The sequence below is a fragment of the Solimonas sp. SE-A11 genome (genome assembly GCF_030345715.1).
Taxonomy (GTDB): Bacteria; Pseudomonadota; Gammaproteobacteria; order Nevskiales; family Nevskiaceae; genus Solimonas_A.
The window spans coordinates 56,372-111,735 of sequence record NZ_JAUASX010000014.1 but is presented as its reverse complement, the minus strand read 5'-3'; the positions used below and the strand labels follow the sequence as shown (position 1 = coordinate 111,735).

55 protein-coding genes and 5 tRNA genes (2 of these 60 running past the window's edge) are annotated in these 55,364 nt (G+C 66.6%); 44 read left to right on the top strand and 16 right to left on the bottom strand.

From position 1 onward, the window contains the following. The 26 genes from ccmI to queC form a co-directional block, all read left to right on the top strand. On the top strand, positions 1-211 hold the end of the coding sequence (gene ccmI, locus QT386_RS16190; RefSeq protein ID WP_289274776.1) for a c-type cytochrome biogenesis protein CcmI. 1,043 nt of this gene lie to the left of the window's left edge; 211 of the gene's 1,254 nt are visible here — the last part of the coding sequence; its start codon lies beyond the left edge, outside the window; its stop codon occupies positions 209-211. Between the two features lie 27 nt (positions 212-238). Then, the gene (locus QT386_RS16185; protein WP_289274775.1) at positions 239-1,081 is read left to right on the top strand and encodes a MaoC family dehydratase; all 843 of its coding nucleotides are present in this window, start codon (positions 239-241) and stop codon (positions 1,079-1,081) included. Positions 1,082-1,142: 61 nt separating this feature from the next. After that, complete coding sequence (galU, locus tag QT386_RS16180) at positions 1,143-2,051, top strand: UTP--glucose-1-phosphate uridylyltransferase GalU (RefSeq protein ID WP_289274774.1); 909 nt, start codon at positions 1,143-1,145, stop codon at positions 2,049-2,051. Positions 2,052-2,098: 47 nt separating this feature from the next. Next, positions 2,099-4,948 (top strand): 2-oxoglutarate dehydrogenase E1 component, encoded by a 2,850-nt coding sequence (locus QT386_RS16175; RefSeq protein WP_289274773.1) that lies wholly within the window; start codon positions 2,099-2,101, stop codon positions 4,946-4,948. A gap of 54 nt (positions 4,949-5,002) precedes the next feature. Next, positions 5,003-6,217: a 2-oxoglutarate dehydrogenase complex dihydrolipoyllysine-residue succinyltransferase gene (odhB, locus tag QT386_RS16170; RefSeq protein ID WP_289274772.1), complete on the top strand. Its 1,215-nt coding sequence runs from the start codon at positions 5,003-5,005 to the stop codon at positions 6,215-6,217. 81 nt (positions 6,218-6,298) lie between these two features. Continuing rightward, complete coding sequence (locus QT386_RS16165) at positions 6,299-7,348, top strand: AraC family transcriptional regulator (RefSeq protein WP_289274771.1); 1,050 nt, start codon at positions 6,299-6,301, stop codon at positions 7,346-7,348. A 121-nt stretch (positions 7,349-7,469) separates the two neighbouring features. After that, on the top strand, positions 7,470-8,333 hold the full coding sequence (locus QT386_RS16160; RefSeq protein WP_289274770.1) for a metal-dependent hydrolase: 864 nt from the start codon (positions 7,470-7,472) through the stop codon (positions 8,331-8,333). Between the two features lie 119 nt (positions 8,334-8,452). Next, positions 8,453-9,073, top strand: coding sequence for a paraquat-inducible protein A (locus tag QT386_RS16155; protein WP_289274769.1), 621 nt, complete (start codon positions 8,453-8,455; stop codon positions 9,071-9,073). Next, the gene (locus tag QT386_RS16150) at positions 9,070-9,696 is read left to right on the top strand and encodes a paraquat-inducible protein A (RefSeq protein WP_289274768.1); all 627 of its coding nucleotides are present in this window, start codon (positions 9,070-9,072) and stop codon (positions 9,694-9,696) included. Before QT386_RS16155 ends, QT386_RS16150 begins: the two co-directional genes overlap by 4 nt. Then, positions 9,693-11,348 carry an intermembrane transport protein PqiB gene (locus tag QT386_RS16145; protein ID WP_289274767.1) on the top strand — a complete coding sequence of 552 codons (1,656 nt, stop codon included), beginning with the start codon at positions 9,693-9,695 and terminating at the stop codon, positions 11,346-11,348. The genes QT386_RS16150 and QT386_RS16145 overlap by 4 nt, the downstream gene beginning before the upstream one ends. Further along, positions 11,345-11,929 carry a PqiC family protein gene (locus QT386_RS16140; RefSeq protein WP_289274766.1) on the top strand — a complete coding sequence of 195 codons (585 nt, stop codon included), beginning with the start codon at positions 11,345-11,347 and terminating at the stop codon, positions 11,927-11,929. Before QT386_RS16145 ends, QT386_RS16140 begins: the two co-directional genes overlap by 4 nt. An 80-nt stretch (positions 11,930-12,009) precedes the next feature. Continuing rightward, entirely contained in the window at positions 12,010-13,449 is a 1,440-nt protein-coding gene (gene lpdA / locus QT386_RS16135) for a dihydrolipoyl dehydrogenase (protein WP_289274765.1), read from the top strand. 167 nt (positions 13,450-13,616) lie between these two features. Further along, a complete protein-coding gene (locus QT386_RS16130) occupies positions 13,617-14,192 on the top strand; it encodes a YfaZ family outer membrane protein (RefSeq protein ID WP_289274764.1) in 576 nt (191 codons plus the stop codon). Positions 14,193-14,220: 28 nt separating this feature from the next. Further along, positions 14,221-14,940, top strand: a complete 720-nt coding sequence (locus QT386_RS16125; RefSeq protein ID WP_289274763.1) for a YebC/PmpR family DNA-binding transcriptional regulator — start codon at positions 14,221-14,223, stop codon at positions 14,938-14,940. After that, positions 14,937-15,452, top strand: coding sequence for a crossover junction endodeoxyribonuclease RuvC (ruvC, locus tag QT386_RS16120; protein WP_289274762.1), 516 nt, complete (start codon positions 14,937-14,939; stop codon positions 15,450-15,452). The genes QT386_RS16125 and ruvC overlap by 4 nt, the downstream gene beginning before the upstream one ends. Positions 15,453-15,472: 20 nt before the next feature. After that, positions 15,473-16,063: a Holliday junction branch migration protein RuvA gene (ruvA, locus tag QT386_RS16115; protein WP_289274761.1), complete on the top strand. Its 591-nt coding sequence runs from the start codon at positions 15,473-15,475 to the stop codon at positions 16,061-16,063. Then, positions 16,060-17,094: a Holliday junction branch migration DNA helicase RuvB gene (gene ruvB, locus QT386_RS16110; protein ID WP_289274760.1), complete on the top strand. Its 1,035-nt coding sequence runs from the start codon at positions 16,060-16,062 to the stop codon at positions 17,092-17,094. The genes ruvA and ruvB overlap by 4 nt, the downstream gene beginning before the upstream one ends. Continuing rightward, positions 17,091-17,477, top strand: coding sequence for a tol-pal system-associated acyl-CoA thioesterase (gene ybgC / locus QT386_RS16105; protein ID WP_289274759.1), 387 nt, complete (start codon positions 17,091-17,093; stop codon positions 17,475-17,477). The genes ruvB and ybgC overlap by 4 nt, the downstream gene beginning before the upstream one ends. Positions 17,478-17,623: 146 nt before the next feature. Beyond that, complete coding sequence (gene tolQ, locus QT386_RS16100) at positions 17,624-18,304, top strand: protein TolQ (RefSeq protein WP_289274758.1); 681 nt, start codon at positions 17,624-17,626, stop codon at positions 18,302-18,304. A gap of 10 nt (positions 18,305-18,314) precedes the next feature. Beyond that, entirely contained in the window at positions 18,315-18,740 is a 426-nt protein-coding gene (tolR, locus tag QT386_RS16095) for a protein TolR (RefSeq protein ID WP_289274757.1), read from the top strand. Then, positions 18,740-19,720: a cell envelope integrity protein TolA gene (gene tolA / locus QT386_RS16090; RefSeq protein WP_289274756.1), complete on the top strand. Its 981-nt coding sequence runs from the start codon at positions 18,740-18,742 to the stop codon at positions 19,718-19,720. The genes tolR and tolA overlap by 1 nt, the downstream gene beginning before the upstream one ends. Positions 19,721-19,865: 145 nt before the next feature. After that, positions 19,866-21,149 (top strand): Tol-Pal system beta propeller repeat protein TolB, encoded by a 1,284-nt coding sequence (gene tolB, locus QT386_RS16085; RefSeq protein WP_289274755.1) that lies wholly within the window; start codon positions 19,866-19,868, stop codon positions 21,147-21,149. Between the two features lie 49 nt (positions 21,150-21,198). Next, positions 21,199-21,732: a peptidoglycan-associated lipoprotein Pal gene (gene pal / locus QT386_RS16080; protein ID WP_289274754.1), complete on the top strand. Its 534-nt coding sequence runs from the start codon at positions 21,199-21,201 to the stop codon at positions 21,730-21,732. Positions 21,733-21,766: 34 nt separating this feature from the next. Beyond that, positions 21,767-22,699 carry a tol-pal system protein YbgF gene (ybgF, locus tag QT386_RS16075; protein ID WP_289274753.1) on the top strand — a complete coding sequence of 311 codons (933 nt, stop codon included), beginning with the start codon at positions 21,767-21,769 and terminating at the stop codon, positions 22,697-22,699. Between the two features lie 13 nt (positions 22,700-22,712). Beyond that, the gene (queE, locus tag QT386_RS16070) at positions 22,713-23,387 is read left to right on the top strand and encodes a 7-carboxy-7-deazaguanine synthase QueE (protein ID WP_289274752.1); all 675 of its coding nucleotides are present in this window, start codon (positions 22,713-22,715) and stop codon (positions 23,385-23,387) included. A 3-nt stretch (positions 23,388-23,390) separates the two neighbouring features. Further along, positions 23,391-24,065, top strand: a complete 675-nt coding sequence (queC, locus tag QT386_RS16065) for a 7-cyano-7-deazaguanine synthase QueC (RefSeq protein ID WP_289274751.1) — start codon at positions 23,391-23,393, stop codon at positions 24,063-24,065. A gap of 165 nt (positions 24,066-24,230) precedes the next feature. Here the strand turns inward: queC and QT386_RS16060 are convergent. From QT386_RS16060 to hemP, 7 genes are all read right to left on the bottom strand, one after another. Further along, positions 24,231-24,307: transfer RNA gene (locus QT386_RS16060), tRNA-Pro, on the bottom strand. A 22-nt stretch (positions 24,308-24,329) separates the two neighbouring features. Then, positions 24,330-24,405 (bottom strand) — tRNA-Lys (locus QT386_RS16055). Positions 24,406-24,488: 83 nt separating this feature from the next. Beyond that, positions 24,489-25,631: a CehA/McbA family metallohydrolase gene (locus QT386_RS16050; RefSeq protein WP_289274750.1), complete on the bottom strand. Its 1,143-nt coding sequence runs from the start codon at positions 25,629-25,631 to the stop codon at positions 24,489-24,491. Positions 25,632-25,721: 90 nt separating this feature from the next. Next, the gene (locus QT386_RS16045; protein ID WP_289274749.1) at positions 25,722-27,452 is read right to left on the bottom strand and encodes an arylsulfatase; all 1,731 of its coding nucleotides are present in this window, start codon (positions 27,450-27,452) and stop codon (positions 25,722-25,724) included. A 78-nt stretch (positions 27,453-27,530) separates the two neighbouring features. Next, positions 27,531-28,334: a heme ABC transporter ATP-binding protein gene (locus tag QT386_RS16040; RefSeq protein ID WP_289274748.1), complete on the bottom strand. Its 804-nt coding sequence runs from the start codon at positions 28,332-28,334 to the stop codon at positions 27,531-27,533. Beyond that, positions 28,331-29,371 carry an iron ABC transporter permease gene (locus tag QT386_RS16035; RefSeq protein ID WP_289274747.1) on the bottom strand — a complete coding sequence of 347 codons (1,041 nt, stop codon included), beginning with the start codon at positions 29,369-29,371 and terminating at the stop codon, positions 28,331-28,333. The genes QT386_RS16040 and QT386_RS16035 overlap by 4 nt, the downstream gene beginning before the upstream one ends. A gap of 293 nt (positions 29,372-29,664) precedes the next feature. Next, the gene (gene hemP / locus QT386_RS16030) at positions 29,665-29,856 is read right to left on the bottom strand and encodes a hemin uptake protein HemP (RefSeq protein WP_289274746.1); all 192 of its coding nucleotides are present in this window, start codon (positions 29,854-29,856) and stop codon (positions 29,665-29,667) included. A 198-nt stretch (positions 29,857-30,054) separates the two neighbouring features. Between hemP and QT386_RS16025 the strand changes: the two genes are divergently transcribed. The 7 genes from QT386_RS16025 (at position 30,055) to QT386_RS15995 (ending at position 34,466) form a co-directional block, all read left to right on the top strand. After that, a tRNA-Leu gene (locus tag QT386_RS16025) sits at positions 30,055-30,139 on the top strand. Between the two features lie 40 nt (positions 30,140-30,179). Beyond that, a complete protein-coding gene (tig, locus tag QT386_RS16020; protein ID WP_289274745.1) occupies positions 30,180-31,505 on the top strand; it encodes a trigger factor in 1,326 nt (441 codons plus the stop codon). A gap of 78 nt (positions 31,506-31,583) precedes the next feature. After that, on the top strand, positions 31,584-32,198 hold the full coding sequence (gene clpP / locus QT386_RS16015; RefSeq protein ID WP_289274744.1) for an ATP-dependent Clp endopeptidase proteolytic subunit ClpP: 615 nt from the start codon (positions 31,584-31,586) through the stop codon (positions 32,196-32,198). Between the two features lie 91 nt (positions 32,199-32,289). Next, the gene (gene clpX, locus QT386_RS16010) at positions 32,290-33,555 is read left to right on the top strand and encodes an ATP-dependent Clp protease ATP-binding subunit ClpX (RefSeq protein ID WP_289274743.1); all 1,266 of its coding nucleotides are present in this window, start codon (positions 32,290-32,292) and stop codon (positions 33,553-33,555) included. A gap of 160 nt (positions 33,556-33,715) precedes the next feature. Then, positions 33,716-33,791, top strand: a tRNA-Ala gene (locus QT386_RS16005). A 69-nt stretch (positions 33,792-33,860) separates the two neighbouring features. After that, a tRNA-Glu gene (locus QT386_RS16000) sits at positions 33,861-33,936 on the top strand. A 356-nt stretch (positions 33,937-34,292) separates the two neighbouring features. Next, the gene (locus QT386_RS15995; RefSeq protein ID WP_289274742.1) at positions 34,293-34,466 is read left to right on the top strand and encodes a hypothetical protein; all 174 of its coding nucleotides are present in this window, start codon (positions 34,293-34,295) and stop codon (positions 34,464-34,466) included. A gap of 222 nt (positions 34,467-34,688) precedes the next feature. Here the strand turns inward: QT386_RS15995 and QT386_RS15990 are convergent, their stop codons facing one another. Beyond that, on the bottom strand, positions 34,689-35,123 hold the full coding sequence (locus QT386_RS15990; protein ID WP_289274741.1) for a MarR family winged helix-turn-helix transcriptional regulator: 435 nt from the start codon (positions 35,121-35,123) through the stop codon (positions 34,689-34,691). A 163-nt stretch (positions 35,124-35,286) separates the two neighbouring features. Between QT386_RS15990 and QT386_RS15985 the strand changes: the two genes are divergently transcribed. The 5 genes from QT386_RS15985 (at position 35,287) to QT386_RS15965 (ending at position 42,828) form a co-directional block, all read left to right on the top strand. After that, complete coding sequence (locus QT386_RS15985; RefSeq protein ID WP_289274740.1) at positions 35,287-36,477, top strand: efflux RND transporter periplasmic adaptor subunit; 1,191 nt, start codon at positions 35,287-35,289, stop codon at positions 36,475-36,477. Continuing rightward, positions 36,474-39,632, top strand: a complete 3,159-nt coding sequence (locus QT386_RS15980) for a multidrug efflux RND transporter permease subunit (protein WP_289274739.1) — start codon at positions 36,474-36,476, stop codon at positions 39,630-39,632. Before QT386_RS15985 ends, QT386_RS15980 begins: the two co-directional genes overlap by 4 nt. Then, positions 39,629-41,053: an efflux transporter outer membrane subunit gene (locus QT386_RS15975; protein ID WP_289274738.1), complete on the top strand. Its 1,425-nt coding sequence runs from the start codon at positions 39,629-39,631 to the stop codon at positions 41,051-41,053. The genes QT386_RS15980 and QT386_RS15975 overlap by 4 nt, the downstream gene beginning before the upstream one ends. A 25-nt stretch (positions 41,054-41,078) precedes the next feature. Beyond that, positions 41,079-42,038: an MBL fold metallo-hydrolase gene (locus QT386_RS15970; protein WP_289274737.1), complete on the top strand. Its 960-nt coding sequence runs from the start codon at positions 41,079-41,081 to the stop codon at positions 42,036-42,038. 109 nt (positions 42,039-42,147) lie between these two features. After that, positions 42,148-42,828, top strand: coding sequence for a DUF4336 domain-containing protein (locus QT386_RS15965; protein WP_289274736.1), 681 nt, complete (start codon positions 42,148-42,150; stop codon positions 42,826-42,828). A gap of 41 nt (positions 42,829-42,869) precedes the next feature. Here the strand turns inward: QT386_RS15965 and QT386_RS15960 are convergent, their stop codons facing one another. Continuing rightward, a complete protein-coding gene (locus tag QT386_RS15960; RefSeq protein ID WP_289274735.1) occupies positions 42,870-43,523 on the bottom strand; it encodes a ribonuclease T2 in 654 nt (217 codons plus the stop codon). Next, a complete protein-coding gene (gene ppsA / locus QT386_RS15955; RefSeq protein ID WP_289274734.1) occupies positions 43,523-45,898 on the bottom strand; it encodes a phosphoenolpyruvate synthase in 2,376 nt (791 codons plus the stop codon). Before ppsA ends, QT386_RS15960 begins: the two co-directional genes overlap by 1 nt. A gap of 77 nt (positions 45,899-45,975) precedes the next feature. Between ppsA and QT386_RS15950 the strand changes: the two genes are divergently transcribed. From QT386_RS15950 to recR, 4 genes are all read left to right on the top strand, one after another. Then, positions 45,976-46,815 carry a pyruvate, water dikinase regulatory protein gene (locus QT386_RS15950; RefSeq protein WP_289274733.1) on the top strand — a complete coding sequence of 280 codons (840 nt, stop codon included), beginning with the start codon at positions 45,976-45,978 and terminating at the stop codon, positions 46,813-46,815. A 119-nt stretch (positions 46,816-46,934) separates the two neighbouring features. Beyond that, positions 46,935-48,260, top strand: coding sequence for an alkaline phosphatase PhoX (locus QT386_RS15945; protein WP_289274732.1), 1,326 nt, complete (start codon positions 46,935-46,937; stop codon positions 48,258-48,260). Positions 48,261-48,306: 46 nt separating this feature from the next. After that, positions 48,307-49,998: an alkaline phosphatase gene (locus tag QT386_RS15940; protein WP_289274731.1), complete on the top strand. Its 1,692-nt coding sequence runs from the start codon at positions 48,307-48,309 to the stop codon at positions 49,996-49,998. A 44-nt stretch (positions 49,999-50,042) separates the two neighbouring features. Continuing rightward, positions 50,043-50,645, top strand: coding sequence for a recombination mediator RecR (recR, locus tag QT386_RS15935; protein ID WP_289274730.1), 603 nt, complete (start codon positions 50,043-50,045; stop codon positions 50,643-50,645). Positions 50,646-50,721: 76 nt separating this feature from the next. On the opposite strand, the gene QT386_RS15930 is transcribed toward recR, so the two are convergent. After that, a complete protein-coding gene (locus QT386_RS15930; RefSeq protein WP_289274729.1) occupies positions 50,722-51,060 on the bottom strand; it encodes a 4a-hydroxytetrahydrobiopterin dehydratase in 339 nt (112 codons plus the stop codon). A gap of 52 nt (positions 51,061-51,112) precedes the next feature. Between QT386_RS15930 and orn the strand changes: the two genes are divergently transcribed. Then, complete coding sequence (orn, locus tag QT386_RS15925; RefSeq protein ID WP_289274728.1) at positions 51,113-51,685, top strand: oligoribonuclease; 573 nt, start codon at positions 51,113-51,115, stop codon at positions 51,683-51,685. Then, on the top strand, positions 51,682-52,428 hold the full coding sequence (locus QT386_RS15920; protein WP_289274727.1) for a MipA/OmpV family protein: 747 nt from the start codon (positions 51,682-51,684) through the stop codon (positions 52,426-52,428). Before orn ends, QT386_RS15920 begins: the two co-directional genes overlap by 4 nt. A 3-nt stretch (positions 52,429-52,431) precedes the next feature. Here the strand turns inward: QT386_RS15920 and QT386_RS15915 are convergent, their stop codons facing one another. The 5 genes from QT386_RS15915 to QT386_RS15895 all read right to left on the bottom strand — a co-directional run. Then, the gene (locus QT386_RS15915) at positions 52,432-53,817 is read right to left on the bottom strand and encodes an ATP-binding protein (protein ID WP_289274726.1); all 1,386 of its coding nucleotides are present in this window, start codon (positions 53,815-53,817) and stop codon (positions 52,432-52,434) included. Then, the gene (locus tag QT386_RS15910; protein ID WP_289274725.1) at positions 53,796-54,473 is read right to left on the bottom strand and encodes a response regulator transcription factor; all 678 of its coding nucleotides are present in this window, start codon (positions 54,471-54,473) and stop codon (positions 53,796-53,798) included. Before QT386_RS15910 ends, QT386_RS15915 begins: the two co-directional genes overlap by 22 nt. A 16-nt stretch (positions 54,474-54,489) precedes the next feature. After that, positions 54,490-54,627, bottom strand: coding sequence for a hypothetical protein (locus QT386_RS15905; protein ID WP_165797467.1), 138 nt, complete (start codon positions 54,625-54,627; stop codon positions 54,490-54,492). A gap of 142 nt (positions 54,628-54,769) precedes the next feature. Then, positions 54,770-55,114, bottom strand: a complete 345-nt coding sequence (locus QT386_RS15900) for a hypothetical protein (protein WP_289274724.1) — start codon at positions 55,112-55,114, stop codon at positions 54,770-54,772. A gap of 97 nt (positions 55,115-55,211) precedes the next feature. Next, positions 55,212-55,364, bottom strand: partial view of a DUF1329 domain-containing protein gene (locus QT386_RS15895; RefSeq protein WP_289274723.1) — the end only. 1,197 nt of this gene lie beyond the right edge of the window; the window shows 153 of its 1,350 coding nt (coding positions 1,198-1,350); its start codon lies off the right edge, out of view; its stop codon occupies positions 55,212-55,214.

Here is a 55,364-nt window from a genome sequence, read left to right as displayed (position 1 = left end):
AAAGCTGCCGCTGGAGGTGGTGCTGGACGACAGCATGGCGATGATGCCGCAGCTCAAGCTGTCGCAGTTCGATCGCTGGACCGTGACGGCCCGGATCACGGCCGGCGGAGGTGTGAAGGCCGAATCGGGCGATTGGGAAGGAAGCCGTACGGTTTCAAGAGTAGAATCCGCACAGCCCATTGCACTGACCATCGACCGGGTCGTGCCCTGAAGAGTTTTTCCCTTGCCGATCAATACCATGCTTGAACAAGTTCCCTCCGCGCTGCCGTTGCTGCTGAAGGCTGCCGGCACCGGCCGGCGCAAGCCGGGCCGCGATCCCCAGATTCCCGCCCTGTCCACCGGCATTGCCAGCCTGCGCGCCGATCCGGCCAAGCTCGCCGCCTACTGCCAGGTCTGCGGCTTCGAGCCGGGCGATACCCTGCCGATCACCTACCCGGCGGTGCTGGCCAACCCGCTGGCGATGCACCTGATGTCGCAGCCGGAGTTCCCGCTGCCCATGCTGGGCATTGTCCACGTGCGCAACCTGATCGAGCAGAAGCGGCCGCTGCGCGCCGACGAGTCCTATGCCGTGAGCGTGCGCACCGGCGACACCCGCCGCGTCAAGGCTGGCCTGGAGTTCGAGCTGGTGATCGAATTCAGCCTGGAGGGCGAGGTGCTCTACACCTGCACCATGGGCGTGCTGCACCGCATGCCGGGGCCCAAGCAGGGTGGCGGCAGCCGTCCTTCCGTGCCGCCGGCTCAGTTGGCCGAGTACCTGACCCTGGACGTGCCCGAGAACCAGGGCCGCCGCTACGCCGCGGTGTCGGGCGACTACAACCCGATCCACCTGTACGCCTCGACCGCCAAGCTGCTGGGCTTCAAGCGGCATATTGCCCACGGCATGTGGTCGCTGGCCCGCTGCGCCGCACTGCTGCAGCCGGGGCTGGGGCGCCAACCGTCCGTGCTGGACGTGTCCTTCAAGCAGCCGGTGTTCCTGCCGGCCAAGGTTGCGGTGAAATACCAGCGCAACGGTGACCTGCTCGACTTCGCCTTGCTGGCTCGCAATTCCGACAAGGTCCACCTGAGCGGCTCGCTGCGCTGAAACTTGCGTTAAAATCGGCGCTCAAGCAGCGAAAACACAAAGAGATTCCCAGGAGCAGTCCATGCGGATCCGTAAAGCAGTCTTCCCCGTCGCCGGCCTCGGCACCCGATTCCTGCCGGCAACCAAGGCGATTGCCAAGGAAATGCTGCCGATCGTCGACAAGCCCCTCATCCAGTACGCGGTGCAGGAGGCGATCAGCGCCGGTGCCGAGGAGCTGATCTTCATCACGGGCCGTTCGAAGAACTCCATCATGGACCACTTCGACAAGGCCTATGAGCTCGAGACCGAGCTGGAGCAGCGTGGCAAGGAAAAGCTGCTCGCCATCGTGCGCGAGGTGCTGCCGCCGGGCGTGACCTGCATCTTCATCCGTCAGGCTGAGGCGCTGGGCCTGGGCCACGCCGTACTCTGCGCTTGGCCCGCGGTGGGCGACGAGGACTTCTCGGTGATTCTGGCGGACGACCTGATCGACGGCAAGCTGCGCCCCTGCCTGGCGCAGATGCAGCGCGTCTACCAGGAGTACGGCACCAGCGTGGTCGCGGTGCAGAAGGTCCCCAAGGACGAGATCTCCAGCTACGGCGTTGTCGAGGTCCAGCCGGTCGCGCCGGGCCTGGGCGAAGTCCGCCGCATCGTCGAGAAGCCCAAGAAGGAAGACGCCCCCAGCGACCTGGCGGTGGTCGGCCGCTACATCCTGACCCCGCGCATCTTCAAGCTGCTGGAGCGCACTCCGCGCGGTGCCGGTGGCGAGATCCAGCTGACCGACGCGATCAGCATGATGATCCAGGAGCAGACGGTGCTGGCCTACGAGTTCGAAGGCACGCGCTATGACTGCGGCTCGAAGCTGGGCTATCTCAAGGCCAACGTCGAGTACGGCCTGAAACACGAAGAGATCGGTGGCGAGTTCACCCGATACATGAAAGACATGGCGGCGGACCTGAATTCCCTCGCCCCCAAGGAAAAGAAGCAAGGCTGACCCCGCGACGCCCTTTGCGCGGAGGAAGGCACATCGAAGGACAGGATATGGCGACAAGCAAGTATCAGAGTTTCATCGAATCTTCCTCCATACAGGGTGCCAACGCGCCCTATGTCGAGGCGTATTACGAGCAGTTCCTTGAGGATCCGGATTCGGTCGATCCGGGCTGGCGGGCCTACTTCCGCAACGTGCAGGACCAGAGCGCACCGCGCGAGGTCGCCCACAGCGAGGTGCTGGCGCGCTTCGAGCGCATGGCGCGCGAGCCGCGCCGCGTCGCGGCCGCCGAGGCGGGCTTCGATGCCCGCGCCGCCGAGAAGCAGGCCGGCGTCCTGCGATTGATCAACTACTACCGCGTCCGCGGCCACCAGGTGGCCAAGCTCGATCCGCTGGGCCTGGCCCCGGTCGATCCGGTGCGCGACCTCGATCCGGCCTTCCACGGCCTGGGCCCCGAGGACTTCGAGACGGTGTTCAACACCGGCTCGCTGGCCGGCCCCGACCGCCTGCCGCTGAAGGACATCATCAAGCTGCTGAAGGCGGTCTACACCGATACCATCGGCGCCGAGTACATGTACATCACGGAGACGGCGCAGAAGCGCTGGATCCAGCAGCGCCTCGAGACCACCGCCTTCCAGCCCAAGCTGACCGCGGACCGCAAGAAGGAAGTCTTCAAGCAACTCGTGGCCGCCGAGGGCCTGGAGCGTTACCTGCACAACAAGTACGTCGGCCAGAAGCGCTTTTCGCTGGAAGGCGGCGACTCGCTGATCCCGGCGCTGGACGAGGTGCTGCAGGGCTGTGCCGCGCGTGACGTCGAGGAAGTCGTGATCGGCATGGCCCACCGTGGCCGCCTCAACGTGCTGGTCAACCTGCTGGGCAAGTCCCCGGCGGACCTGTTCGCCGAGTTCGAGGGCAAGTACTCCGCCGAGTCCCTGAGCCGCGCCGGCGACGTGAAGTACCACATGGGCTTCTCGACCGACGTCGAAGTGGCCGGCAAGCGCCTGCACCTCGTGCTCGCTTTCAACCCCTCGCACCTGGAGATCGTCAACCCGGTGGTGGAGGGAAGCGTCAAGGCACGCCAGGTGGCGCGCGGTGACGACATCGGCCAGCGTGTGGTGCCGATCCTGATCCACGGCGACGCGGCCTTCGCCGGCCAGGGCGTGGTCATGGAGACGCTGCAGCTGTCGCACTCCAAGGGCTACAGCACCGGCGGCACGCTGCACGTGATCGTCAACAACCAGATCGGTTTCACCACGCCGAATCCGATCGAGGCCGAGCCGGGCCGCGAGGCGCGCACCTCGCGTTACTGCACCGACCTAGCCAAGATGCTGGAAGCGCCGGTGTTCCACGTCAACGGTGATGACCCGGAGGCCGTGGTGTTCGTCACACGCCTGGCGATGGACTTCCGCAACGAGTTCCACAAGGACGTCATCGTCGACATCTGCTGCTACCGTCGCTGGGGTCACAACGAGGCCGACGAGCCGTCCGTGACCAGCCCGGTGATGTACGAGGCGGTCAAGAAGCACCCGACCACCATGACCCTTTACGCCAGGAAGCTGGAGGAAGAGGGCGCCATCGTCCGCGGCGACGCCGAGGAGCTGACCAAGGCCTACCGCACCGGTCTCGACAAGGGCGAGAACATCGCCCGCATCACGCTGGGCCTGGTGGGCAACAAGCACACCGTCAACTGGACCAAGTACCGCGAGGGCGGCTGGGATACGCCGACCGACACCTCGGTGACCCGTGACCAGGTGCAGACCCTGTCCGGCAAGCTGCTGTCATTGCCGGAAGGCTTCACGCTGCATCCGCGAGTGCAGAAGATTTACGAGGACCGCGCACGCATGGCGGCCGGTGACCTGCCGATGGACTGGGGCTTTGCCGAGACCATGGCCTACGCCGCCAACCTCAACGAAGGTTTCGACGTGCGTCTCTGTGGTCAGGACGTGCAGCGCGGCACCTTCTTCCACCGCCATGCCACCGTGCATGACTACAAGAACGGCGCACGCCACACCGCCCTGAAGACGCTGGTACCGGGCGAGCATCGCTTCTCGGTCAACGACACGCTGCTGTCGGAAGAGGGTGTGCTGGGCTTCGAATACGGCTACGCCACCACCGACCCGGAAACCCTGGTGGTGTGGGAAGCGCAGTTCGGTGACTTCGCCAACGGCGCGCAGGTGCTGTTCGACCAGTTCATCGCTTCCGGCTTCTCCAAGTGGGGACGTCTCTGCGGCCTCACGGTGTTCCTGCCGCACGGCTACGAAGGCCAGGGCCCGGAGCATTCCTCGGGCCGCCTGGAGCGGTGGCTGCAGCTCTGTGCCGAGAACAACCAGCAGGTCTGCGTGCCCTCCACGCCGGCGCAGATGTTCCACATGCTGCGTCGCCAGGTGAAGCGCAACTACCGCCTGCCGCTGATCGTGATGACGCCCAAGAGCCTGCTGCGCCATCCACTGTCGGTGTCGACGCTGGAAGACCTGACCAAGGGCCGCTTCCAGACCGTGATCCAGGAGACCGAGAAGCTCGACGCGGCCAAGGTCACGCGCGTCGTGTTCTGCTCGGGCAAGGTCTACTTCGACCTGTTCCAGGCGCGCGAGAAGGAGAAGTCCTACAACGTCGCGCTGGTGCGCATCGAGCAGCTTTATCCGTTCCCCAAGGATGGCTTCGAGGAGGCGTTGGCCAAGTATCCCAACGCCAAGGACGTGGTGTGGTGCCAGGAGGAGCCCGAGAACCAGGGCGCGTGGTACCAGATCAAGCACCGCCTCGCCGCGCATGTGCAGCCGCAGCACCGCCTGCTCTACGTCACCCGCGTGGGCTCGTCGAGCACCGCGGTGGGTTATCTCAAGGTGCACCAGAAGGAGCAGGAGGAGCTGGTTCGTGCCGCTCTGACTGCCGGCAAGCCGAACTGATCGGCTGCCGCCCCAGAACAGAACGAAACAGACATCGCTCCAGGAAAAAGAACAATGGCTATCGAAATCAAAGTCCCCAACCTGCCCGAATCGGTCTCCTCCGCCACCGTGGCCACCTGGCACCTGAAGGCCGGCGACGCGGTCAAGCGTGAGCAGAACCTCGTCGACCTGGAAACGGACAAGGTGGTGCTGGAGGTCCCGTCCACCGCCGACGGCGTGCTCACCGAAATCCGCGTGCAGCCGGGCGCCACGGTGGTGGCCGGTGATGTGCTCGCCGTGATGGAAGAGGGCGCCGGCGCGGCCGCCGCTCCGGCCGCTGCCAAGGTCGAGGGCGCCAAGCCGGCCGCCGCCACCGCTCCGGCCACGCCGGCCGGCGGCAACGAGGACCAGTCGCCCGCCGTGCGCAAGCTGCTGTCCGAGCTGGGCCTGTCGGCCTCGCAGATCAGCGGCACCGGCAAGGGTGGCCGCCTGACCGTGGAAGACGTGAAGGCCCATGCCGCCAAGCCCCAGGCTCCGGCGTCCAAGGCCGCTGCGCCTGCCGCCGCGCCGGCTCCGCGTGTCGCCGGTGCCCGCGAGGAACAGCGCGTGCCGATGACGCGCATCCGCCAGCGCATCGCCGAGCGCCTGCTGGAAGCCAAGAACAACACCGCCATGCTGACCACCTTCAACGAGGTGGACCTGAAGGCCGTGTCCGAGCTGCGCGCCCGCTACAAGGACCAGTTCGAGAAATCCCACGGCGTGAAGCTCGGCTTCATGAGTTTCTTCGTCAAGGCCGTGATCGAGGCGCTGAAGAAGTACCCGGTGCTGAATGCTTCGGTGGACGGACAGGACATCATCTATCACGGCTACTACGACATCGGCGTGGCCGTGTCCTCCGAGCGTGGCCTGGTGGTGCCGATCCTACGCGATGCCGACCAGCACTCCATGGCCGAGATCGAGAAGGCCATCGGTGATTTCGGCGCCCGCGCCAAGGCCAACAAGCTGACCATGGAAGACCTCACCGGCGGCACGTTCTCCGTTACCAACGGCGGCGTTTTCGGCTCGATGATGTCCACGCCGATCCTGAATCCTCCGCAGTCGGCGATCCTCGGCATGCACGGCATCACCGAGCGTCCGATGGTGGTCAACGGCGAGATCGTGATCCGCCCGATGATGTACCTGGCGCTGTCCTACGATCACCGCATCATCGACGGCAAGGAAGCCGTGCTGGGCCTGCGTACGATCAAGGAATGCCTGGAAGACCCGGCCAAGATCCTGCTCTCGCTGTAAGCGGCGATTGGCTGCACAGACACCGGGCCCCTTCAAGGGGCCCGGTTTGTTTTGGGCGCCGCTGCGGCATACTCGGCGTGCATGAGCGCCCCGCTGCACAATGACCCGCTGCCCTTCATCACGCTGCCCAATTGGGTCAATGCGGCGGCGCACTGTGGCTTCAACATCCGGCCGATCTTCGACGAGCTGGGCATCCAGACCAATCTGGTGAACCTGGAAGAGGCCACCATCAGCCTGCCGCTGATGGGTCAGGTGATGGAGGCCTGCGTGGAGCGCTCGCGCGAGCAGCATTTTCCCTTCGTGCTGGGCGAGACCTTTGCCTTCGACTACCTGCCGGACCTCGCCACCTTCGTGGCGACCAGTCCGACGCTGCGACAGGCCGTGCGCGTGTTCGACTGGGTGCGCACGCTGATCAATCCTATGATCGACGTGCGCCTGGAGGAAGAGGGCGAGCTCGCGCGCCTGGTACTGGTAAGGGAGCAGGACCCGACGGAACCGGAGGGGCGTGTCGGCGCCTACTTCGTCGAGTCGCTGTTCGCGGCGATCATCAAGTTCGGCCGCAGCATCGCCGCCGACCTGGAAGCCGACGCCGTGTTGCGGCTGCGCTTTCCGGAACCGCGGTACGCTGCGGTTTACGCGCGCTCCTTCCGGCTGCCGGTGCGCTTCTCGCAATCGCTCAACTCGCTGGAGTTTCCGCGCAACCGCCTGGACCAGCCACTGGCGGGAGGCTTTCCCTCGCTGCACGGCCAGGCCGAGCAGCGCGTCAGCCAGCGCCTGGCCAAGATGCCGCGCCGCAGCGGTCTGATCGCCGCCGTGGAAGCGGTCTTCGACCAGGAGCCGCGGCTGCTGGGGCAGGGCATCGACCGTGTCGCGCAGAAGCTGGACCTGCACGCGCGCACCCTGCAGCGGCGCCTGCATGAAGAGGGCGAGGCCTTTGCCGAGCTGCAGGGGCGGGTGCGGTATCGACGGGCGCTGCAGGACCTGGAGGATCCGAAGCTGGATCTGGAGACGATCAGCGAGCGGCTGGGGTTCTCGGATCGGCGTAGCTTCACCCGGGCTTTCACGCGCTGGGCCGGGGCCTCACCCAGCGAATTCAGGCGACGTGGGGGCGGCAAACCGTCGCTGGGGTAGTCGTGGGCGCCAGGGACCCCGGCTTGCGTTGTCGCAAAATGTTCCCTTCCGGTCGTTCAAGGTCATAGTCAGCCCTTGCCCGCACTCCTAAAGTCGGTCCAACGACTCTGAGGAGAGCAAGATGGACGGATCGACCCAAGGCATCGTCCCACGCAAGGGCCCGGATTTCGGGCTGGACGGTGACATTCCCAAGTACTGGTTCGGCGGCGACGCCTTCAAGTCACGCTTCTTTGACGCCATGTCGCTGCTGTTCCCCGAGGGCGAGAAGTTCTTCATCGCCTGCGTGCGCGACTACCGCGACCAGGTGACGGATTCGGAGCTCAAGGCCCAGGTCAAGGACTTCATGTACCAGGAAGGCCAGCACGGCATCGTCCACACCCAGTTCAACAACCGCCTGAAGGCCCAGGGCATCGAGGTCGACAAGATTCTGGACGAACAGAAGCGCATCATGTTCGGCGTGTTCCGCAAGCGCCTGCCGAAGATCTACACGCTGGGGCAGACCGCCGCCGCCGAACACATGACCGCTCTGATGGCCCACGGCTTCTTCTCCGCCGGCCTGATGAACGAGGCCGACCCGCGCATCCGCGCGATGTACGCCTGGCACGCGGTGGAGGAGATCGAGCACAAGGCGGTGGCCTACGACGTCTTCAAGAAGGTGGCCAAGGGCAGCTGGCTGGTGCGCGTGCTGTCGATGCTGCAGGTGGCCCTGACCTTCCCGCTGCACGTCTTCATGATCATGAACCACATGTTCAAGGTCGACGGCGTGCAGAACCGCGGACGGGTCTGGCTGCGCGGCCTGTGGTGGCTGTACGGACCCCGCGGCATCTACCCGCGCCTGCTGCCGCATTTCGCCCTGTACTTCCTGCCGGGCTTCCACCCCTGGAAGCATGGCGACATGGAGATCTACCGGCGCTGGACCGAGTCCTACGGGCAGAGCGGAGACGCCATCAAGGCGGGTGACGCCATTTCGGTCGGCGCCGCATAAGCCGGGCTGCCAGCCCTCCGCCGGGGTTCTTCCGGCGGAGGGCCGCGGAACTCCTAAAGGGAGTTGAATGTCGGCTAGACTTGCGGCATAGGAAAAGCCCAAGGAACTCAGCCCCATAGATGGCCCTCGACCGGTGGGTGGTATGCGAGCAATGCGATGCGGTCTACGCCCGGCGCGCGCTGCAGCCGGGTGAGGTCGCCGACTGCGCGCGTTGCGGCCATCACCTGTACCGCCGTCACCGCTTCGACCTCGAGATCCTGCTGGCGCTGACCCTGGCCACGGCCATCGTCTTCGTGCTGGCCAACATCTATCCGGTGGTGGCCCTCAATGCCCAGGGGGCCTACAACGCCGCCACCATCTGGGGGGCGGTGGTGGCCACTTGGGAATCCGGCGTGGCGCCGGTGGCCTTCCTCTCGGCCCTGCTGGTCTTCTTCTTCCCGCTGTCGCAGATTTGCCTGTTCGCCTACGTGCTGCTGGGGCTGCGCCGCGGCAAGCGGCCGGCCGAGTTCTCCCAGGCCATGCAGGCGCTGTCGCTGATGCAGCCCTGGAGCATGGCCGAGGTGTTCATGCTGGGCATCCTGGTGGCTATCGTGAAGCTGCACGGGGTCATGACCGTGATCCCGGGCATCGGCCTGTGGAGCTTCGCGGTGTTGACGCTGCTGCTGGCCGCGCTGACCTCCTACGACCTGCAGGACCTGTGGGACATCGCCGAGCGTGTCGACCAGGGAGAGTCGGTATGAGCACGGCTATCCGCACCGCCACCGAGATGGGCCTGATCGGCTGCCGCCGCTGCGGCCACGTGATGCAGCGGCCCGAGACGGTGGAGGGCAGTTCCTGCGCCCGCTGCGGCGCCCCGTTGCGCTGGCGCAAGCCGCAGAGCCTGGAACGCTGCTGGGCTTTCCTGATCGCCGCGATGATCCTGTACATCCCGGCCAACACCCTGACCATGATGAGGACCATCAATCCGTTCAACGCGACGGATGACACCATCATGAGCGGGGTGATCTACCTCTGGGTGGCCGGCACGCCGGAGCTGGCGGCGATCGTGTTCGTGGCCAGCGTGATGGTGCCGATCGGCAAGTTCATCGCGCTGCTGATCCTGCTGATCAGCGTGCAGCGCGGCAGCCCGCATGACCGAGTGGGGCGCACCCGCATGTACCGCATCATCGAGAAGATCGGCCACTGGTCGATGCTCGACGTGTTCGTAGTGGCGCTGCTGGTGGCCCTGGTGCGCTTTGACCTGTTTGGCCGCGTCGAGGCCGGCGGCGGCGCCATCTGCTTCGGCGGGGTGGTGGTGCTGACGATGATGGCCTCGCTGAGCTTCGACCCCCGCCTGATCTGGGATACTCCCGAGAAGACATGACCGACAACGACAGTGGAGTTCCCGAACCGGTGGTACGCCGGCCGTCGCGCTGGCAGTTCTCGCTGGTGTGGCTGGTGCCGCTGGTGGCTGCCGTGGTCGGGCTGGGGCTGCTGATCCGCACCTGGATGATGGCCGGACCCACGATCACCATCCAGTTCAAGACCGCCGAGGGCATCGAAGAGGGCAAGACCCAGCTGCGCTTCAAGGAAGTGGTCATCGGCAAGGTGCGCAGCATCGAGCTGACCGACGATTTCACGCAGGTGAAGGTGACGGTGGACCTCAACAAGCATGCCTCGCGGGCCGCGGTGGCCGACTCGCGCTTCTGGGTGGTGCGCCCGCGCGCCGACCTGGGCGGCGTTTCGGGCCTTGGCACGCTGCTGTCGGGTGCCTACATCGGCGTGGACATCGGCAAGTCCGAGGAGAGCCAGCGCGCTTTCAAGGGCCTCGAAGTGCCGCCGGCGGTGACCAACGACAGCCAGGGCCGCGGCTTCAGGCTGGTGGCCAAGGACCTCGGCTCGCTGAACCTGGGCTCCCCGGTGTACTACCGCCGGGTTCCGGTCGGGCGGGTGGTGGGCTATGAAATGGATCCGGATGGCCGCGCGGTCAGCCTGCAGATCTTCGTCGATGCGCCCTACGACCGCTTCGTGACGCCCTCGACCACCTTCTGGAATGCCAGCGGTGTAGACGTCAGTGCCGGGCCGCAGGGCTTCAAGCTCAATACCCAGTCGCTGGTCAGCGTCATTGCCGGCGGTGTCGCCTTCCAGCCGCCGGAGCGCAACGAGCCGCCCGCCGCCGAGGGTGGTCGTTTCCGCCTGTACGACGACATGGCCTCCGCAATGGCACCGCAGGACAAAGTCCAGCTCGCCCTGCGCCTGCGCTTCTACCAGTCCGTGCGCGGGCTGGCGGTGGGTGCGCCGGTGGACTTCCACGGCCTGCAGCTGGGCGAGATCACGAAGATCGACTTCGAGTACGACGCGCAGCGCCAGCGCTTCGCCGCGGACGTCAGCGCCGTCATCTACCCGGAGCGCCTCGGCAATGCCTACCTGTCCCTGCGTGGCCAGCTCAAGCAGGCCGACGACGAGGCGCCCCGTCGGGTGTTCGAGCGTCTGATCTCACAGAGCCTGCGTGCGCAGCTGCGCAGCGGCAACCTGCTCACCGGCCAGCAGTACGTGGCGCTGGACTTCCTGTCCAAGGGCGAGCCGACCCTGGCGCCGCCGCAGGCAGGCGCCCTGACGATGCCCACCGTGCCGGGCAGCTTCGACCAGATCCAGACGCAGATCACCAACATTGTCGACAAGATCGAGAAGATCCCCTTCGACGAGATCGGCCTGCAGTTGCGCGACAGCCTGCGCGATGCCAACCAACTGCTGAAGACGCTGGACGGCAAGGTGGCGCCGGAGATGCAGCAGACCCTGGAGCAGGCGCGGCTGACGCTGCGCAGCGCCGAGGAAGCCCTGGGCAGCGACGGGCCGATGCAACAGGACCTGCGCGGCACCCTGGAATCGGTGGACCGCGCGGCGCGCTCGCTGCGCTCGCTGACCGAGGGGCTGCAGCGAAACCCGCAATCGCTGCTGCGCGGCAAGCCGGACGATCCCGTGCTGCTGCGCCTGTCACCCCTGCCGCCCCAAGGACTGGAGCAGACCCCGCCGTGAAGCACGCCCTCCCGTCAGCCCTGCTGGCCCTGCTGCTGTCCGCCTGCGCCTCGGTCTCGGCGCCCAGCTACTACACCCTGTCGGCGCCGTCGGCCGCTGCGCCGGTCGCCCCTACGCGCTGGATCGACGTGCAGGCCGTCACCGTGCCCCTGCAGCTGGATACGCCACAACTGGTCGTGCGGCAGGGCGATGCCAGCCTGGCGCTGCTGGAGCGCCAGCAGTGGGCCTCGCCGCTGGATGCGGAGATCCGCGGCGCCCTGGTGACGGCCCTAGGCGCCCAGGGCGTCCGCGACATCCACGCCCTGCCGCCGCCGGCCGATACGCCCCTGCACCGCCTCAAGCTGGAACTGCAGGCCTTCGAGACCATGCCGGGCCGGGCGGTGCGCTGGGAGGGAGTCTGGAGCCTGCGAGGTACCGGCGGCGCCAAGGCCAGCCTGACCTGCGCCTTTTCGGCCCAGGAGCCGGTGGGTACGCAGACCGCGGAAATGGTCGCCGGCCACCAGCGCCTGCTGAGCCGGCTGGCCGGGCAGATTGCGGCAGCGATGGCTCAAGCCGCCGCGCCGGCTTGTCCGGGCAACTGAAATCCTGTCTTCCTGTGTAGCGGGGTGGCCGCTTTGCGGCCACAGCGCGCTAAAATAGCGGTGCCCTCAAGGAAAAGAACATGAGCGAACAATACGACGTCGTTGTCATTGGCGGCGGTCCCGCCGGCTACCCCTGCGCGATCCGTGCTTCCCAGCTCGGCTTCAAGACGGCCTGTATCGATGCCTGGGTCAACAAGGACAGCACGCCGGCTTTCGGCGGCACCTGCCTGAACGCCGGCTGCATCCCCTCCAAGGCACTGCTGGAGTCCTCCGAACTGGTGCACCGAGCCCAGCACGAGTTCGCCAAGCACGGCATCGGCGTGGGCGAGGTCAGCGTCGACCTGGCCAGGATGCAGGCCCGCAAGACCGAGGTGTCCAAGTCCCTCACCGGCGGCATCAAGCAGCTGTTCACCGCCAGCAAGGTCACTGGCCTGTTCGGCACCGGCAAGCTGCTGGGCAACGGCCAGGTCGAGTACAAGTCGCATGATGGCCAGACCCAGGTCCTCAGCGCCAAGCACATCGTCATCGCCACCGGCTCCGAGCCGGTGAACCTGACCAAGATCGCCGCCTTCGACGGCGAGCGCATCGTCGACTCCTGGGGCGCGCTGGACTTCACCGAGGTGCCCAAGCGCCTCGGCGTGATCGGCGCCGGCGTGATCGGCGTGGAACTGGGCAGCGTCTGGTCGCGCCTGGGTGCCAAGGTCACGATCCTGGAGGCCCTGCCAGGCTTCCTGCCGATGGTGGATGCCGCCATCTCCAAGGAAGCGTTGCGTCACCTGACCAAGCAGGGACTGGACATCCGCTTCGGAGCCAAGGTGTCCGGCGCCAAGGCCGGCAAGAAGGGCGTGACCGTCGAGTTCGAGCAGGACGGCAAGACCCAGAGCGAGGAATTCGACAAGCTGATCGTCGCCGTCGGCCGCCGCCCCAACACCACCGGCCTCAACGCCGAGGCGGTGGGCGTCAAGCTGACCGACCGTGGCTTCGTGCAGGTGGACCCGCACTACAAGACCAGCGTCCCCGGCATCTACGCCGTGGGTGACGTGATCGGCGGCGCCATGCTGGCGCACAAGGGTATCGAGGAAGGCGTGGCGCTGGCCGAGCAGCTCGCCGGCCACCACACCCAGGTCAACTACAACGCGGTGCCGAGCGTGGTCTACACCGCGCCGGAGATCGCCTGGGTCGGCCTGTCCGAAGAGCAGGCCAAGGCGGCCGGCCACGAGGTCAAGACCGGCAGCGGTTCGTTCATGGCCAGCGGCCGTGCCAAGGCCATGGAGCAGGCGGGCGGCACCATCAAGGTGATCTCCGACGCCAAGACCGACCGGATCCTCGGCGTGCATGCCGTGGGCCCGTTCGTGTCCGAACTCATCGCCGAAGCTGTGGTCGCACTGGAGTTCGCCGCCACCACCGAGGACATCGCGCTGATCATGCATGCGCATCCCTCGCTGGCGGAAACTTTCCACGACGCGATCCTGCTGGTGGATGGCCGTGCGGTGCATGCGATCAACAAGCCCAAGCGCTGAACTCATGAATCCATCTGCTGTGCGGGCCGATCTCGCATCTGTGATGCTCGCCGTATTTCAGTACGGCTGTGCGTCTCGATGCGACCTCGGCCCTGCTCGCGACGATGGCTTCACGAGTTCGGAGCGCGCGGTATAAATAACCAGAATAAACATTTAGGAGCCTGAAAATGAAAGCAAAGGCAATCATCGGTGCGACCCTGGCCCTGGCGGCCCTGCCGGCCGCCGCGGCGACCTTCGATGCCAGCATTGGCGAGGAAGCCGTGCGCGTGGGCCTGGAAGGCGACCTGTCGTCGGTGTTCTCCGGCGCCAAGGGCCAGTACGACCTCGGCGCCCTGTGGCGCTCCGAGAACAATGCCGACGCCTTCGTGCCGCACATCGGCGTGCTGCTGACCGGCGACACCGGTGCGCGTGACGCCAAGGTCACGGCGGGCCTGGGCATCCGTGCCGCCTACATCGACGGCGAGAACGCCGACGGCTCGGCCATCGCGCTCGGCGGCCAGGTGGACGTGCGCATGCCGGGCTTCGAGCGCGTCGCGCTCGGCGCCTATGGCTACTTCGCGCCGGACGTGACCACCTTCGGTGATACCGACAAGTACTACGACGTCGGCCTGAGCCTGGGTTACGAGGTGATCAAGGACGCTTCGGTCTACGTCGGCTGGCGCAAGGTCGTGGCCAAGCTGGACGGCGGCGGCGAGATCGAGGCCGATGACGGCTTCAACATCGGCCTGCGGCTCAATTTCTAACATCACCTGACCAGGGACCGGGGTTCGTATGGGGCGTGGCCCGAGTATCGAAGCGCGCAAGAACGCCACTGACGCGGCGCGCGGCAAGCTGTTCACCAAGTTCATTCGGGAGATCACCGTTGCCGCCCGTACGGGCGGCAGCGATCCCAAGGCCAATTCTCGGCTGCGCATCGCCATGGACAAGGCGCTGACCGCGAACATGACCAAGGACACGATCGAGCGCGCCATCAAGCGCGGCTCGGGTGAGGGCAATGCCGACGCGTTCGAGGAAATCCGCTACGAGGGCTACGGCCCCGGCGGCGTTGCGATCATGGTGGACTGCATGACCGACAACCCGACGCGCACGGTTGCCGAAGTGCGCCATGCCTTCAGCAAGTGCGGCGGCAGCATGGGCACCAGCGGTTCGGTGGCCTTCCAGTTCAGCCGCACCGGCCAGATCCTGTTCGAGACCGGCGGCGATGCGGCGCTGGAGGAGAAGATCCTTGAGCAGGCCCTGGAGGCCGGCGCGGACGACGTGGTCAACCACGACGAGGTCACCGAGGTGCTGGTGGCAGCGGACGCCTTCGAGTCGGTCAAGACGGCCTTGGCCGCCAAGGGCCTGAAGCCGGTGCAGGCCGACATCACCATGCGCCCGGGTAACACCAGCGCGGTGTCGGGCGAGCAGGCGGTCACGCTGCAGAAGCTGATCGACATGCTGGAAGATCTGGACGACGTGCAGAAGGTCTACTCGAACGCCGAGTTCGCGTGACCGTCACCCGCATCCTCGGCATCGATCCCGGCTCGCGCTACACCGGCTACGGCGTGATCGAGGTTGCGGGTGGCAAGAGCCGCCATCTGGTCTGCGGGCGCATCAATGCCACGGTCGGCGAGATGCCGGAGCGGCTGCTGAAGATCATGCAGGGCTTGGGCGAGATCATCGCCGAGTACCAGCCGCAGGAAGTGGCGCTGGAAGAAGTCTTCGTCAACAAGAACGTGTCCAGCGCGCTGGTGCTGGGCCAGGCCCGCGGCGTTGCTATCGTCGCTGCCGCCCAGGCCGGGCTGCCGCTGGCCGAATATGCCGCTACCCAGGTCAAGCTGGCCCTGGTCGGCAACGGCCGGGCGGAGAAGCTGCAGGTGCAGCACATGGTCAAGGTGCTGCTGAACCTGCGCGAGACCATGGCGGCCGATGCCTCCGACGCGCTGGCCGTGGCGCTGACCCATGCGCACGTGCGTTCCACTAAGATGCGCAGTGGACTCACCCTGAACAAAGCCTGGGGATAACAGGACATGGATCGCGCGACATGATCGGCCGCATCACCGGAAAACTCGTGCTGAAGCAGCCGCCGCTGCTGCTGGTGGACGTGGGCGGCGTCGGCTACGAGCTGGAAGCGCCGATGTCGACCTTCTATAAGCTGCCGTCGGTGGGCGAGGGCGTCAGCCTGCACACGCACCTGACGGTGCGCGAGGACGCGCACCTGCTGTTCGCCTTCGGCAGCAGCACCGAGAAGGGGTTGTTCCGTGAGTTGATCAAGATTTCTGGCGTCGGCCCCAAGCTGGCGCTGGCGATCCTGTCCGGCGTCAGCGTCGAGGATTTCTGGGAAACCGTGCGGGCTGGCGACGTCATCCGCCTGACCAAGATTCCCGGTGTCGGCCGCAAGACCGCCGAACGCCTGGTGGTGGAGATGCGCGACAAGGCTGGCGGCGCCGCCGAGGCCGTGGGCCTGAGCACCGCGCCCGCCGTGGGCACCGCGCCCCTACAGGAGGCCCGTGCCGCACTGGCTGCGCTGGGCTACAAGCCAGCTGAGATCCAGCGTTTCACCGAGGCCGTGCACAAGGAAGGCATGACCACCGAGCAGATCATCCAGGAGGCGCTGAAGCGCGCCGTGCGATGAGCGATAGCCCGCGCCTGATCTCCGCTGCAGGCACCTCGGAGGAGGAGCGCATCGAGCGCGCCATCCGCCCGCACCGGCTGAAGGACTATGTCGGCCAGCCGGCGGTCAAGGAGCAGATGGGTATCGCCATCGAGGCGGCGCGCCGCCGCGGCGATGCGCTGGACCACGTGCTGATCTTCGGCCCGCCAGGCCTGGGCAAGACCACGCTGGCGCATATCCTGGCCCAGGAGATGGGCGCGAACCTGCGCCAGACCTCTGGCCCGGTGCTGGAGCGCGCCGGCGACCTGGCCGCGCTGCTGACCAACCTGGAGCCGCGCGACCTGCTGTTCATCGACGAGATCCATCGACTGTCGCCCGTGGTGGAGGAAGTGCTCTACCCGGCGATGGAGGATTACCAGCTCGACATCATGATCGGCGAGGGGCCGGCGGCGCGTTCCATCCGCCTGGACCTGCCGCCGTTCACACTGGTGGGCGCCACCACCCGTGCCGGCGCGCTGACCAGCCCGCTGCGCGACCGCTTCGGCATCGTGCAGCGCCTGGAGTTCTACGGCATCGAGGACCTGACGAGCATCGTCACGCGCAGCGCTGCCATCCTGAAGGCCGGCATCGAGCCGGGCGGGGCGCTGGAGATCGCGCGCCGTTCGCGCGGCACCCCGCGTATCGCCAACCGCCTGTTGCGCCGCGTGCGCGACTACGCCGAAGTGCGTGGTGACGGCATCATCACCGAGCCTACCGCGGCGGCGGCGATGAAACTGCTGGATGTGGATTCCAACGGCTTCGATCTGATGGACCGCAAGCTCCTGCTGGCCCTGATCGAACGTTTCGACGGCGGTCCGGCGGGGCTGGACAACCTCGCCGCCGCCATCGGCGAGGCGCGCGACACCATCGAGGACGTGATCGAGCCCTACCTGATCCAGCAGGGCTACCTGATGCGTACCCCACGCGGCCGCGTGGCCTGCAGGCTGGCCTACCAGCACTATGGGCTGAAAATGCCGGACCGCCTGGGCACGCCGGACCTGTTCGCGCCATGAGCGAGTATCGCTGGCCTATCCGGGTCTACTACGAGGATACCGACGCCAGCGGCGTGGTCTACCACGCCAACTACCTGCGCTGGTTCGAGCGCGCACGCACGGAATGGCTGCGCGAGAAGGGCTACGGGCAGGAGCGGCTGAGGCTGGAAGCCGGGGTGGCCTTCACCATTTCGACCATTGAAATCGGCTATCTCAAGCCCGCGCGGCTGGACGATGAACTGCAGGTGCAGACCCGGGTCGTGGAACTTCGGCGTGCCAGCCTGATCTTTGAACAGTCCCTGCTGCGCGACGACGGCCAGGTGCTCACCACGGCGCGCGTGCGCATCGCCTGTGTGGACGCCGCGACCTTTCGTCCGAAAGCTTTACCTTCCGGGCTCTTCTGAAGGCATCTTCGGCTGCTAGAATTTCCTACAAATCGCAGATTTCTTTGTTATTATTCTGCGATCAACCAAAATAATTGTTGATATTTACTAACAACGCTCCGACCGATCGGCTTCGGGGCGGTCCAGACCAAGGACAAGGATAATCCATGAACGATTTGTCGATGCTCGACCTGATCCTGAAGGCGAGCCTGCTTGCGAAGTTCGTCCTGCTACTGCTGGTGGCGGCTTCGGGAGTGTCCTGGTACGTGATCTTCTCCAAGCGCGGCCTGTTCTCGCGCATGGCGTCCTCGGCCGAGAAGTTCGAGGACCGCTTCTGGAGCGGCGGCAACCTGGCCGACCTCTACGAGTCGGTGCGCAAGAATCAGGAGACCGAGGGCCTGGCCGCCATCTTCACCGCCGGCTACGAGGAATACACCCGCCAGCAGACCGCCGGCCGCTCGGCCCCCGAGGACCAGCTGGCCGCCGTCTCGCGCCAGATGCGCGTAGCCCAGGTGCGCGAGGTGGAGCGTCTCGAGGGTGGCCTGGCGATGCTGGCTACCATCGGTTCCACCAGCCCCTATGTCGGCCTCTTCGGCACCGTCTGGGGCATCATGGCGGCCTTCGTCAGCATCGGCGCCCAGAAGCAGGCTTCGCTGGCCACGGTCGCCCCCGGCATCGCCGAGGCGCTGATCGCCACCGCCATGGGCCTGTTCGCCGCCATCCCGGCCGTGATCGCCTACAACTTCTTCACGCGCTCGGTGGAACGCATGGAAAATCGCTACCACACCTTCGCCGAAGAGATGCTGGGCATCATCGACCGCGGGCTGCGTCACGCCCGCCAGGCCTGAGGAGCCCGCCATGGCGCGCCGCAAGCTTTCCTCCGACATGAACGTCGTGCCGTATATTGACGTCATGCTGGTGCTGCTGGTGATCTTCATGGTGACTGCGCCGATGATGACGCAGGGTATCGAGGTGGACCTGCCCGACGTCAAGGCTCAGTCGATGAGCAAGGAAGACGAGGACCGCATCCTGTCGGTCGACCCGAAGGGCAACTATCACCTCAGCTGGATCGGCGAGGGCAAGACCATCGTCGGCGACGACGAGGTGGTGACCGAGGTGCAGGGTCTGCTGGCCACCAAGCCGGAGCAGATGATCCTGGTTCACGGCGATCGGCAGACCCCGTACGAAAACGTCGCAAAGGCCATGGGTCTGCTCAGCGATGCCGGGGCCAAGAAGATCGGCTTCGTCACCGATGAACCGACGGACGAAAAGCCGCGCCGTTGATGAACAAGCCACAGACCCGCTATGCGGTTGCGTCCCTGGTCCTGCACGTGTTCGTGTTCGGGGCACTGATCCTGGGCGCCCTGTTCCACCGCAAGCCGGAGCCGATGCGCGTCATCGAGGCCGCACTGGTGCAGGGTGGGGGGCAGCAGGTGCCCAACCCGCAGCCGCTGGAGCCCAAGCCGCTGCCGCCCGCGCCCAAGCCCGAGCCGCAGCCGGAACCGCCCAAGCCTGAACCCCCGAAGCCCAAGCCGGAGCCTCCCAAGGAAGACCCGGTGAAGAAGGCCGAGCAGGAGGCCAAGAAGCAGGCCGAGGCCGAAGAGAAGCGCAGGGTCGCCGAGGAGCGCAAGGAGAAGCAGCGCGTCCAGGAAGCCGAGCGCAAGGCCGAACAGGTCCGCATCAAGGAAGAGGCCGAGCGCAAGCGCCAGGAAGAGCTGAAGAAGAAGCAGGAAGAGGCGCAGAAGAAGGCCGAGGAAGAGCGTCAGCGCAAGGAAGAGGAACAGCGCAGGAAGGACGAGGAGAAGCGCCAGCAGCAGGCGATCGCCGACGACCTCAAGCGCCAGGAGGCCGAGGAGCGCAAGGCGATCGAGGATGCCCGCGCCAGGCGCGCAGCCGAGGACAAGGCGCGTCGCGATGCCCTGGCCGCCGCCGCCGCGGCCGAGCAGGCCGCGCGTGACGCTGCCGTCATTGGTGCCGCCCAGGCGCAGTGGGGCGACCTGATCGCGGCCCGCGTGCGCAAGTTCTGGCAGCGCCCGCCGGCCAGCGCCGACACCTTCACCTGTGTGGTGGAGGTGAAGATGAACCCGGATGCCTCGGTGGTGAGCGCGACGGTCATCCGCAGCTGCGGTACCGCTGCATTGGATCGTTCGGTGGAGCAGGCCGTGGTCAAGGCCAGCCCGTTGCCTCCGCCGCCGGATCCGCGTGCCATGCCGCCGGATCGCACCATCAAGATCCGATTCTGCCCCTCTGCGAACGGTTGTTAGCGCCTCCGCTGCAGGAAACCGGCCCCAAACGCCAGAACTTTTCCCCATGAAGAGAGTCACTTGGGGAAGAACTTTGGCGTAAAGGCCGGTTTTTGAATCACAATATGCTCCGCGGCCCCTCCGGCGCCGCTTCTCAAGGTTGCCCATGACGTTCAAGAAACTGCTTGCCGTACTGCTGGTCCTGGTCGCCGTTCCGGCGCAGGCCGCCCTGGAGATCACCGTTACCGGCGGTGACGTGGCGCCGTTGCCGATCGCCCTGGTGCAGTTCCAGCCCACGCCGGAGGTGCCGCTCGACGTGGCCCAGGTGGTGGAGAACGACCTGGTGCGCAGCGGGCGCTTCAAGGCACTGCCGCGCGGCGCCATGCCGCAGACCCCCACGGCGCCGCAGGCGGTGGTGACCGACGGCTGGAAGGCCGCCGGCATCGACAACCTGGTGATCGGCCAGCTCGGCAAGTCCGCCGACGGCTACTACGCGCGCTTCTTCCTGATCGACACCGTCAGTGGCCAGCAGCTGCTGAGTCACCAGTTTTCGGTGAAGTCGCCGGCGCAGATGCGCACCGTGGCCCACATGATCGCGGACATGATCTACGAGAAGCTGCTCGGCATCCCCGGCTACTTCAATACCAAGATCGCCTACGTGGCTGCGAGCGGCTATGGCCCGGCCCGCAACTTCCAGCTAGTGGTGTCCGATTCGGACGGCGAAGCGCCGCGTGTGCTCGCCACCTCGCGCGAGCCGATCCTGTCGCCTGCCTGGGCGCCGGATCGCAAGCAACTCGCCTTCGTCGGCTACAACCGCGGCCGCTCGGCGGTGATGGTCTACACGCTGGCCACCGGCCAGGTGCGCACCCTGGTATCGGAGCCGGGCCTCAACAGCTCGCCGGCCTGGTCGCCGGACGGCAGCAAGATCGCCGTGAGCCTGTCCTTCGAGAACAACCCGGACATCTACGTGATCGACGTGGCCAGCAACAAGCGTCGCCGCCTGACCGACCACTATGGTATCGACACCGAGCCGGCATGGTCGCCGGACGGCAGCAAGATCGTCTTCACCTCCGACCGCGGCGGTCGTCCCCAGATCTATGAAATGGGTGCCGAGGGCGGTGATCCGCGCCGCGTCACCTTCCAGGGTGGCCAGAACCTGCGCGCCAGCTACTCGCCCGACGGCAAGTCCCTAGCCCTGGTGAACGCCGACGGTGGCCGTTTCCGCATCGGCCTGCTGGACCTGGCCAGCGGCGGCCTAAAGCTTCTCAGCGACGGCCCCCAGGACGAGGGCCCGCAGTTCGCACCCGGTGGTGCGGTGGTGATCTACGCTACGCAGGGACGCGCCGGCGGCGCGGAACTTGCGACCGTATCGGTCGACGGACGTGTCCGTACGCGCCTGCGTCAGGCGGCCGACATCAAGGAGCCCGCATGGTCTCCGGTGGTTCGTTAATTTCCAACATTCAAGCTTCCGCACCTCATAGAACATAGGAGTCACCCCAATGACCAAGAATCTCATCATCGCCGGCGCCCTCGTCGCCGCCCTGGCCGTTGCCGGCTGCTCCGGCAAGAAGAACGTGAAGCCGGCGGCACCGTCGGCTGACCCGGTCGGCCAGAGCACCACGCCGTACGGCAGCGATCCCTACGGCAGCAGCGCCCCGGCCCAGATCGGCGGCCCCAGCGCCCAGGAGACCGCCGAGCGCGCCCTGAGCAACAACATCGTCTACTTCGAGTACGACAGCACCGTCATCAACTCGGAAGGCGAGTCGGTCATCGGCCGCTACGCCAGCTACCTGCAGGGCAACCCGACCGCTCGCGTGCGCCTGGAAGGCCACGCCGACGAGCGCGGCACTCCGGAGTACAACCTGGGCCTGGGTGAGCGCCGCGCCAAGGCGGTCGAGGCTTCGCTGCTGGCCAAGGGCGTGAGCGCCAACCAGCTGTCGCTGCTGTCCTACGGCGAAGAGCGCCCGGCGGTGTCGGGTCACGACGAGGCGAGCTGGGCCCAGAACCGCCGCGTCCAGATCATCCGCCAGTAAGGCTGCCACCTAAAAACCTCGGGGGAACAGGTCCATGTCCAAACGTCGTCTGATTGCTTCTTTCATCGCTCCCGTCGCGCTGCTGGCCGGCTGTGCCAGCTCCGACTTCGGCGGAAACATCAGCGGAAGCGGAGATGCCCTGTCCCCCGAGGAGCGTCGCCTCCAGCGTGCAGAGACCAAGGTCTCCGAGCTATCGCGCCGGCTCGACGCGGTGAACCTGGCCGGCATGGACCAGGAGAACCAGCGTCTGCGCGACGATATCCGCCAGCTGCGCGGCGAGATGGAGCGCATGCGCTACGATGCCGACCAGCAGCAGCGCCGCAGCGCTGCCACGGTTGCCGAACTGGATCGTCGCATCCAGCGTTTCGAGGTCCAGCAGGGTATTGCCAGCCCCGGCGCCGCACCGGCTCCGGTTGCCGCTGCTTCGGTCAGCCAGGGCAGCTTCGCCGCTCCGGCTCCGGCGGCTCCGGCCCCGGTCCCCACGCTGCCTTCGGCGCCCGCTACGGCTCCGGGCGCGGCCACCGCTCCCAGCACCAGCGTGGCTCCGGCCGCCGGCGCTCCGGTGGTGATCTCCTCGGGCAGCGGTGCCACGGTGGAAGAAGAGACTGCGTACCTCGCGGCTTTCGACGAATTCAAGAACGGCAAGTACGACAACGCCATCCGCGGTTTCAAGAACATGGTGGCGACGTACCCGCAGGGCACCTATGCGCCCAACGCCTATTTCTGGATGGGCGAGATGTACACCATCAAGCGCGACTACAAGGCCGCGCTGACCAATTTCCAGACCATCCTGCAGCGCTTCCCGGCCACCCCCAAGGTGCCGGACGCGATGCTGAAGGTGGGCCTGACGCAGCTGGAGCTGAAGTCGGAAGCCGAGGGCCGCGCAACGCTGCAGCGCGTGATCTCGACCTATCCGAACTCCAACGCCGCCAAGCTCGCGGCGCAGCGGTTGAATCCGCCGAAGTAAGGAACAACCCGCTGTGAGCAACACCGCTCCAGGGTCATCACCGGAAGCGGTGCGGCTCAAGATCACGGAGATTTTCCACTCGCTCCAGGGAGAGTCCTCTCTGGCCGGCTGGCCGACGGTGTTCGTGCGGCTGACCGGCTGCCCGCTGCGCTGCCACTACTGCGACACCACCTATTCGTTCCACGGCGGCGAGTACCGCTCGCTGGAGCAGGTGCTGGCGGAGGTAGCCAGCCACGGCGCGCGCCACGTCTGCGTGACGGGTGGCGAGCCGCTGGCGCAGAAAAGCTGCCTGCCGTTGCTGAAGTCGCTCTGCGACGCCGGCTACGTGGTCTCGCTGGAGACCAGCGGCGCCCTGGATATCGGCGGCGTGGACCCTCGCGTGATCCGGGTGGTGGACCTGAAGACCCCGGACTCCGGCGAACTGGCCAAAAACCGCCTGGCCAACATCGATCTGCTGACCCCGCGTGACGAGCTCAAGTTCGTGCTCTGCTCGCGCGCCGATTACGACTGGGCGCGCGGCATGCTCGCCGAACACCGGCTGGCCGAGCGTTGTGGCGTGCTGTTCTCGCATGCGCATGGCCAGCTTGCTGCGCGCGACCTTGCGGACTGGATCGTGGCGGACCGCCTGCCGGTACGCTTCCAGACCCAGTTGCACAAGGCCCTGTGGGGCAACGAGCAGGGACGCTAGCTGATGCTGAAGAAAAGAGCCGTGGTGCTGCTGTCCGGAGGCCTGGATTCCGCCACCGTGCTGGCGATGGCCCGCGAGCAGGGTTACGAGAGCTACGCGCTGTCGGTGTCCTACGGACAGCGTCACGTCGCCGAGCTGCGGGCCGCGGACCGCGTTGTGAGTGCGCTGGGCGCGGCCGGTCACCAGACCCTGCATGTGAACCTGGATGCCGTCGGGGGCTCGTCCCTCACCGATAAGAGCCTGACGGTGCCCGAGACGCCCACCACGGGCATCCCCAGCACCTACGTGCCGGCGCGCAACACGCTGTTCCTGTCCATGGCCCTGGGCTGGGCCGAGGTGCTGGAGGCCCAGGACCTGTTCATCGGCGTCAATGCGGTGGACTATTCCGGCTATCCGGATTGCCGCCCGGCCTTCATCGAGGCCTTCGAGCGCCTGGCGGGCGTGGCGACCAAGGCCGGGGTGGAGGGCAAGCCGTTCCGGGTTCACGCCCCGCTGCTGCGCCTGAGCAAGGCCGAGATCATCCGCGAGGGCCTGCGCCTGGGCGTGGACTACGGCCTGACCGTGTCCTGCTACCAGGCCGACGAGGCCGGCCGGGCCTGCGGGCGTTGCGATTCCTGCCGGTTGCGCCGCGAGGGCTTCGCCGCGGCCGGGGTGCCCGACCCGACGCCGTATCGCTAGCAAGCAAAAGCCCCCTCGCGAGGGCTTTTCCAGGGTTGTTGGGCCGGAGCGACAGGATTGTTCGGTGCATCCTGCACCAAATCCTCGCCGCGTCGGTACAGCGCCTGCGGCGCGTCAAACCTGCGACCCCCTGCGGCGAGGCAGGGCGGTCACGTCGGGCAATGTTGGTCGGAGCGACAGGATTCGAACCTGCGACCCCCTGCGCCCAAGGCAGGTGCGCTACCAGGCTGCGCCACACTCCGATATACCTATTGTGCAGCAAGATGGTGGGTCGTGATGGATTCGAACCATCGACCAACTGGTTAAAAGCCAGCTGCTCTACCGGCTGAGCTAACGACCCCCGGTAACACGTCCTTGCGGCAGGGTTACTGCAAGGGCGCGGAATCATACAGCAAAGCTCCCGGCGGTTGAACCTCGGGGGGCTTACTCGTAGCCGAAATAGATCGGGTTGGTCATGCCGACGAAGTCGCCGTAGAAGCCGGCCAGTACGGCCAGGGCCGGGGCCTCCGGCGTGCTGCCGCGCACCTCTGCCCGATACCAGCTGCGCTGTCCTGCAGCCGGCGTGTCCTCGAAGTCCAGTACCTGCTCGCCGAACAGCCGGCGCTCCAGGAAAGGCTGGCCGTTCTTCAGCACGGTCACGTTGTAGATGCCCAGTGGGCGGGCCCGGTCGATATCTACGCGGAAGGCTACCGGCTGGCCTTGCGCGGGCAGCGCGTCGCCCATCAGCGTTTCGTAGCCACCGTCGCGATCGGCGTCGGCGGTCAGGCGGATGCGCTCGGCGGTCGGCGCATAGCCGATGGCGACGTGCCCGGCCTTCAGCGCCGCGAGCACACCTGCGGCGGTGGGTGCCTGCGAGTAGACCCAGGTGGTGGGATTGCCGACGTTGAGGCCCAGCGACTCGATGCCGGTCTGGTGGTGGCAGTCGCTGCCGCCGCGGCCGGTGATGCGCCGCCCGCCCGCGATCAGCTCGTCCCAAAGCCGGATGGCGCCGCTATTGTCGGTGGGGAAGGCATAGAGCGCGTTCCATATTTCCATGCTGTCGAACGGCATGTCGAAGCCAAACTCCCAGGGGTCACCGTTGACCGGATGGTTCACCGACAGGTGCACGCCCTGCGCGCGCGCCTCTGCGGCAATGGCACGGCCGGCTTCGGCGTCGGTGCGATCACGCAGGGCATAGAAGCGCATATGGTCGAAGCGTGCCGCCGAGAACAGGTTGGCGTGGCCACGCGCGGTGGTGTACTCCACGCCATGGAGCAACACCATCTTGTCGGAGCGGAAGGCGGGGTCATCCCAGGTGGTCAGGCGACCTTCGACGTGGTTGTCGTGGTCGGTGATGGTGAAGAAGCCCATGCCGCGCTCCTCGGCCACCTTCACCAGCTTCTCTATCGGATTGTCGGCGGCGTCGTCGCTATGGTCGGAATGCAGGTGCAGATCACCGCTGAGCCAGGTACCCGGGCGCGGGCCACTGGGGCCGCCAGGTGCCGGGGTCGAGGTGTCGTCGCTGCTGCCGGAACAGGCAGAGAGCAACAGCGCCGTAGCAGTCGCAACCAGATAGAGCCAACGCATGTCCGTTTCCATCCAAAGGCACAGGATGGCAGCATGGTGTTTCAGAATGTCGCCGTCGCGCCTCCCCGGAGTGGCGCAGGGTGAATTTTCCTAGCGCTGCAGCGGCGGTAGCGCGACGCCGACGCGAGCCACATAGGTGTCCCAGTCGGCCAACAGGCCGTCGAAGACATCGCTGTATTCGTCGGCAGGCGCCGGCGGGCCGAGGGTGCTGACGCCGCGCCGTGCCAGCACGGTGGTCTCGCCGCGATCCTGCTCGACGTTGAACAGCTGCCAGTCCTGGTTGGCGAGCAAGCCGCCGGCGAAGGGCAGGGCGTCCGTGCGGGTGATCTTCCAGGGGCCGCGTCGCACGTAGCGATGGTTGTAGACCTCGCCGGCGAAGACCGCGTTGGCGGCATGCGCGGCGGTCGCCTCGCCGCGCAGCAGGGGCAATAGAGAGCGCCCTTCCAGCGGTGCCACCTCGCGCCCCTGGTACTGCGTGCCGGGATCGTCGATACCGGCCAGTTCCAGGATGGTGGGGGCCAGGTCCAGTGCCGAGGTCAGGGCGTGGACCTGGCGGCTGCCGTTGCGCTCGCGTGGCAGCTTCACCAGCGTGGGGGAGGAGATGCCGCCCTCGGCGGTGAAGCCCTTGAACAGGCGGAATGGCGCAGAGCCGACCTCGCCCCAGCCAACGCTGTGATACAGGAAGGAGCCCTGGCGGCCGTAGTTGTCCAGCGAGTTGTCGAGGAAGCCGCTGGGAGGCGTGGGGTAGCCGTTGCCATCGGCACCGTTGTCGGACAGGAACACGACCAGGGTGTTGTCGTAGCGGCCGACGCGCTTCAGGTGGCCCAGCAGGCGGCCGAGGTTGTGGTCGAGGTTCTCGACCATGCCAGCGAAGACCTCCATGTTGCGCGCTTCCTGCTGGCGCTCCAGCGGCGTCAGCAATCCCCAGGGGCGGTGAATGAGGGGCCCGGGGATGCCGTAGCTCAACGTGCCCGTGGGGCTGCCGGGATTGGCCTTGAAGTCCTGAGGGATCAGGCCCAGGGACTTCTGTTTTGCGATGCGGGCGTCGCGGATCGCGGCGTAGCCGGCGTCATATACGCCGCGGTAGCGCTCCAGGTATTCATCCGGCGCCTGCACCGGCCAGTGCGGCGTCTGCACCGGCAGGTAGAGCAGGAAGGGCTTGCCGTCGCGTCGCTGCGCCTCGACGTACTCGATCAGCTTGTCGACGTAGTGGTCGGCGCTGAATTTGCCCGGTGGCAGCGTCGCGGGCTGGCCGTTCTCGTAGAACACCGGGTCGGCGGAATTCTCCTTGCCGGCGACAGGGCCGAAGTTGTTGGCGTAGCCCAGCATTCCATCGAGCGCGAAGGAGCGCTCGAAACCCCACTGCTCGGGACCCTGCGTGCCCAGGTGCCACTTGCCGGCCATGTAGGTGTGATAGCCGGCGTCGCGCAGCAGTTGCGCAAAGGTGCGGGCCTTGCTGTTGAAGCCGCCTTCGTAGCCCGGCTTGTCGTTCTGGTAGAGCAGTTGCAGGTCCACCAGGCTGCCGACGCCGACCAGGTGATGATCAGCCCCGGTCAGCAGGTTGGCGCGCGTGGTGGAGCAGAGCTGGGTGACATGGAAGTTGCCCAGCACCTGGCCGTCCTGCGCCAGGGCATCGAGCTGCGGCGTGCGGATCTCGCTGCCGAAGGCACCGATGTCGGAGTAGCCGAGATCGTCCGCCAGGATCACCACGATATCCGGCCGCCCGGCGGCTGCGTCCGGGGTGCTCGATGAACCGCAGCCCGCGAGCAAGAGAGCCAGGGGAATTGCCGACAGGAATGGGACCGCCTTGAGCACGCGCACCGTCTTTCCCCGCCCTGCTGAGAGGCGCGGAGCTTAGGTGGCGTGCTTAAGGCTTCAAAGGAATATCGTGTAATTTACTTATGCAGGAAATTGCAGGTGAGCCGAGCGCGTGGCGATGACAGGATGCGTCCAGCCGGGCGGCTGCATCAGCACGGCGTCGATACCGAAGACGCTGCGCAGAGCCTCCGGCTGCAGGACTTCGGTGGGCTTGCCGCTGCCCGCGACCTGGCCCTCGCGGATCAGCGTTACCCGGTCCGCGTGTGCCAGCGCCAGGTTGGGATCGTGCAACACCACGGCGACGCCGTTGCCCTGCAGCGCGAACTGGCGCGCGGCGCCCAGGCTGGCGTGCTGGTGCGCCAGGTCCAGGCTCGCCGTGGGTTCGTCCAGCAGCAGGTAGCGCGGGCCTTCGCTCAACGGCTCCCAGACCTGCGCCAGCACGCGCGCCAGTTGCACGCGTCGGCGCTCGCCACCGGAGAGCGCGGTATAGCGGCGACCCCAGAGCGTGGCGACTCCCGCGGCTGCCAGTGCTTCACGCAGCAGCTGGTCCTCGCGCGCCGCTGCGTGCCGCGGGCAGGGCAGGCGGCCCAGCGCCACTACCTCTTCCACCAGGAAGCCGAAGCCGAGTTGTTCGTCCTGCGGCAACACCGCGCGCCGTCGCGCCAGTGCCGCAGGCGTCCACTGCTGCAGCGGGCGCCCGTCCAGGCTGATTTCGCCGCGAGTGCCGCGCAGCTCTCCGGACAGCAGCTTCAGCAGCGTGGATTTGCCGGCGCCGTTGGGGCCGAGGATGGCGTGGACCTCGCCGGGTTCGACCTGGATCGAGGCTTGGCGCAGCAGCGGCTGGCCGCCGCTGTCGTAGCCCGCATCCTGCGCGCGCAGGCTCACAGCAGCTCCGCCCGGCGCCGCAGGCCCAGCAGCAGGACCAGGAAGAACGGGCCGCCGATCAGCGTGGTGAGCACGCCGATGGCCAGTTCCGCCGGCGCCAGCAGTACGCGCGCGAGCACGTCGGCCAGCGTCAGCAGCAAGGCGCCCAGCAGTGCCGAGGCCGGCAGCAGGAAGCGGTGACCCGGCCCGGCCCAGATGCGGATCAGGTGCGGCGTGACCAGGCCGATGAAGCCGATGATGCCGCTGACCGCGACCGCCACCGAGACCGACAGCACCACCAGCAGCAGCAGGCGGCGCTTCAAGGCCTCCACATCCACCCCCAGGTGTCCGGCCTCGGCCTCGCCGAGCAGCAGGGCGTCGAGTGAACGGGCGTCGCGGATCATCAGCGCCACGGAGCCGATCAGCAGCGGCGCGGCGATGGCGATCTCGCTCCAGCCGGCTTTGCCCAGGGAGCCGAACATCCAGAACATGGCCGTGCGCAGCGCCAGGTCGTCCGCCAGCTGTGCCAGGAAGCCGATGCCGGCGCCGGTCACGGCGTTGACCGCCAGGCCGGCGAGCAGCAACGTGCCGATGCGGGTGTGGCCATCCACGCGCGCCAGCCCCGACACCAGCAACGCCGCCAGGCTGCCACCGAGGAAGGCCGCCAGCGGCAGCACCGCCAGGTTCGCGCGCTCCGTCGCCAGCATCGGCAGGCTCGCGCCCAGCACGATGACCCCCACCGCGCCCAGGGCCGCGCCGCCGGAGATGCCGGCCAGCCCGGGCTCGGCCAGCGGATTGCGGAAGAGACCCTGCATGGTGGCGCCGGCGCAGGCCAAGGTACTGCCGACCAGCAGGGCCAGTACCAGTCGCGGCAGGCGCAGCTGCAGTACCGTGGCCGACTCGTAGTCCTGCAGGCCGGTATCCAGCGGCAGGCCCAGCGCGGCCAGGATCCTGGGCGCCGGCAGCGGCAGGGGGCCGCTGGACAGCGCCAGCCAGGCAGCGACCAGCAAGCCCAGGCCCAGGGCCAGCAGCAAGGGGAAGGGAGATGGCCGATTCACGGCGGTGGCAGCTTGAGCATCCGCAAAGGATATCGGATTGCCGATATCGGGAAGCTCCGGCTTGCCTGGCTCGAGATTGCCCGTACCTGGCCCGAACCTGATTTAGGTGGGCAGGGCCATGCCATTGATGGCGAACCTCGTTTCTGCGTCCATCGTCGAAAGGTGGAGAAAAAGGTTCGCCACTCACAGCACCACGCTTGCTCCGGGAGAGGGGTAGGCGGGCGTGGACGCTGTGAGGGCGAGAGGTGATGCGGGCGACGGGGCTTCCTTGGCCCGGGCCCGCTGCGGGGTCGTTATTTGTTGAGGATCAGCTTGTCGTTGCGCGTCAGGCGCAGGCGGTATTCCTGGCCCTGGTGCTCGATGACCAGTTCGTGCGTGCCGCGGAACAGATCTTCGCTCTTCAGGCGCGGCACGACGTTGCGGACGATCGTGGTGGTCTGGGCGCGGCGGGGAAGGGGAAGGCTCAGCGTGTTCAAGCTCTGCATGGCGAAAACCTCGTGGCGTGGGTCAGCGGTGATTTAAATGATAATGATTCGCATTACTGTGTCAAGCCCCGAGAATGCCATTGGTGCCGATGCCTTTGGGAATGTCCTGGCAATGGCAGCGCTGGATCCCGCGGTACCGGGTTGGCCGCACATCCGGCGCTGGAAAATCCCAGGCCACTGCTATACTTATGGGCTTGGGCGAGAGTGGCGGAATTGGTAGACGCAACAGGTTTAGGTCTTGTCGCTGTAAGGCGTGCGAGTTCGAGTCTCGCCTTTCGCACCAATCAATCAAAAAAACATCATTTCCAATCAGAGCGATATTCATGGAAGTTAAAGTTGAGGCATCGAGCGGTCTGCGTCGTGAAATGCGTGTGGTCGTTCCCGCTGAGCGCGTCTCGAAGGCTGTCGACGAACGCCTGAAGCGCTTCGCCAGCCGCGCCAAGCTGCCGGGCTTCCGTCCGGGCAAGGCGCCGTTCAAGGTCATCCAGCAGCAGTACGGCGAGTCCGCGCGCCTCGATGCGATCTCCGACATCGTCAATCAGACCTATCCGGAGGCGCTTAGCCAGGCCGGCGTGAACCCGGCCGGCTCGCCGAAGATCGACATCACCGCCGAGAAGGCCGGTGAGGCGCTGGAGTACGTGGCGCACTTCGAGGTATACCCGGAGATCACCCTCAACCCGCTGTCGCAGCTGAAGATCGAGCGCCCGGTGGTGGACGTGCGCGAGGCCGACGTGGATCGCCTGGTGGAGAACCTGCGCAAGGCGCGCCGCACGCTGGAAGTGAAGACTGGCCCGGCCGCCAAGGGCGACGTCGCCACCATGGATTTCCTCGGCACGCTCGAAGGCGAAGCCTTCCAGGGCGGCGAGGGCAAGGATGTGACGATCGAGATCGGCTCCTCGCAGTTCCTGCCGGACCTGGAGAATGGCCTCATCGGTCACGCTGCCGGCGAGCAGTTCTCGGTGGACGTGGCCTTCCCGGAGGACTACCGCGCCGAGAACCTCAAGGGCAAGACCGCTCAGTTCGCGGTGACGCTGAAGGAAGTGAAGGAGTCGGTGCTGCCGGCGATCGACGAGAACTTCCTCAAGCTGCACTCGGTGGAAGACGGCGCCGGCGAAGCCGGCCTGCGCGCCAAGTGCCGCACGGCGCTGGAGAAGGAGCGTGACAAGGGCGTGCGCAACCAGCTCAAGGGCCAGGTCCTGGAGCAGTTGCTGGTCGCCAACCCGGTAGACATCCCGCAGGCCCTCATTGCCCAGGAAATCCCGCGCCTGCGCGAGGAAGCCGTGTCGCGCATGAACATGGCCAATGTGCCGAAGGACAAGCACGCCGAGTTGCTGCCGGACGCGCTGTTCGAGCAGCAGGCGCAGAAGCGCGTGGCGCTCGGCCTGCTGATCGGCGAGGTGATCAAGACCCAGAAGGTGCAGCTGGACACCAGCCGCGTCGACCAGGCCCTGGAAGAGATGGCGGCCGACTACGAGCAGCCGGAGCAGGTCAAGGCCTACTACCGCAGCCGTCCGGAAATGCTGCAGGGCCTGCGCGCCATGGTGCTCGAGGACCAGGTGGTGGACAGCCTGATCGCTGGCGTCAGCCCCACGGACAAGAGCCTCTCGCTCGACGAGCTCTTGAATCCCCAGCGTCCGGCCCAAGCGTAAGTTGTTGAAGCATCCAGGCCGCCGGGGCTCAGAGCCCCGGCGGCTCTTTTGAATAATCAGAACGATCAGGAAGGTTCGATGGATACCCAGACCCGCGCCCAGCTTGTCCCGATGGTGGTGGAACAGACCGCCCGCGGCGAGCGTGCTTTCGATATCTATTCGCGCCTGCTCAAAGAGCGCATCGTGTTCGTCGTCGGCCCCATCGACGACCACATGGCCAACCTGATCGTGGCCCAGCTGCTGTTCCTGGAATCGGAAAACCCGGACAAGGATATCCACCTGTACATCAACTCGCCGGGCGGCGTGGTTACCGCCGGCCTGTCGATCTACGACACCATGCGCTTCATCAAGCCGGACGTGGCCACCATGTGCATCGGCCAGGCGGCCAGCATGGGCGCCTTCCTGCTGTCGGCCGGTGCCAAGGGCAAGCGTTTTGCATTGCCGAATGCACGGGTGATGATCCACCAGCCCTCGGGCGGCGCCCAGGGCCAGGCCACGGATATCGAGATCCAGGCCCGCGAGATCCTGTACCTGCGCGAGAAGCTGAACAAGCTGATGGCCGAGCACACCGGCCAGCCCCTTGAGAAGATCTCGCGCGACGTCGAGCGCGATTACTTCCTGAACGCCGAGCAGGCCAAGGACTACGGCATCATCGACCAGATCTTCACCCAGCGGGCTGAAATCGGCCGCTAAGCGGTTCAGCGCGGGTTACGGGTTTTGCAGGTAAAAGGCACTGTGTTATACAGATGTCACCGGACCGTCACGGCCCGGGATAGGAAGTGAGATGACGAACGAAACACGGAGCGGCGCACACAACGGGCGGGTCCTTTATTGCTCTTTCTGCGGCAAGAGCGAGCACGAGGTCCGTAAGCTGATTGCCGGCCCTTCGGTGTACATCTGCGACGAATGCGTCGACTTGTGCAACGACATCATCCGTGAGGAAGTCCACGCCAAGCCCAGTACTAAGGGTTTGCCCAAGCCGCAGGAAATCCGCGCGGTGCTGGACGAGTACGTGATCGGCCAGGAAACGGCCAAGAAGATCCTGTCGGTCGCCGTCTACAACCACTACAAGCGCCTGTCGGTGAAGGGCTCGCAGGACGGCGTGGAAATCGCCAAGTCCAACATCCTGCTGATCGGTCCCACCGGCTCGGGCAAGACCCTGCTGGCCGAAACCCTGGCGCGCCTGCTGGACGTGCCCTTCGCCATCGCCGACGCCACCACGCTGACCGAAGCCGGCTATGTCGGCGAGGACGTGGAAAACATCATTGCGCGCCTGTTGCAGAAGTGCGACTACGATGTGGAGAAGGCCCAGCGCGGCATCGTCTACATCGACGAGATCGACAAGATCTCGCGCAAGTCCGAGAACCCGTCCATCACCCGTGATGTCTCGGGCGAGGGCGTGCAGCAGGCCCTGCTCAAGCTGGTGGAAGGCACCATCGCCAGCGTGCCGCCGCAGGGTGGCCGCAAGCACCCGCAGCAGGAGTTCCTGCAGGTCAACACGGCCAGCATCCTGTTCATCTGCGGCGGCGCGTTCGCCGGCCTGGACAAGGTGATCCAGAACCGTACCGTCAAGGCGGGCATCGGCTTCCAGGCCGAGGTCAAGAGCCAGGACGACTCCAAGGCCATCAACGAGCTCTACTCCAAGGTGGAGCCGGACGATCTGGTCCGCTTTGGCCTGATCCCCGAGTTCGTCGGCCGTCTGCCGGTGCTGGCGGTGCTCGAGGAGTTGGACGAGAAGGCCCTGATGTCGATCCTCAAGGAGCCGAAGAACGCCCTGGTCAAGCAGTACGCCAAGCTGTTCCAGATGGAAGGCGTGAATCTGGAGTTCCGCGAGGATGCCCTGCGGGCCATCTCGCGGCGCGCCAAGGAGCGCAAGACCGGTGCCCGTGGCCTGCGTACGATCATGGAGAACATCCTGCTCGACGTGATGTACGACCTGCCGTCGATGACCAACGTCAGCAAAGTGGTGGTCGATGACGCCGTGGTGCGTGGCGAGGCCAAGCCCTTCATCGTCTACGAGAACAGCGAAGCCAAGAATTCGGCGGCTTGACCGTTGCCGGATGTAGTGAGGAAGGCCCCGGAAACGGGGCCTTTTTCTTTTTGTGCAGCCTTGCTGCAGGCTTGTTTCAAAAAGATGCAAAAAGGCCTTCCCAAATCGAATCTGCTCTGTATAATGCGCGCCTCACCGAACGCAGTTTTGCGGTCTGTTCGGGGCTATAGCTCAGCTGGGAGAGCGCTTGCATGGCATGCAAGAGGTCGTCGGTTCGATCCCGACTAGCTCCACCAAATTTAAATCGTTTCGTGGTTTCTTAGCGAAGCGAAAAATGTCCTCAAGACATTCAAGTTTTCTGCCTCGTCCCCATCGTCTAGAGGCCTAGGACACCACCCTTTCACGGTGATTACCGGGGTTCGAATCCCCGTGGGGACGCCAAGTTTCACCAAAGCCCAGCTCTGCTGGGCTTTGTCGTTTGTGGGGAGGAGAACCCCGGAGGGGTTCGACCGATCTGCCGGGAGCAGATCGGAGCGTAGCCCGAGCGTTAGCGAGGGTCGGGGCCACGGATGGCCCCGACACCAACCCGCAGGATGCGGAGTTGGAGCGTAGCCCCTCGCGGTAGCGAGGGGTTTGGTCCATGGATGGACCAAACAATCCCCTTGGGGACGCCGCATTAAACCGAAGCCCGGCTCTGCCGGGCTTTGTCGTTTCTGCTCCTTGGAACCCTGCAGCCGGCCCGCAGTCACAGGCTTGGGCCGGCGTCGCCGGCGTGATAGATGTTCCAAGGAGGGAACATGTCTTTCGCCATCTATATCGTCGGCTTCCTGATCCTGATCGGCGGTCTGGCCTATGGCGCGGTGCTGCTGCATGTGCCCCAGGAGTGGATCGTGGTGGGTAGCATCGTGATGCTGGGCATCGGCCTGCTGACCGGGGTGAAGTCCACGCGCCAGAAGGATCCTGCTCCCTGACGGTGCGCGCTCCGGGCTCCAGGCAAAAAAACTCCCGCGGTCTTGCGAGCGCGGGAGCAAGGTGCGAGAGAGGCAGGCGCCTCTCTGGAGGAGATCGTTTCGGGCTGCACTGTGATGGATCAGCCGCCCGGCTACCGGGATATGGAGCACGAATCGTGCCGTGAGTGACGGCTGCGTCACACTCCGACCGACATTTTGCGTCGGCGCTGTTGCGCCCGCGTGTCAGCCGGGGGAATTGGCGCGCGGCTGCAGGCTGCTGGCGCGTTCCTTGATCTGCTCCAGGACGCGGACGCAGATCTCCATGTCCTGGGGATCGATGGCGCCGTACAACTCGCGGCGGAGGATGGCCACCTGCGTCTCGATGTCGGCGCAGGCCTCCTTGGCGCGGTCGGTGAGGACCACGTGGTAGGCGCGCCGGTCGTTGGGGCAGGCCTTGCGCTGCAGCCAGCCGTCGGCGCTGAGGCGGTCCAACATGCGCACCAGGGTGGGGGACTCGATTCCCAACTCCGCGGCCAGGGCAGACTGCGTCAGCGGCTTCTGGGCACGGTGCAGGGCCAAGATCGGCTGCCAGCGGGCCTGGGACAGCCCGATCGGTTCCAGGCGCGAATCCAGCAGGCCTCGCACGGTCCAGAATACGTCGCGTACCAGCGGGGACATCCTCTCTTCCGGTTTCATTTCATCCTCCAGCCATGCCGCATCTTTATTATTGTACACTAATCATTAGCATGCTACTTTAATATTCATCACGCAAATCATTGCAGCCGCTATATCGTAAGCCGCCGGATGGCTTCCGGTGCGATGACCGTGCAGGGAGTACAACATGAACAAGTCTGCATTGAGCCGTTCCCTCATTCCCGTGCTGCTGCTGGCTGCACTGTCTGCCTGCTCGGGCAAGCCGGAGAATGCGGGGCCCAAGCCGGCTGCGGTAGGGGTGTTGAAGGTGCAGCCCAAGCCGGCCACCATCACCTCGGAGTACGTCGCCAAGGTGGAAGCCTCCAACACGGTGGAGATCCGCTCCCGCGTCGGCGGCCTGCTGGAGAAGCAGCTGGCGGTGGAAGGCCAACTGGTGAAGCGCGGCCAGGTGCTGTTCCAGATCGATCCGCAGCCCTTCGAGGCGGCGCTGGCGCAGGCCAAGGCGGCGCTGGCGGAGGCGGAGGCCGGGCTGCAGCAGTCCGACCGCGACCTGGCGCGCGTCAAGCCGCTGGCCGAGATCGACGCCGTGAGCCAGCAGGAGCTGGACTCGGTGGTGGCACGCAACAGCGCCAACCGCGCTGGCGTGGAAGCGGCCCGCGCGGCGGTGAAGACCGCCGACCTCAACCTGGACTACACGCGCATCACCTCGCCGATCGACGGCATCCTTGGGCGCACGCAGATCCGTGTCGGCGGCCTGATCAGCGCCAGCACCTCGCTGCTGACCACGGTCTACGCGCCCGATCCAATGTACGTGAACTTCAGCATCAGCGAGCGCCGCATGATTGAGCTGCAGCGCCGCCTGGACCTGCACGCCGGCGATCCGGTGCGCACCGACGGCGTGTTCAAGATCATCCTGGCGGACGGCTCCAAGTATCCGCAGAAGGCCAAGCTCAACCTGATCGATGCGGCGGTGGACGAAACCACCGGCACCCTGCCGATCCGCCTGGAGGTGGAGAATCCCAGCCGCACGCTACTGGCCGGCATGTTCGCGCGCGTCGTGGTGGTGGCGGACCAGTTGCCGAGCGCCCTGCTGGTGCCACAGCGCGCGGTGCAGGAGCTGCAGGGTCGCACCTCGCTGTGGATCGTGGGGGCGGACAACAAGGCCGAGAAGCGTGACGTCACCATGGGTGCGCGCATCGGCAGCGACTGGATCGTGACCGACGGCCTCAAGCCGGGCGAGACCATCGCCGTGGATGGCACGCAGAAGCTCAAGCCCGGCATGCCGCTGGCGCCGCAGCCCCTGGAGGCGCCGCCGGCCGAGACGGCCGAGCCCGCCAAGCTGCCGGCCGAGCCGCCCAAGGCTGGAGCCCAGCCGTGAGCGAGTTCTTCATCAACCGTCCGATCTTCGCGACGGTGCTGTCGATCATCATCACGATCGCCGGTGCCATCGCCCTGACGCAGCTGCCGATCGCGCGCTATCCGCAGATCACGCCGCCGTCCATCGTCGTCAGCACCAGCTTCCCCGGTGCAGATGCGGCCACGGTGGAGCAGTCCATCGCCGCGCCGATCGAGCAGCAGGTCAACGGTGTGCCGAACATGCTCTACATGAGCTCCAAGGCCGGCAATGATGGGTCCTACAGCCTCAACGTCACCTTCGACATCGGCACCAACCAGGACCTCGCCGCGGTGGAGGTGCAGAACCGCGTGGCCATCGCGCAGCGCCAGTTGCCGCAGGAAGTGGTGCGGCAGGGCGTCACCGTCACCAAGCGCCAGCCGCAGATCCTGCTGCTGGTGGCCGTGCGGGCCACCGACCCGAAGTACGACTACCTGTTCCTCAGCAACTACGCCACGCTCAACGTCTACGACGCGCTGGCGCGTATCCCCGGCGTTGGCCAGGTGGTGGTGCTGGGCGGCCGCGACTACGGCATGCGCATCTGGCTCGATCCGGAGAAAATGGCGCGCCTGGGTGTGACCACGCAGGACGTCAATAAGGTGCTCAACGAGCAGAACGTAGTGGCGCCCGCGGGCACGGTGGGCGCGGAGCCCGCGCCGCCAGGGCAGGAGAAGCAGTACGCGGTGAGCGTGCGCGGCCGCCTGACCGATGCGGCGGACTACGAGAACGTGGTGGTGCGCGCGCGCAACGACGGTTCCATCGTGCAGCTCAAGGACATCGCCCGCGTCGAGCTTGCCGCCACCGACTACACGCGTTCCAGCCGCCTCAACGGTGAGCCGGTCGCGAACATCGGCATCTACCAGTTGCCGGACGCCAACGCGCTCGACGTCGCCAAGGGCGTACGCAAGACCATGGACGAGCTGTCGCACAGCTTCCCGCAGGGCATCGAATACTCGATCCCCTTCGACACCACGCTGTTCGTGTCGGAGTCGGTGTACGAGGTGGAACACACGCTGGTGGTTGCGGCCATCCTGGTGCTGGCGGTGGTGTTCCTGTTCCTGGAGAGCTGGCGCGCCACGCTGATCCCGATGCTGGCGGTACCGGTGTCGATCATCGGCGCCTTCAGTGCCTTCGTGGCGCTGGGCTTCTCGATCAATACCTTGACCTTGCTGGCCCTGGTGCTGGCGATCGGCCTGGTGGTGGACGACGCCATTGTCGTGGTGGAGGCCGTGGTGGAGAAGATGGACTCGCATGGCCTGTCGGCCCGGGAGGCTACCAGCCAGGCCATGCACGAGGTGTCGGGACCGGTGATCGCCATCGCCCTGGTGTTGAGCGCGGTGTTCGTGCCCGTGTCGTTCCTGGCCGGCCTCACCGGCCAGTTCTACCGCCAGTTCGCGTTGACCCTGTCGGTGTCGGTGCTGATCTCGGCACTGGTGGCGCTGACCTTCACGCCTGCCTTGTGCGCACTGCTGCTCAAGCCCAGTGCCGAGTCGCACTGGCACGGGCCGATCGGGCGCTTCTTCAGCGCCTTCAATCGCGGCTTCGAGCGGCTTACGCAGCGCTACACCGCCACTGTGCGCGCGGCGATCCGTCGCGGCGCGGTGAGTCTGCTGGTGTTCGGCGTCGTGATGGTGGCGGCGGCTTTCCTGATCGCCAAGCGGCCGGGCGGCTTCCTGCCGGACGAGGACCAGGGCTACCTGATCACCGCCATCTCGCTGCCGCCGGCGGCCTCGCTGCAGCGTACCGACGAGGTGATCAAGAAGTACCGTGCGATCACCGCGAAGATCCCGGCGATCCAGAACACCGTGGCGATCAGCGGCTTCAACCTGCAGGCCGGCATCACGCAGTCGTCTTCCGCCACCGTGTTCCTGGCATTGAAGCCCTGGCACGAGCGTGGCAAAGGGGAAAGCGCCAAGGAAATCCTCGGGCAGCTGATGAAGGAGACGGCGTCGATCCGCGAGGCCACCTTCCGCGTGCTGAACCCGCCCTCGATTCCCGGCATCGGCCAGGCCGGCGGTTTCGAGTTCGTGCTGGAGGACCGCAGCGGCGGCAGCATGGATCGCTTCGTCGGAGTGCTGAACGACTTCATCGAACGTGCCAACCAGACGCCAGGCCTGGAGCGCGTGTTCACCAACTTCAATCCGACCACGCCGCAGGTGGAGTACGTGGTCGACCGCGAGCAGGCCAAGACCCTGGGCGTGCCCTTGTCCGACATCTTCGGCTCGCTGCAGACCTTCCTGGGTGGCAGCTACATCAACGACTTCAACCTGTTCGGCCGCACCTACCGCGTGACCGCGCAGGCGGAAGGCCTGGCGCGTGCCACGCCGGATGCGGTGAACCACCTTTACGTGCGCACCGACCAGAACGCGATGGTGCCGCTGTCGACCGTGGTGCAGATCCGCAGCAAGTCGGGGCCGGACTACATCGAGCGCTTCAACGTGTTTCGTGCCGTGACCGTGCAGGGTTCCGCGGCGGCGGGCTACAGCTCCGGAGACGGCATCAAGGCGATGGAAACCCTCGCTGCCGACCTGCCCGAGGGCTATGCCTACGAGTGGACCGGCGCCACCTACCAGGAGAAGAAATCCAGCGGACAGGCACCGTACATCTTCGCCGCGGCGATGATCTTCGTGTTCCTGGTGCTGGCGGCGCAGTACGAAAGCTGGATCGTGCCCTTCGCCGTGCTGCTCGGCATTCCCTTCGCTGTGTTCGGTGCCTTCGCGGCGCTGGCCTGGCGCGGGATGGCCAACGACATCTACGCGCAGATCGGCCTGGTGATGCTGATCGGTCTGGCGGCCAAGAACGCGATCCTGATCGTGGAGTTCGCCAAGCTGGCGCATGAGCGCGGGATGGAGCTGGTGGAGGCCGCCGTCGAAGGCGCGCGCCTGCGCCTGCGGCCAATCCTGATGACCTCGTTTGCCTTCATCCTCGGCGCGATCCCGCTGGTGATCGCCACCGGCGCCGGTGCCGGCGCGCGCATGGTGCTGGGCACCGTGGTGGTGTTCGGCATGCTGGCGGCGACGCTGATCGGCATCTTCCTGGTGCCGGTGTTCTACGTGCTGCTGCAGGGCCTGGCCGAGCGTTTCGGCAAGCCTCGTCCGCCGGCGGCACGTCACGCTGACGCTCATGGAGAGACGGCATGAAGAAGACCGTGTTCCGCCTGAATGCCCTGGTCGCCGCGGCGCTGCTCAGCGCCTGTGCCCTGGGTCCCGACTACCAGCGCCCCGGCATCGAGACGCCGGATCGCATCCGCGGTGACGCCGCCGCCACGCAGGCATCCTATGGCGACCTCGGCTGGTGGGAGGTCTACCAGGACCCGGCCTTGAGCGCATTGCTGCGCCAGGCCCTGGATCGCAACCTCGACCTGCGCATGGCCGCCGCCCGTGTCGAGCAGGCAAGGGCCGTCGCCGGCGTCAGCCGCCTGCAGCAGCTCCCGCAGATCGACGCCAGCGGTTCGGCCGCTCGGCGCAAGCTGTCGGAGTCTTCGGTATCGCCGGGCGCCGACCGCCTCGGCGAGCAGGCCTCCGCCGGTGTCGCCCTGTCTTGGGAGCTGGATCTGTGGGGTCGCTTGCGGCGTCTCAACCAGGCGGCGCGCGCCGACCTGCTGGCCAGTGAGTATGCCCAGCGCGGGGTCGCCAACAGCCTGGTGGCGGACATCGCCACGGCCTACTTCAGCCTGCAGTCCTACGACCGCCGTCTCGATATCACCCGCCGCACGATCATCACGCGCGAGGACTTCCTGAAGCTGACGCGTGCGCAGTACGAGCGCGGCATGGTCAGTGGCCTGGATGTCTCGACGGCCGAAGCCCAGCTCGCTACCGCCCAGGCCAACCTGCCAGCGCTGGAGCGCAGCGTGGCGCAGACCGAAAACCAGCTGTCGCTGCTGCTGGGCGGCAACCCGGCCGGCATCGTGCGCAGCGTGTCCGACGCCACGGCGGCGCCGATGCCGCAAACCCCGGCCGGCCTGCCATCGAGCCTGCTGGAGCGACGCCCGGACGTGCTGCAATCGGAGCAGTCGCTGGTGGCCGCCAACGCGCGCATCGGCGCCGCCAAGGCGGCCTTGTTCCCGACGCTGTCGCTGACCGGCAGCTATGGCGTGCTCAGCAGCGATGTTTCCAACCTGTTCAGCTCGGGCGCGGAGAACTGGTCTGTGGGCGTGGGCTTGCTGCAGCCGCTGCTCAATGCCGAGCGCAACCTCTACCAGGTGGACCTGGCGGACGCGCGCAAGCGCGAGGCCCTGCTGGGCTACGAGAAGACCGTGCGCAACGCCTTCCGCGAGGTGGCCGACAGCCTGGTGGGCCGCGAGAAGTCGCAGGCCATACTGCAGTCACAGCAGCAGCAGGTGGATGCCTTGCGCCGTGCCGTGGACATTTCCAAGGCGCGTTACAAGCAGGGCTACTCGTCCTACTTCGACGTGATCAGCGCCGACCGCGACCTGTTCAACGCCGAGCTGTCGCACGACGCGGCGCGCCTGGATGCGCAGTTGTCGCTGGTGCAGCTGTACCGCTCGCTGGGTGGCGGCTGGCAGACGCAGGGGCAGGGCGGCGACAATACCGGGCAATAGGACCCGACAGACTCCGGACGAAGCCATGAACGCCACGTCACTCCCGCCGGCCCAGGACCTGGGCCACGGCATCACCTGCATCGACACCCTCCAGGAGCGTCCGGGCCTGGCCTGCTGCTACCTGATGGGCCGCGAGGGCGAGTACGCCTTCATCGAGGCCGGCACCGCCCATGGCGTGCCGCGCCTGCTGGCGTTGCTGGCGGAACGTGGCATCGCGCGCGAGCAGGTCCGGTACGTCATCCCCACGCACGTGCACCTGGACCATGCCGGCGGTGCCGGCGTGCTGATGCGCGAGCTGCCTGTGGCGAAGCTGGTGGCGCATCCGCGCGGCGCGCGCCACCTGATCGACCCGTCCAAGCTGATCGCGGGCGCGGAGGCGGTGTACGGCAAGGCAGCCGTCGGCGAGATGTACGGCGAGATCGCCGCGATCCCCGAGGACCGCGTCATCGTGGCCGGAGACGACCAGGTGTTGCCGCTGGGCAAGGGCGAGCTCCGCTTCATCGACTCCCCGGGCCATGCGCGGCACCACTTCAGCATCTGGGACGAGACCAGCCGCGGTTTCTTCACCGGCGACACCTTCGGCCTGTCCTACCGAGAGTTCGATGGTCCCGGTGGCCCTTACCTGTTCCCGACGACCACGCCGGTGCAGTTCGAGCCTGAGGCCTGGTTCGGCACGCTGGACCGCTATCTCTCCTTCAAGCCCGAGCGTATGTTCCTGACCCACTTCAGCGTGGTGGAGAACGTGCAGAAGCTCGCGGCAGACCTGCGCGAGGGCCTGCAGCGCTACGTGGCGCTGGCCACGCCACTGCGCGCGGCGCCGCAGCGCCACGAGGCCCTGCTGGAGGCGCTGAACCAGGATGCACTGGCGTCGCTGCGCAGGCTCGGCAGCACGATGCCGGAGGCGAGGGTGCGCGAGCTGCTGGCCTTCGACACCGAGCTGAACGCCCAGGGCCTGGAGGTCTGGCTGGACAAGCCGGCGGCCTGACGATCCTGGTGGAAGCGGCTTGAGGTCAGGGTACGGTCAGCCGCATCCGCGAAGGATCATTTCGGGCCGGGCCTGTCGTAAGCTCGGGCCAACGACAGGGGAGAGCCATATGAGCCATTTGATCCCGGTGGCGGAAGGCATCTGGTGTGCCGCCGCGCCGCAGACCTTCATCGCCTTCCACATCGGCACGCGCATGACCGTCGTGCGCCTGTCCAGCGGCGGCCTGCTGTTGCATTCGCCGGTGCCGATCACGGCGGAACTGCGTGCCGAGATCGACGCCCTGGGGGCGGTGAAGCACATCGTCTGCCCGAACCTGTTCCACCACCTCTACGCCGGCCAGGCCTCAGCGGCCTGGCCGCAGGCCTTGCTGCATGGTCCGGCGAAGCTGCACGCCAAGCGTCGCGACCTGGTGTTCCAGGCGGTGCTGACGGAACAGCCACATGCCGACTGGGCGGCCGACTTCGAGCTGCTGACCATCGAGGGCTGCCTGCTGGGCGAGACGGTGTTCTACCACCGGCAGACGCGCACACTGATCGCCGCGGACCTGGTGGAGAACTTCAGGGATGCGCCGCACGCGCCGACGCGCTGGTACCTGAAGCTCGGCGGTCTGCTCGGCAACGTCGGCTGGCATCCGCTGTTGCGGCTGGTCTACGTGCAGCGCCGCAAGGCGCGCGCCTGCATCGATCGCCTGCTGCAATGGCCCTTCGAGCGCTTGGTGCTGGCGCACGGCGAGGTCATCGAGCGCGACGCGCGCGAGCAGGTGCGGCTGGGGATGAGCTGGTTGAGATGAAGCAACTCCCGCCCGGCTTTGCCCGGGCGGGAGGATGAGACTCAGCGGCGGCCCGGCGTGCTCGGGCGGATGCTGACGGCACCGCGGCAGCGGTCGCTGACATCGCGGCCGCATTCACGGAAGGCGAATTCCTGGTTGAGGCAGATGCGCACCTCGCTGAGCCAGCGGCTCTTGCAGCTCAGTGCGATGCCCTCGGCGGTTAGCCCGGGATTGGCCTTCATGAAGTTGCGCTCGATCTCGGCTACGTTGGTGGTGATCGGCTTGGCCGGCGCGGCATAGACCTCCGGGATCACGATACGGCGGCGCGCCCGCTCGGTCTGCAGGAAGTACTCCTTCACGTCCAGCCCGGTGCAGGCGCCGTGCTTGCGCCACTCGTGGTCGATCAGGCGCTCGCTGGGCATCAGCGGCAGCATGCGCTCCACCAGGTTGGCCGGCACGCGATCCACGCGCTTGCAGTCGCGCGGGTAGCCGATCTCGTACTGCGGCCACAGGCCATGCACCACGAACTGGTAGGCGCGCTCGCACTGCTGCTCGCCATCGCTCTTGGCGGACGCGCAGTACTCGGGCGACCAAGACAGGGCCAGGATCCAGTAGTCGAAGGAAGCGGCCGCCTTCGCAGGCGGCGCCTCCGCTCGGCAGGCCGCCGACGAGACCGCCAGGCACAGGCCCAGCAGCAGCTTGGCGAGCAAACGCATCAGCCGGCCTTCTGGCCGGCCAGGAACAGCCAGGTCTCCACCACGGTGTCCGGGTTGAGCGACATGGACTCGATCTTCTGGTCCAGCAGCCACTTGGCCAGTTCCGGGTGATCCGAAGGGCCCTGGCCGCAGATGCCGATGTACTTGTTGTGCTTGCGGCAGGCGGCGATCGCCATGCTCAGCATGGCCTTGACTGCCTCGTTGCGCTCGTCGAACAGGTGGGCGATCAGGCCGGAGTCACGGTCCAGGCCCAGGGTCAGCTGGGTCATGTCGTTGGAGCCGATCGAGAAGCCGTCGAAGTACTCGAGGAACTGCTCGGCCAGCACGGCGTTGCTGGGCAGCTCGCACATCATGATCAGCTGCAGGCCGTTTTTGCCGCGCTCCAGGCCATTGGCCTTGAGGATCTCGCCGACCTGGCGGGCCTCGTCGAGCGTGCGCACGAAGGGCACCATGATCTTGATGTTGGTCAGGCCCATCTCGTCGCGCACGTACTTCAGCGCCTGGCATTCCATCTCGAAGCAGGGGCGGAAAGACTCGCTGATGTAGCGCGAGGCGCCGCGGAAGCCCAGCATCGGGTTCTCTTCATGCGGCTCGTAGCGGCGGCCGCCGACGAGGTTGGCGTATTCGTTGGACTTGAAGTCCGACAGGCGCACGATCACCGGCTCCGGCGCGAAGGCGGCGGCAATGGTGGCGATGCCCTCGGCCAGGCGCTTGACGAAGTAGTCCACCGGCTTGCCGTAGGGCGCGATCATCGGGTCGATGATGCGGCGCACGTCCGGAGCCTGGCTTTCCAGCTCCAGCAGTGCCTGCGGGTGGATACCGATCTGGCGGTTGATGATGAACTCCAGGCGCGCCAGGCCCACGCCCTTGTGCGGCAGCGAGGCGAAGTCGAAGGCCTGCTCCGGCGTGCCGACGTTCATCATAATCTTGACCGGGATGTCCGGCATCTTGTCCAGCGCGATCTCGTCCACCGCGAAATCGATGTGGCCGGCGTAGACGTTGCCGGTGTCGCCCTCGGCGCAGGACACGGTCACGTCCATGCCGTCCTTGAGCTTCTCGGTGGCGTCGCCGCAGCCGACCACGGCGGGGATGCCCAGCTCACGCGCGATGATCGCGGCATGGCAGGTGCGGCCACCGCGGTTGGTCACGATGGCGCTGGCGCGCTTCATGATCGGCTCCCAATCGGGGTCGGTCATGTCGGTGACGAGCACGTCGCCGTTCTGCACGCGGGTCATTTCGGCGATGGAGGTCAGGATGCGTACCTTGCCGGCGCCGATCTTCTGGCCGATGGCGCGGCCGGTGCTCAGCAGCTCGCCCTTGCCCTTGAGCTTGTAGCGGCGCAGCGTGTTGGCGGCGGTGCGGGACTGCACGGTCTCCGGACGGGCCTGCAGGATGTAGATCTGGCCGTCGATGCCGTCCTTGCCCCACTCGATGTCCATCGGGCGACCGTAGTGGTCCTCGATGATCAGGGCCTGCTTGGCCAGCGCCTCGATCTCGGCGTCGTTGAGGCTGAAGCGGTTGCGCTCCTCGCTCGATACCGGGGTGAACTCGACGGTGCGGCCGAGCTTGCGGTCGGCCGAGTAGACCATCTTCTTGGCCTTTTCACCCAGGCCGCGCTTCAGGATCGCCGGGCGGTTGGCGCGCAGGTTGGGCTTGTAGGCGTAGAACTCGTCCGGGTTGACGGCGCCCTGGACCACGGCCTCGCCGAGGCCGTAGGAAGAGGTGATGAACACGGCTTCACGGAAGCCGGACTCGGTGTCCATGGTGAACATCACGCCGGAGGCGCCCTTGTCGGAACGCACCATGCGCTGCACGCCGGCTGAGAGGGCCACGGCGGCATGCTCGAAGTTGTGGTGCACGCGGTAGGCGATGGCACGGTCGTTGAACAGGGAGGCGAAGACCTCCTTGATGCCGTGCAGGACGTTGTCGATGCCCTGGACGTTCAGGAAGGTTTCCTGCTGGCCGGCGAAGGAGGCGTCCGGCAGGTCCTCGGCGGTGGCGGAGGAGCGCACGGCCACCGAGATCTCGGCGGTGGATTCGGCCAGCAGCTTGCCGTAGGCCTCGCGGATGTCCTTTTCCAGGGCGGCGGGGAAGGGCGCCTTGATGCAGGCCTCGCGGATCGCCTTGCCGACCTTGGCCAGCTCGACCACGTCCTCGATGTCCAGCTTGCCCAGCATGTCGTTGATGCGGGCGGCCAGGCCCTCGTGGGACAGGAACTCGCGATAGGCGGCGGCCGTGGTGGCGAAGCCGTTGGGCACCTTGACGCCGCTGGCGGCCAGATTGCTGATCATTTCGCCGAGGGAGGCATTCTTGCCGCCAACAATCTCGACGTCGTGCATGCCGAGTTCGGAGTACCAGAGGACGTTTTGGCTCACGTTCTTTCCTGTTGCGTAGCTGGGGGCGTGCGCGGGACGCACGTTATGGTTTATAAGGGGCAGGACCACACAAACTATTGAAACACAACACAATGACGCCGCTGCGCCACGTTTTCTTCGTTTCCGACGGCACCGGTATCACCGCCGAGACCCTGGGCCACACGCTGCTGACCCAGTTCGAGGCAGTGGAATTCAAGACCACCACGCTGCCCTTCGTGAATACACCCGAGAAGGCGCGTAGCACGCTGGACTTCATCAACTTCATCGCCAAGGACGCTGGCCTGCGGCCGCTGATCTTCAGCACCACGGTCAACGACGAGGTGCGCGCTATTTTACGCACCGCGGAGGCGCTTTTCCTGGATTTGTTCGATTTGATGATCCATACCATCGAATTGGAGCTCGGGGTGGCCTCTACCCACGCCCAGGGCCGGGCCCACGGCATGGCCAACCAGCAGAAGTACAACTCGCGCATTTCGGCGATGAACTACGCCATGGAGCACGACGACGGCCAGTCCACCCGCGACCTGGCCCGGGCCGATGTGATCCTGATTGCGCCCTCGCGCTGCGGCAAGACCCCCACCAGCCTCTACCTGGCCCTGCAGCACGGCCTGTTCGCCACCAATTTCCCGCTGACCGAGGACGACCTGGAGCAGCAGAAGCTGCCCGGCAGCCTGCGGGGCCTGGAGAACAAGTGTTTTGGCCTCACCTCCGAGCCCGAGCGGCTGTCGCAGATCCGCAGCGAGCGCCGGCCGGGGTCCAAGTACGCCTCCCTGGCCCAGTGCGCCTATGAGCTGCGCCAGGCCGAGCAGCTCTACCGCCGGGCCCAGGTGCCGTTCCTGAACTCCGCCAACATGTCGATCGAGGAGATCGCCACCCTGGTGATGCAGGAGAAGAACTTGCGCAAGCCGACCTTCTAGGCGTCTTGCAGGAAAAATCTCTCCGTTGGCGTTGACTGTCATCCGGACGTCATCAGGCTGACATACTCTTGGCAGGACAGCAGCCTCACCAAGCCACTGTTTTTCTGGAGAGTTTCGACATGACACGCCTCATCGCGCCGGCCTATGGCCCGGTATCGCGCCGTGATTTCCTGCGTACCGTGTTCTGGACCGCCGGTGCCGCCGGCACCCTGGGCCTGGCGGGCTGCAGCGGCAGCAGCGACTCGATCGGTGGGGGCGGGGCTTCCGTCGCGAGCCGCTTCGCCAGCATGGGCCCCTTGCAGGCCCCGGACGCCAACGGCCTGCGCCTGCCGGCCGGGTTCAGCTCCCGGGTGATCTCGGTGTCCGGCCAGCTGGTGCCGGGCAGCCTGAACCTCTGGCACACCTTCCCGGACGGCGGCGCCACCTTCGCCACGCCGGACGGTGGCTGGGTGTACACCTCCAACTCCGAATTCCCCTTGATCGGTGGCGTCGGCGCGGTGAAGTTCGACGCGCAGGGCAACATCGTCGACTCCTACCGCATCCTTCATTTCACCAGCAGCAACTGCGCGGGCGGCAAGACCCCCTGGGGCACCTGGCTGTCTTGCGAGGAGGTGGACAGTGGCCGGGTCTGGGAATGCGACCCGCAGAAGGCCGGCAATGGCACGGTCCGGCCGGTGCTGGGCATCTTCAAGCACGAGGCGGTGGCCGTGGACCCCGAGCACCGCCAGCTGTTCCTGACCGAGGACACCGGCGGCGGTCGCTTCTACCGCGTGACTCCCACCGAGGCCGACTGGCCGGTGGGCGCCGAGCGTCCGGCGCTACAGGAGGGCAAGCTGCAGGTGCTGCGCTTCTCGGAACTGGCGGTGAACCAGTATCCGCCGGAGGACTTCGACCTGAGCCGCCCGCGGGCCGTGGTCTGGGAAGACGCGGTGGACCCGGGCAGCGCCCAGGCCGGCGTGCGCGATCGCCTCGGCGACGCGGCCCCGGGCACGGTGTTCAAAGGCGGCGAGGGCCTGTGGTACTTCAAGGGCCTGGTGTACTTCTCGACCAAGGGCGACAACCGCATCTGGTGCCATGACACCCGCGCGCAGACGCTCGAGGTGATCTACGACTTCAACAGGGCCACCGGCGAGGACAAGATTCTCAGCGGCGTCGACAACCTCACGATCAGCGAGCACGGCGACGTGCTGGTGGCCGAGGACGGCGGCGACATGCAGATCTGCGTGATCCTGCCAAACCGCCGCGTGCTGCCCCTGCTGCAGGTGACCGATGCCGACGGCAAGCCGGACCTGGAATCCGAGATCACCGGCCCGGCCTTCTCGCCGGACGGCAAGCGCCTGTACTTCAGCGCGCAGCGCAGCGGGCGCGTGGGCCGCGGCGGCACTGGCATCACCTTCGAGGTGACCCTGCCGTTCTCGGCCTGCCCCAGCGGCATCTGCCCCTGAGCGGGCGCCTGATCCTTCCTGATTTTCGTCCACTGAGGAAAGCTGCATGTCCGGACCGCGCCGTCGTTCCACCCGCCGCAAGAGCGGCCTAAGCCGCCGCGACTTTCTGCGCCGCGCCGGCGGCGTTGCCGCCTTCGGCGCGCTGCCGCTGCTGCCGGGTTGCGGCAACTCCGATCCCGTTGGAGGCGGCGGCGACGCCAAGTTCCTGCACGGTGTCGCCAGCGGCGATCCGCTGTCGGACCGCGTGATCCTGTGGACCCGTGTCACCACGGCGGCCGAGCGCGCCTCGGTGAGCTACGAGGTGGCCAGCGATGCGGATTTCCGCAGCATCGTCAGCCGCGGCAGCTTCATCACCGACGCGGCGCGCGACTACACGGTGAAGGTGGATGCGGCTGGCCTGCAGCCGGCCACCACCTATTACTACCGCTTCCGCGCCGGCGCGCAGACCTCGCCGGCCGGGCGCACGCGCACGGCGCCCTCGGGCGCCGTGGATCGCCTGCGCGTCGGCGTGGTGTCCTGCTCCAGCTATGCCCATGGCTACTTCAACGCCTACCGCAAGCTGGCGCAGCGCGCCGATCTGGACGTGGTGCTGCACCTGGGCGACTACATCTACGAATACGGCACCGGCGAATACGGCAGCGTTCGCCCGTACGAGCCCGACCACGAGATCCTGACGCTGGCCGACTACCGTACGCGCCACGCCTACTACAAGCGCGAGCCGGACGTGCTGGCGGTGCACCGCCAGCACCCGTTCATCACGATCTGGGACGACCATGAGACCGCCGACAACAGCTGGCAGGGCGGTGCCGCCAACCACACCGAAGGTGCGGAAGGCGAGTGGGCGCTGCGCAAGGCCTGGGCGATCCAGGCCTATCACGAGTGGATGCCGATCCGCACGCCTGACCTGGCCAACCCCGAGCGCATCTACCGCAGCTTCCGTTACGGCGACCTGGCCGAGTTCACGATGCTGGATACCCGCATCATCGGCCGCGACCTGCAGGCCTCGCTGGTGGATGCCGGCAGCATCAACGACCAGGATCGCCAGCTGATCGGCGAGACGCAGCGCAACTTCCTGGCCACCACGCTGGCCAATGCCGGCGACGTGAAGTGGAAGTTCCTCGGCCAGCAGGTGATGTTCGGCCAGCTGCGCGTCGGCCTGCCGGAGCTGTCGCTGCTGACCAACATACCGGTGCCACAGCTGCAGACGCTGCTGCAGGGCCTGCCCCTGGTCAGCACCGGCGGCCTGGTGATCAATACCGACCAGTGGGACGGCTACCGTGCCGAGCGCCAGCGCGTGCTGGACCTGATCTCGGGCCTGGACCTGGACAACGTGGTGGTGCTGACCGGCGACATCCACAGCTCCTGGGCCATGGATATCTCGAACGATCCGAACAACCCGCTGGTCTACAACGCCATCACCGGCGACGGCTCGCGGGCGGTGGAGTTCGTCTGCACCTCGGTGACCTCGCCGGGCCTGGAGCCGCTGAATCCACTCGCCGGTGCGCTGCGCCTGCTGAACCCGCACATGAAGTACGTGGACGTCGCCCGCAAGGGCTACCTGCTGCTGGACATCGTCCCGGAGAAGGTCACCGGCGAATTCTGGTACGTGGATACGGTGGAGTCGGTCAGTGAGAGCGAGAGCTTCGGCACCGCCTTCGCCACGGTGGATGGCAGCAACCGCCTGAGCTCGGCGGGGCAGACGGAGCCGAAGCCGGGGGCTCCGGCACTGGTGGCTTGAACGAAGCCGCGCTGACAGGCCGGATGGCGGGGTAAAATCCCGCCATGTCCGCCTATTCCCCCCGTCTCAGCCGCCTGATCGAAGCCCTGCGCCGCCTGCCGGGCGTCGGGCCCAAGTCGGCACAGCGCATGGCTTTCCACCTGCTGGACCGTGATCGACAGGGTGCCCAGCTGCTCGGCGAGACCCTGATCGAGGCCCTGGGCGGCATCGGCCGTTGCTCCAGTTGCCGCATGTTCTGCGACGAGGGCGAGAGCTGCCGCTACTGTTCCGCCTCCCGCACCGGCGCTGGCCAGCTCTGCGTGGTGGAGTCGCCAGCCGACCTGATGGCGATTGAAAGCGGCACCTCCTACCGCGGGCGCTACTTCGTGCTGATGGGGCGCCTGTCGCCGCTGGACGGCATCGGCCCCGAGGAGCTGGGGCTGGACCGGCTGCAGGCGCAACTGGCGGCAGGCGACGTACAGGAAATGATCATCGCCACCAATCCCACGGTGGAGGGCGAGGCCACGGCCTACTACCTGGCGGAACTGGCGCGCGGGCGGGGCATCAAGGTGACCCGCATCGCCCATGGCGTGCCCATGGGCGGGGAGCTGGAGTACGTGGACGGCGGCACGCTGGCGCATGCGCTGAGCGGGCGTACGCCGGTCTGACCGCGAGCAACCCGTAGGAGCGGCCGCTGGCTGCGAATCACCATATCGCGGTCAATAGTCGCTCCTGCACGCCGGTTTACTCCGCCAGCAGCCTCTCCACCTTGGCGGCGCAGATGAAGTCGTTCTCGGTGAGACCGTTCACCGCGTGGGTCCACCAGCTGACCTTGGCGATCTTGTAGCCGAAGTCGATGTCCGGGTGGTGGTTCTCGGAATGCGCGACCCAGGCCACGGCGTTGACGAAGGCGGTGGTCTGGTAATAGTTGCGGAACGTGAACTCGGCACTGAGCAGCTTGCCCTCGCGCAGCAGGCGCCAGCGCTCCGGCAACTGCTCCTTGAGCTTCATGCAAGCCGCAAGGTCCAGCGGCTTGGCCTCGCCCTCGCAGGAGACGCAGCGCTTGGAGGCGAGGTCGGACATAGGGGCTCCCCTGGATTAAGATGGGCGATTATCGCCTAAACTGCCCTCCGACATGCCTGCCCATGCTTCCAACCTGATCTGGATCGACCTCGAGATGACGGGGCTGGTGCCCGAGCGCCATCGCATCATCGAGATCGCCACCATTGTCACCGACCAGAACCTCCGCGTGCTGGCGGAAGGCCCGGTCCTCGCCGTGAAGCAGAGCGACGAGGAGCTCGCGGCGATGGACGAGTGGAACACCCGCCAGCACGGCGGCTCCGGCCTGACCCAGCGCGTGCGCGACAGCCTGCTGGACGACGCGATGGTGGAGCAGCAGACCCTGGATTTCCTGGCGCAATGGGTGCCGGCCGGCAAGTCGCCGATGTGCGGCAACTCCATCTGCCAGGACCGCCGTTTCCTGGCGCGCTGGATGCCCCGCCTGGAAAAGCACTTCCACTACCGCAATCTCGACGTCAGCACGCTCAAGGAGCTGTGCTCGCGCTGGACGCCCGCGATCTCCAAGGGTTTCGTGAAGTCGTCGACGCATCTGGCGCTGGACGACGTGCGTGACTCCATCGCGGAGCTGCGCTACTACCGCCAGAATTTCCTGATCGCCGCTGCACAACCGGCCACGGAGGCCCCATGAACATCCGCAAGACCCTCGCCGCATCGTTGCTCGTTGCTGCCGCCACACCGGCGCTGGCGCAGCAGGGTGATTACGTCAGCTTCGGTGCCGGCGCGCTGATTTTCGACCAGGTCTATGTCGGCAACGACGCCGATGTGATCGGGCTACCGTTCGTACAGGGGCAGTACGGGGACTTCTTCCTGCAGGGCCTGACCCTGGGCTGGTCCTTCCTGAAGGAAGAGCGCTACCGCGTCTCGCTGCTCGGCAATTTCCGCCTCAACAGCCTGGAGGCCAGCGACCTGGATCCGCCGCTGGCGATCGAAGAGCGCAAGCGTACCTTCGAAGGCGGCGTGGGCCTGACCATGCCCTTGTCGGAGCACCTGGTACTGGATACCCACGTGCTGGCGGACCTGCTGGACCGCCACGGCGGCTACGAAGTGGGCCTGCGCCTGTCGCGTCCCTCGATCATCGGCGACTTCGTGCTGGTACCCAGCGTCGGTGCCAGCCTGTTGAGCGAGGACTTCACCGCCTACTACTACGGCCTCAAGCCGGGCGAAGCCGGCTTTGCCACGGGCTACGAGCCGGGCAACGTCGTGGTGCCGCAACTGGGCCTCAGTGCCTTCTACCCGCTGACGCCTCGCTGGACCCTGACCGGCCTGCTCGGTGGCCGTTACCTGGGCAGCGACATCGAGGACAGCCCGCTGGTCGACTCGGAGTGGGAAAGCACGCTGTTCATCGGCGCCAGCTACCGGCTGCCGCTCTGACGCCTACCGCAGCGGCAGGGTTGCCGTGACCTTGCCGCCGCCCAGGGCCTCGGAGCGTCCCAGATCCAGCTGGCCCTCGTAGGCCTTCACCAGTTCCGATACCGCGGCCAGTCCGATGCCCTGGCCGGGGGTCTGGTCGTCGGCACGCACGCCGCGCTGCAGCAGGAGCTCCGGGTTCTCCGGGAAACCGGGGCCGTTGTCCTCCACCACCAGGCTGCAGCGGTTGTCCGCCAGGCGGCTGGAGACGCGCACCTGGCCGTTGCCGTACTTGACGGCGTTGTCCAGCAGGTTGCCGATCAGTTCGTAGAGGTCCCCCTGATCGGCGCGCAGCTTCAGGTTGGGCGTCAGCTGCAGGTCGAAATGCGGGTTTTTGTCGGCGTAGACCTTGGTCAGGGCGCCGGAAATCTTCTCGATCAGCGGACGCACGCGCAGCGGCTTGCTCAGGGTGCGGGTGCCTGCGGCGGCGGCGCGGCGCAATTGGTGGTCCACGATGCGCTGCATGCGCGTGACCTGCTCCTGCAGCTGTTCGCGCTGGGGCGAGGCAAAGCCGCGCTCCTGCGACATGCCGGACAACACCGCCAGCGGCGTCTTCAGGGTGTGGGCGAGGTCGCCCAGGGCATTGCGGTAGCGCAGCTGCTGGTTGCGCTCGTTGACGATCATGGCGTTGAGGTCATGCGTCAGCGGCCGGATCTCGTCGGGGTAGTGCCCGGCGATCTCGTCCTGCATGCCGGCCTCGATCTCCTGCAGCTCGCGGCCCAGGCGCAGCAGCGGCGCCAGGCTCCAGCGCTGCAGGAACAGCAGTGTCGCGGTGAGCGCCATGGCGGTGCCGCCGAGCCAGCCCCAGAGGGTGCGGCGGAAGATCGACATCTGCTCGCGGTAGCCCTTGGTGGTTTCCAGCACCACGATGTTGTAGCGCCGCGGGTCGCGTGCCAGGTCGATCCAGCGCAGGCCGAAGCTCAGCGAGAAGACATCCGGGTTGGTCAGGCGCTCGAACTGCCACTGTCCGACCTCGGTCAGCGCCGGGGCGGGGAGGTCCAGGAAGGCGGCCGAGCTCCATACGGCATGGCCGCGTTCGTCAAATAGCGCGGCGTCCAGGCCCGACAGCGGCTGGCGCAGGCGCGGGTCGGGCACGGCGTCCAGGGCGATGCTGAGCTCGCCGTCCTCGCGCGGCGCCGCGGACCCGAGCAGGGCATAGACCAGGCCCTTGAGCTTCTCCTCCTCGGCCGTCAGCAGGCTGCTGCGGAAGGCCTGGTCCAGCGCGTAGGCGGTCAGTGCCACGAAAGCCGTCAACACCAGCGCAGACGCCGTCAGCAGACGGCCGCGCAGCGAGTTGCGGATCACGCCCGGGATCGGCAGGCGGGCGAGTTTCAGGCGCGTGGCAGATCCCAACGGTAGCCGGCGCCGCGCAGCGTGGTGATCGGGTTGTACTGGCTGTCCGGGTCGAGCTTGGTGCGCAGTCGCCGGATGAAGACCTCGATCACGTTGCTGTCGCGTTCCTCGTCCTCGGTGTAGAGGTGCTCGGTCAGCTCGGACTTGGAGATCACCTTGCCGGCATGGGTCAGCAGGTACTCCAGCACGCGGTATTCGAAGCTGGTCAGCTCCACCGGCTTGCCGTCAGCCAGCACCGACTTGGCGGCGGTGTCGAGGACGTAGGGGCCTGACTCCATCTTGGACTGCGCCCAGCCGCCGCTGCGGCGCAGCAAGGCACGCACGCGGGCCAGCAACTCCTCGCGGTGGAAGGGCTTGACCAGGTAGTCATCCGCGCCGGCTTCCAGGCCCTCGACCTTGCTCTGCCAGCCGTCGCGGGCGGTCAGGATCAGGATCGGGAACTTGCGGCCGGCCGCGCGGGCGCGGCGGATGATGTCCAGGCCGTTGCCCTTGGGCAGGCCGAGATCGACGATGGCCACGTCCGCGGGATATTCCTCGGCCATGTAGCCGCCTTGCTCGCCATCGGAGGCGGAGTCCACGGCAAAGCCTTCTTCCGAGAGGAAGTTGACGACCTGGGCCTGCAGGGCCGGATCATCCTCGATCACCAGTGCGCGCATGTTGTGGTTCTAGTGGCTAATCAGGGGAAACGTGGACGGTGCGGACCTCACCATCCTTGAGCAGCTTCACGCGGTAACCGCCGAAGCCGTCCTGGTCGATCGCCAGCACGCGTCCGCCGTGCTTGCGCTGCGCGCGATCGGCGGCGTCCCTCATGGTCATACCCTTGGCAGGCCCGGCATCCCGGGTGCCTCGGTAGTCCATGTTGGCCCGCTCGTTCCGCGGCTCGGCCGAAGCCGAACCGGCAACCAGGGCGCCCAGGAGTATCAGTAGCAGGGTTCCACGGCCGCGCATGGGCTTACTGTAGCCTTATCGCGGTGCTACGGCCACGGTCGCGCACCGCCAGCCGCTCGCCGGGCTCGTAGGGCAGGCGCGTGTTGTAGACCCGGCCGTCGTAGTGGTACTGCACGTCATAGCCCTCGACGCGCTGCTCCTTGCGCCAGGCCGTCACGGTACGGCAGGCGGCCTCCTGCTCGTCGCCCGCCTGCTGCGGCTCATCGCACTGGCGATGCCGCTCGGCGATGCGCACCTCACCGTAGACCGGGCGGCTGCTAATCACCTGGGCGAAGGCGCTCGGGTTGTCGGCGGGCAGTGCGGCCATCGGCAGGCAGGCTAGGATCAGTAGGGCAAGGGTCTTGTTCATGGCTGGCAGACGCTAGCCTATGAAACAGAAGCTGAATTCTCTCTTAACTTGTTGGGCTGAACGCGGGCTTAATGAAGCGCCATCCGGTCCTGCAGGCCTACTTCTGGGAGGTGGTGGCGAACTTCTTCAACGTCGCCGGAGAGAAGTAGCCGGGGCTCTCTTCCCAGTCGTACTCGATCAGCTTCTTTTCCTCATTGGTGAGGTTGGTGGCGACGTAGCGGCGCGACTGCAGGTCGTAGTGCACCTGCAC

Excerpts from the sequence above, each read along its gene's own strand:
- QT386_RS16185 (WP_289274775.1), top strand. The coding sequence starts at position 239 with ATGCTTGAACAAGTTCCCTCCGCGCTGCCGTTGCTGCTGAAGGCTGCC.
- galU (WP_289274774.1), top strand. The coding sequence starts at position 1,143 with ATGCGGATCCGTAAAGCAGTCTTCCCCGTCGCCGGCCTCGGCACCCGA.
- QT386_RS16175 (WP_289274773.1), top strand. The coding sequence starts at position 2,099 with ATGGCGACAAGCAAGTATCAGAGTTTCATCGAATCTTCCTCCATACAG.
- odhB (WP_289274772.1), top strand. The coding sequence starts at position 5,003 with ATGGCTATCGAAATCAAAGTCCCCAACCTGCCCGAATCGGTCTCCTCC.
- QT386_RS16165 (WP_289274771.1), top strand. The coding sequence starts at position 6,299 with ATGAGCGCCCCGCTGCACAATGACCCGCTGCCCTTCATCACGCTGCCC.
- QT386_RS16160 (WP_289274770.1), top strand. The coding sequence starts at position 7,470 with ATGGACGGATCGACCCAAGGCATCGTCCCACGCAAGGGCCCGGATTTC.
- QT386_RS16155 (WP_289274769.1), top strand. The coding sequence starts at position 8,453 with ATGGCCCTCGACCGGTGGGTGGTATGCGAGCAATGCGATGCGGTCTAC.
- QT386_RS16150 (WP_289274768.1), top strand. The coding sequence starts at position 9,070 with ATGAGCACGGCTATCCGCACCGCCACCGAGATGGGCCTGATCGGCTGC.
- QT386_RS16145 (WP_289274767.1), top strand. The coding sequence starts at position 9,693 with ATGACCGACAACGACAGTGGAGTTCCCGAACCGGTGGTACGCCGGCCG.
- lpdA (WP_289274765.1), top strand. The coding sequence starts at position 12,010 with ATGAGCGAACAATACGACGTCGTTGTCATTGGCGGCGGTCCCGCCGGC.
- QT386_RS16130 (WP_289274764.1), top strand. The coding sequence starts at position 13,617 with ATGAAAGCAAAGGCAATCATCGGTGCGACCCTGGCCCTGGCGGCCCTG.
- QT386_RS16125 (WP_289274763.1), top strand. The coding sequence starts at position 14,221 with ATGGGGCGTGGCCCGAGTATCGAAGCGCGCAAGAACGCCACTGACGCG.
- ruvA (WP_289274761.1), top strand. The coding sequence starts at position 15,473 with ATGATCGGCCGCATCACCGGAAAACTCGTGCTGAAGCAGCCGCCGCTG.
- ruvB (WP_289274760.1), top strand. The coding sequence starts at position 16,060 with ATGAGCGATAGCCCGCGCCTGATCTCCGCTGCAGGCACCTCGGAGGAG.
- ybgC (WP_289274759.1), top strand. The coding sequence starts at position 17,091 with ATGAGCGAGTATCGCTGGCCTATCCGGGTCTACTACGAGGATACCGAC.
- tolQ (WP_289274758.1), top strand. The coding sequence starts at position 17,624 with ATGAACGATTTGTCGATGCTCGACCTGATCCTGAAGGCGAGCCTGCTT.
- tolR (WP_289274757.1), top strand. The coding sequence starts at position 18,315 with ATGGCGCGCCGCAAGCTTTCCTCCGACATGAACGTCGTGCCGTATATT.
- tolA (WP_289274756.1), top strand. The coding sequence starts at position 18,740 with ATGAACAAGCCACAGACCCGCTATGCGGTTGCGTCCCTGGTCCTGCAC.
- tolB (WP_289274755.1), top strand. The coding sequence starts at position 19,866 with ATGACGTTCAAGAAACTGCTTGCCGTACTGCTGGTCCTGGTCGCCGTT.
- pal (WP_289274754.1), top strand. The coding sequence starts at position 21,199 with ATGACCAAGAATCTCATCATCGCCGGCGCCCTCGTCGCCGCCCTGGCC.
- ybgF (WP_289274753.1), top strand. The coding sequence starts at position 21,767 with ATGTCCAAACGTCGTCTGATTGCTTCTTTCATCGCTCCCGTCGCGCTG.
- queC (WP_289274751.1), top strand. The coding sequence starts at position 23,391 with ATGCTGAAGAAAAGAGCCGTGGTGCTGCTGTCCGGAGGCCTGGATTCC.
- QT386_RS16050 (WP_289274750.1), bottom strand. The coding sequence starts at position 25,631 with ATGCGTTGGCTCTATCTGGTTGCGACTGCTACGGCGCTGTTGCTCTCT.
- hemP (WP_289274746.1), bottom strand. The coding sequence starts at position 29,856 with ATGCAGAGCTTGAACACGCTGAGCCTTCCCCTTCCCCGCCGCGCCCAG.
- tig (WP_289274745.1), top strand. The coding sequence starts at position 30,180 with ATGGAAGTTAAAGTTGAGGCATCGAGCGGTCTGCGTCGTGAAATGCGT.
- clpP (WP_289274744.1), top strand. The coding sequence starts at position 31,584 with ATGGATACCCAGACCCGCGCCCAGCTTGTCCCGATGGTGGTGGAACAG.
- clpX (WP_289274743.1), top strand. The coding sequence starts at position 32,290 with ATGACGAACGAAACACGGAGCGGCGCACACAACGGGCGGGTCCTTTAT.
- QT386_RS15995 (WP_289274742.1), top strand. The coding sequence starts at position 34,293 with ATGTCTTTCGCCATCTATATCGTCGGCTTCCTGATCCTGATCGGCGGT.
- QT386_RS15990 (WP_289274741.1), bottom strand. The coding sequence starts at position 35,123 with ATGTCCCCGCTGGTACGCGACGTATTCTGGACCGTGCGAGGCCTGCTG.
- QT386_RS15985 (WP_289274740.1), top strand. The coding sequence starts at position 35,287 with ATGAACAAGTCTGCATTGAGCCGTTCCCTCATTCCCGTGCTGCTGCTG.
- QT386_RS15975 (WP_289274738.1), top strand. The coding sequence starts at position 39,629 with ATGAAGAAGACCGTGTTCCGCCTGAATGCCCTGGTCGCCGCGGCGCTG.
- QT386_RS15970 (WP_289274737.1), top strand. The coding sequence starts at position 41,079 with ATGAACGCCACGTCACTCCCGCCGGCCCAGGACCTGGGCCACGGCATC.
- QT386_RS15965 (WP_289274736.1), top strand. The coding sequence starts at position 42,148 with ATGAGCCATTTGATCCCGGTGGCGGAAGGCATCTGGTGTGCCGCCGCG.
- QT386_RS15960 (WP_289274735.1), bottom strand. The coding sequence starts at position 43,523 with ATGCGTTTGCTCGCCAAGCTGCTGCTGGGCCTGTGCCTGGCGGTCTCG.
- QT386_RS15945 (WP_289274732.1), top strand. The coding sequence starts at position 46,935 with ATGACACGCCTCATCGCGCCGGCCTATGGCCCGGTATCGCGCCGTGAT.
- QT386_RS15940 (WP_289274731.1), top strand. The coding sequence starts at position 48,307 with ATGTCCGGACCGCGCCGTCGTTCCACCCGCCGCAAGAGCGGCCTAAGC.
- recR (WP_289274730.1), top strand. The coding sequence starts at position 50,043 with ATGTCCGCCTATTCCCCCCGTCTCAGCCGCCTGATCGAAGCCCTGCGC.
- QT386_RS15930 (WP_289274729.1), bottom strand. The coding sequence starts at position 51,060 with ATGTCCGACCTCGCCTCCAAGCGCTGCGTCTCCTGCGAGGGCGAGGCC.
- orn (WP_289274728.1), top strand. The coding sequence starts at position 51,113 with ATGCCTGCCCATGCTTCCAACCTGATCTGGATCGACCTCGAGATGACG.
- QT386_RS15920 (WP_289274727.1), top strand. The coding sequence starts at position 51,682 with ATGAACATCCGCAAGACCCTCGCCGCATCGTTGCTCGTTGCTGCCGCC.
- QT386_RS15910 (WP_289274725.1), bottom strand. The coding sequence starts at position 54,473 with ATGCGCGCACTGGTGATCGAGGATGATCCGGCCCTGCAGGCCCAGGTC.
- QT386_RS15905 (WP_165797467.1), bottom strand. The coding sequence starts at position 54,627 with ATGAGGGACGCCGCCGATCGCGCGCAGCGCAAGCACGGCGGACGCGTG.
- QT386_RS15900 (WP_289274724.1), bottom strand. The coding sequence starts at position 55,114 with ATGAACAAGACCCTTGCCCTACTGATCCTAGCCTGCCTGCCGATGGCC.